General features: G+C 64.5%; 31 protein-coding genes. 13 read left to right on the forward strand and 18 right to left on the reverse strand.

Annotated elements, in window-relative coordinates:
- Positions 1–216: 216 nt before the first annotated feature.
- The 4 genes from ACIP0B_RS09435 to ACIP0B_RS09450 are packed head-to-tail and all read right to left on the reverse strand — an operon-like array spanning position 217 to position 3,223.
- Positions 217–714, reverse strand: a complete 498-nt coding sequence (locus ACIP0B_RS09435) for a GNAT family N-acetyltransferase (protein WP_400831418.1) — start codon at positions 712–714, stop codon at positions 217–219.
- Between the two features lie 2 nt (positions 715–716).
- Positions 717–1,355 (reverse strand): LysE family translocator, encoded by a 639-nt coding sequence (locus ACIP0B_RS09440; protein WP_217890732.1) that lies wholly within the window; start codon positions 1,353–1,355, stop codon positions 717–719.
- Positions 1,356–1,377: 22 nt separating this feature from the next.
- Positions 1,378–1,806 carry an NUDIX domain-containing protein gene (locus ACIP0B_RS09445; protein WP_400831420.1) on the reverse strand — a complete coding sequence of 143 codons (429 nt, stop codon included), beginning with the start codon at positions 1,804–1,806 and terminating at the stop codon, positions 1,378–1,380.
- A gap of 55 nt (positions 1,807–1,861) precedes the next feature.
- The gene (locus ACIP0B_RS09450; RefSeq protein WP_400831421.1) at positions 1,862–3,223 is read right to left on the reverse strand and encodes an HD domain-containing phosphohydrolase; all 1,362 of its coding nucleotides are present in this window, start codon (positions 3,221–3,223) and stop codon (positions 1,862–1,864) included.
- Between the two features lie 249 nt (positions 3,224–3,472).
- Here ACIP0B_RS09450 and ACIP0B_RS09455 point away from each other — a divergent pair, with 249 nt between their 5' ends.
- The 7 genes from ACIP0B_RS09455 to ACIP0B_RS09485 all read left to right on the forward strand — a co-directional run bounded on the left by ACIP0B_RS09455 (position 3,473) and on the right by ACIP0B_RS09485 (position 13,761).
- Positions 3,473–5,725, forward strand: a complete 2,253-nt coding sequence (locus tag ACIP0B_RS09455; RefSeq protein WP_400831422.1) for an EAL domain-containing protein — start codon at positions 3,473–3,475, stop codon at positions 5,723–5,725.
- Positions 5,725–7,599 (forward strand): putative bifunctional diguanylate cyclase/phosphodiesterase, encoded by a 1,875-nt coding sequence (locus ACIP0B_RS09460; RefSeq protein WP_400831424.1) that lies wholly within the window; start codon positions 5,725–5,727, stop codon positions 7,597–7,599. Before ACIP0B_RS09455 ends, ACIP0B_RS09460 begins: the two co-directional genes overlap by 1 nt.
- Positions 7,596–8,555, forward strand: coding sequence for a cytochrome-c peroxidase (locus ACIP0B_RS09465; protein WP_400831425.1), 960 nt, complete (start codon positions 7,596–7,598; stop codon positions 8,553–8,555). Before ACIP0B_RS09460 ends, ACIP0B_RS09465 begins: the two co-directional genes overlap by 4 nt.
- On the forward strand, positions 8,552–10,363 hold the full coding sequence (locus ACIP0B_RS09470) for a DAHL domain-containing protein (RefSeq protein ID WP_400831426.1): 1,812 nt from the start codon (positions 8,552–8,554) through the stop codon (positions 10,361–10,363). The genes ACIP0B_RS09465 and ACIP0B_RS09470 overlap by 4 nt, the downstream gene beginning before the upstream one ends.
- On the forward strand, positions 10,360–11,763 hold the full coding sequence (locus ACIP0B_RS09475; protein WP_400831428.1) for an ATP-binding protein: 1,404 nt from the start codon (positions 10,360–10,362) through the stop codon (positions 11,761–11,763). Before ACIP0B_RS09470 ends, ACIP0B_RS09475 begins: the two co-directional genes overlap by 4 nt.
- A gap of 46 nt (positions 11,764–11,809) precedes the next feature.
- Positions 11,810–11,947: a LuxR C-terminal-related transcriptional regulator gene (locus ACIP0B_RS09480; RefSeq protein ID WP_400831429.1), complete on the forward strand. Its 138-nt coding sequence runs from the start codon at positions 11,810–11,812 to the stop codon at positions 11,945–11,947.
- Positions 11,948–12,141: 194 nt separating this feature from the next.
- Positions 12,142–13,761, forward strand: coding sequence for an FMN-binding glutamate synthase family protein (locus ACIP0B_RS09485; RefSeq protein ID WP_400831431.1), 1,620 nt, complete (start codon positions 12,142–12,144; stop codon positions 13,759–13,761).
- 1 nt (position 13,762) lies between these two features.
- Here the strand turns inward: ACIP0B_RS09485 and ACIP0B_RS09490 are convergent, their stop codons facing one another.
- From ACIP0B_RS09490 to ACIP0B_RS09510, 5 genes are all read right to left on the reverse strand, one after another.
- Positions 13,763–15,307 (reverse strand): glycosyltransferase family 39 protein, encoded by a 1,545-nt coding sequence (locus ACIP0B_RS09490; RefSeq protein WP_400831432.1) that lies wholly within the window; start codon positions 15,305–15,307, stop codon positions 13,763–13,765.
- A 35-nt stretch (positions 15,308–15,342) separates the two neighbouring features.
- On the reverse strand, positions 15,343–15,717 hold the full coding sequence (locus ACIP0B_RS09495; RefSeq protein ID WP_400831433.1) for a GtrA family protein: 375 nt from the start codon (positions 15,715–15,717) through the stop codon (positions 15,343–15,345).
- 114 nt (positions 15,718–15,831) lie between these two features.
- Positions 15,832–17,337 carry a glucosyltransferase domain-containing protein gene (locus tag ACIP0B_RS09500; protein WP_400831435.1) on the reverse strand — a complete coding sequence of 502 codons (1,506 nt, stop codon included), beginning with the start codon at positions 17,335–17,337 and terminating at the stop codon, positions 15,832–15,834.
- Positions 17,338–17,460: 123 nt separating this feature from the next.
- Positions 17,461–19,104: a glycosyltransferase family 39 protein gene (locus ACIP0B_RS09505; protein ID WP_400831436.1), complete on the reverse strand. Its 1,644-nt coding sequence runs from the start codon at positions 19,102–19,104 to the stop codon at positions 17,461–17,463.
- Positions 19,105–19,265: 161 nt separating this feature from the next.
- The gene (locus ACIP0B_RS09510; protein ID WP_400831438.1) at positions 19,266–20,687 is read right to left on the reverse strand and encodes an amino acid permease; all 1,422 of its coding nucleotides are present in this window, start codon (positions 20,685–20,687) and stop codon (positions 19,266–19,268) included.
- 522 nt (positions 20,688–21,209) lie between these two features.
- Here ACIP0B_RS09510 and ACIP0B_RS09515 point away from each other — a divergent pair.
- A complete protein-coding gene (locus ACIP0B_RS09515) occupies positions 21,210–26,123 on the forward strand; it encodes an NEL-type E3 ubiquitin ligase domain-containing protein (RefSeq protein ID WP_400831439.1) in 4,914 nt (1,637 codons plus the stop codon).
- A gap of 144 nt (positions 26,124–26,267) precedes the next feature.
- Complete coding sequence (locus ACIP0B_RS09520) at positions 26,268–29,402, forward strand: transglycosylase domain-containing protein (protein ID WP_400831441.1); 3,135 nt, start codon at positions 26,268–26,270, stop codon at positions 29,400–29,402.
- Here the strand turns inward: ACIP0B_RS09520 and ACIP0B_RS09525 are convergent.
- The 7 genes from ACIP0B_RS09525 to ACIP0B_RS09555 all read right to left on the reverse strand — a co-directional run bounded on the left by ACIP0B_RS09525 (position 29,399) and on the right by ACIP0B_RS09555 (position 36,891).
- Complete coding sequence (locus ACIP0B_RS09525) at positions 29,399–30,640, reverse strand: hypothetical protein (protein ID WP_400831443.1); 1,242 nt, start codon at positions 30,638–30,640, stop codon at positions 29,399–29,401. The two genes, ACIP0B_RS09520 and ACIP0B_RS09525, sit on opposite strands and share 4 nt — an antisense overlap.
- A gap of 44 nt (positions 30,641–30,684) precedes the next feature.
- Positions 30,685–31,188, reverse strand: a complete 504-nt coding sequence (locus ACIP0B_RS09530) for a CS1 type fimbrial major subunit (RefSeq protein WP_400831445.1) — start codon at positions 31,186–31,188, stop codon at positions 30,685–30,687.
- A 65-nt stretch (positions 31,189–31,253) separates the two neighbouring features.
- Positions 31,254–31,754, reverse strand: a complete 501-nt coding sequence (locus tag ACIP0B_RS09535) for a fimbrial assembly protein (RefSeq protein ID WP_400831447.1) — start codon at positions 31,752–31,754, stop codon at positions 31,254–31,256.
- A gap of 15 nt (positions 31,755–31,769) precedes the next feature.
- Positions 31,770–32,513 (reverse strand): molecular chaperone, encoded by a 744-nt coding sequence (locus tag ACIP0B_RS09540; protein ID WP_400831448.1) that lies wholly within the window; start codon positions 32,511–32,513, stop codon positions 31,770–31,772.
- Positions 32,514–32,554: 41 nt separating this feature from the next.
- A complete protein-coding gene (locus ACIP0B_RS09545; RefSeq protein ID WP_400831450.1) occupies positions 32,555–33,772 on the reverse strand; it encodes a hypothetical protein in 1,218 nt (405 codons plus the stop codon).
- 3 nt (positions 33,773–33,775) lie between these two features.
- On the reverse strand, positions 33,776–36,298 hold the full coding sequence (locus tag ACIP0B_RS09550; RefSeq protein ID WP_400831451.1) for a CS1-pili formation C-terminal domain-containing protein: 2,523 nt from the start codon (positions 36,296–36,298) through the stop codon (positions 33,776–33,778).
- Positions 36,299–36,399: 101 nt separating this feature from the next.
- Positions 36,400–36,891, reverse strand: a complete 492-nt coding sequence (locus ACIP0B_RS09555) for a CS1 type fimbrial major subunit (protein WP_400831467.1) — start codon at positions 36,889–36,891, stop codon at positions 36,400–36,402.
- A gap of 525 nt (positions 36,892–37,416) precedes the next feature.
- Here ACIP0B_RS09555 and ACIP0B_RS09560 point away from each other — a divergent pair.
- A complete protein-coding gene (locus ACIP0B_RS09560; protein WP_400831452.1) occupies positions 37,417–37,992 on the forward strand; it encodes a PadR family transcriptional regulator in 576 nt (191 codons plus the stop codon).
- A complete protein-coding gene (locus tag ACIP0B_RS09565; protein WP_400831454.1) occupies positions 37,989–38,774 on the forward strand; it encodes a siderophore-interacting protein in 786 nt (261 codons plus the stop codon). Before ACIP0B_RS09560 ends, ACIP0B_RS09565 begins: the two co-directional genes overlap by 4 nt.
- Positions 38,775–38,929: 155 nt before the next feature.
- Here ACIP0B_RS09565 and ACIP0B_RS09570 read toward each other — a convergent pair whose 3' ends face one another.
- Together ACIP0B_RS09570 and ACIP0B_RS09575 are read right to left on the reverse strand one after the other, a co-directional pair.
- Complete coding sequence (locus ACIP0B_RS09570) at positions 38,930–39,580, reverse strand: Pr6Pr family membrane protein (RefSeq protein ID WP_400831456.1); 651 nt, start codon at positions 39,578–39,580, stop codon at positions 38,930–38,932.
- A gap of 1 nt (position 39,581) precedes the next feature.
- Positions 39,582–39,812: a VF530 family DNA-binding protein gene (locus ACIP0B_RS09575; RefSeq protein WP_400831457.1), complete on the reverse strand. Its 231-nt coding sequence runs from the start codon at positions 39,810–39,812 to the stop codon at positions 39,582–39,584.
- A 278-nt stretch (positions 39,813–40,090) separates the two neighbouring features.
- Here ACIP0B_RS09575 and ACIP0B_RS09580 point away from each other — a divergent pair, with 278 nt between their 5' ends.
- Entirely contained in the window at positions 40,091–41,452 is a 1,362-nt protein-coding gene (locus ACIP0B_RS09580) for a carbohydrate porin (RefSeq protein ID WP_400831459.1), read from the forward strand.
- A gap of 173 nt (positions 41,453–41,625) precedes the next feature.
- Entirely contained in the window at positions 41,626–44,037 is a 2,412-nt protein-coding gene (locus ACIP0B_RS09585; protein WP_400831461.1) for a glucose/quinate/shikimate family membrane-bound PQQ-dependent dehydrogenase, read from the forward strand.
- Positions 44,038–44,407: the final 370 nt, after the last annotated feature.

Raw genomic sequence — 44,407 nt, forward strand, 5'->3', positions numbered from 1 at the left:
GGCCTCACCCCTGCCTGCCCCACCGCCATCGCGGGCAAGCGCCCACAGGTTCCGGCTCGTTCTCAGAGGCAGGGTTGAACCGAACATTGTGGGAGCTTGCCTGCAAGCGATGAGGCCGGCACATCCGGCCTCACCCCTGCCTGCCCCACCGCCATCGCGGGCAAGCGCCCACAGGTTCCGGGGCGTTCTCAGAGGCAGGGTTGGGCCCAAGGGCCTTCAGAGTTCGCGCCACATGTGGATCTTGTCGAAATAGTCCTCGCCCACCCGAACGGCCATGGGTTCCAGGCCGAACGGGGTGAAGCCGCAGCCCCGGTAGAGGTTCAGCGCGGGGTCGTTGCCGGCGGTGACGGTCAGCTGGATGACTTTCAGCGTCGGCCGGCTCTGCGCTTCGGCCAGGGCGGCCTGCAGCAGTTGACGGCCGATGCCGCGGCGGCAAAACGCCGCCGACACGTACATGCCGAACAGCGTGGCCTTGTGCCGGGCCTTCTCCCGTGTTTCGAACGCCAGGCCGACGATGCCGGCCAGCCTGCCCGCCTCGAACGCGCCGAGCACCACGTCGAGCTTGCCGGTGAGCCGCGACTCCCACCAGCCGAGCGGCATCGCCGCCCGCTCGCGCACGCTGGAGGTGAAGGCCTGCGGGTGGCAGTCGTAGGCTTCGAGCATCAGTTCCCGGTAGGCCAGAGCGTGACTGGCGTCGAGCCGCTCGATCCACATGCTCACGCCGTCCTGCGCTGCTCAAGCATCAGGCGCAGCGCCAGCCCGCCGAGCACGAACCCCATGAAGTAACGCTGGGCCGCCAGCCAGGTCGGGTTGTGGGCGAACCACGAGGCGATGCCCGCCGCCGACAGCGCGATCATCAGGTTGACGCTGAAACTGACGCTGATCTGGGTCAGGCCGAGCACGATGCTCTGGCTGAACACCGAGCCGTGCTCCGGGGTGATGAACTGCGGAAACACCGAGAGGTAGAACACCGCGATCTTCGGGTTCAGGGCGCTGGTGAGAAAGCCCATGGTGATCAGTTTGCGCGGGGAGTCGGCCGGCAACGCCTGCACTTCGAACGGCGAACGCGCCCCAGGCTTCACGGCTTGCCAAGCCAGCCACAGCAGGTACAGCGCCCCGGCCCACTTCAGCGCCTCATAGGCCATCGGCACCGCGAGGAACACCGCGGTGAGGCCGGCCGCCGCCGCGAACAGGTGCACGAAGAACCCCGCCACCACGCCCAGCAACGACGTCACCCCGGCCCGTCGCCCCTGACAGATCGAACGGGAGATCAGGTAGATCATGTTCGGCCCCGGCGTCAGCACCATCAGCAGCGCGGCGGCGGCGAAAATCAGCAGGTCGTGCAGCGGGATCATGGCGGGCTCCTTGCGTGGGCGGTCAGACGGTCAGCGAGGCCCGATAGAACGGCAGGATCAGGTCCCGTGTCAATGGCGCCAGCACCAGAGCGCCGTCGGTCTGCGGATCGATCCAGCTCACTTCCTCGATCTCCGCCGCCGGGGACACCTGAGCGGCGATGTCCAGCCGGAAGATGTCCGCCTGCACGGTGAAGCCCGGCTCATTGGCGGCGGGCGCGTCGAACCGGCCCAGGAAGCCGGCCTGCGCCGGATCGATGACCAGGCCCAGCTCTTCTTCCAGCTCGCGGGCCAGGGCCTGCACCGGCGACTCATGGGGCTCGATCTTGCCGCCGGGCTGCATGAACGCGGCGGTGCCGCGCTTGCGCACCAGCAGGGTACGGCCGTCGGGGCCGATCAGCAGGGCGGCGGCGATGCGGATGATGCGGGACGGAACAACGCAAGCAGAAGTCATGGGGCAAACGGGGCCTTGGCGAAAACCGCAAGGATCCCATGCCGGCGGACCGCCGTCATCCGCCCTGGGCCTCCAGCGCGGCCCCGGTCTCCTCCGGCACCTTGACGAACACCTTGTACTGCCCGCCCTCCATGGCTTCGAAGGCGATCAGCTTGTCCACCAGAGGGCCGCTCAGCACCTTGCCCGCATTGAGCAGCAGCATGCCGTTGTCGGCATTGAGGTTGCGCGCCAGCACCATGCCCGCCGCCAGTTCGCGGGTGGTCAGCACCTTGACCGCCGGATCCGCCAGCACGACGTCGTTCATCACCTGCGCGCAGACCAGGATGAAATCCTCGATCAGCTCCGGGTCGTACAGCCGTCCGGCGTACTGGCGCAGGTACAGCAGCGCTTCGTCGCTGTTCATCTGCCGCTCCAGGATCAGGCCGCGCTGCAGTTCGACGAAATCCACCGCCAGTTTCAGCAGGCGCGAGCCGAAAGGGATCGCCTCGCCCCGGAGCCGGTCGGGAAAGCCGCCGCCGTCCCAGTGTTCCTGGTGATGCAGGATCAGGCGCGCGGCATCCTTCATCGGATCGAGGGTCATGAGCACCGATTCGCTCTGCTTGGGGTAGGCCCGGTAGCGCTCGCGCTCGGCGTGGTGCAGCAGGTCCGAGGGGGTCACCATCATGCTGTCCGTCCAGCTCAGCTTGCCGACGTTGTAGAGCGCCGCCGCCATGGTCAGGTCGCGGCTGCTGGCCTCGTCCAGGGCGAAGTGCCGGCAGCAGGCACGCATCAGTTCGATGATCTGCCGGTTGGTCTGCTTGGCGGGCGGCAGGCGCAGGTTGGCCAGCAGCGAAAACACTTCCGTGCCGGTCACATAGCTGCGCTTGAGCTCTTCGTAGGCCAGGTCGAGCATGTCGGCGGTCTGCTGCAGTTCGGCGGTGCGGGCGGCGACACGCCTTTCCAGGTTGCCGTTGAGCGTCTTGAGCTTCTCGTTCTGCAGCCGGATCAGTTGCTCCAGGCGCTGGCGCTCCCGCTCCAGGTGCTGATGCTCAAGGGCCTGGCGCAGGGTCAGGAGCATTTCCTCATCGTTCCAGGGCTTGCTGATGTAGCGGTGGATCCGGCCTTCGTTGATGGCCTTGATGATCGCCGAAGGGTCGGCGTAGCCGGTCAGCATGATCCGCACCGTCGACGGATGGGCCTCGTGGACGCGGGCCAGCAGCGTGGCGCCGTCCATGTTGGGCATGCGCGCGTCGCTCATCACCAGGTCCACCGGCTGCTGCGCCAGGATCTCCAGCGCCTGGGCGCCGCTGCCGGCCAGCAGCACATCGTAGGGTTGCCCGCGCAGCAGTCGGCGCAGGCTGTTGAGGATCGACTCCTCATCGTCGACCAGCAGCACCTGGGGGCGGTTCGCGGGCGTGGGGACGGATTGCTCTTCCATGGCAGGGCCTCAAGCGCAACGGGTGTCGTGGGAAGGGCATGCCCAGACCGCGTCGCTTGTCCATGCCTGAATCAAAGGCTAGATGATTTTCGCCCGGGCGGCGCAAATGATTCGCCTGCGCCGCCCGGGCGAATTCGCGCAGGGCATCTATGCTCTGTTCATTGATCCGCGACCGGCACCTGCGCCGGTCTGAGACGAGGGAATAAGGATGATCCCGACAACGGCCGTGCATTCATCGGGTCTGGCGCCATGAACCGCCCGTCGGCGCAGGTCAACCGCCGCGTGCTCATCGTCGACGATACTGCGTCGATCCACGACGATTTCGCAAAAATCCTCGGTTCGCCCACAGCAGACGACAATGGCCTGAGCCAGGCCGAGAACCTGCTGTTCGGCACGCCCTCCCCCTCCGCCGGCCCGCGTTTCGAACTGGATTTCGCCTTCCAGGGGCGCGAGGCCCTGGGCAAGGTCGAGGCCGCACTGGCCGGCGCCGCGCCCTACGCCGTGGCCTTCATCGACATGCGCATGCCGCCGGGCTGGGACGGCCTGGAAACCATCGAGCGGCTCTGGCAGGCCGATCCCAGGCTGCAAGTGGCGCTGTGCACCGCCTACTCCGACTATTCCTGGGAGGACCTGGACCGGCGCCTGGAGCTGGGCGACCGCCTGCTGATCCTGAAGAAGCCCTTCGATGCGATCGAGATCCGCCAGATGGCCAGCGCCCTGACGGTCAAATGGCAAATGACCGAAGACGCCGCGCTGAAGCTCGCCGAGCTTGAGCAGGCGGTCCAGGCGCGCACCCGCGAACTGTCCGACGCCAACATCATCGTGCAGAACAGCCCGACCGTCCTCTACCGGCTGCGCGGCGAGCCGTCGTTCCCGTTGATGTACATCTCCCACAACATCACCCGCTACGGCCATGCCGCGGCCGACCTGGTGGAGGGCGGCGAATGGATCGAGCGGCTGATCCACCCCGAAGACCGGGCCAAGGTCGATGCCGCCATGGCGCGGGTGCTGGACCGGCACGCCTCGGGCGCGTCCATCGAGTTCCGCCTGCGCACCGGGCAAGGCGACTGGCGCTGGGTGGAGAACCGCTACATTCCGGTGCGTGACCAGGCCGGGCGCCTGCTGGAGGTCGAAGGGATCATCCTCGACATCACCGAGCGCCGCCAGGCCGAAGAGAAAATGGCCCTGCTGGCCCGTACGGACGGGCTCACCGGCCTGGCCAACCGGGCCACGCTGATCGAGCGCCTGCACCAGGCCTTCGCCGCCGCCCGTCGCGGCGCGACGCCGTTCGCCGTGTTCTACCTGGACCTGGATCACTTCAAGCGGATCAACGACACCCTGGGCCACCCGGTCGGCGACCTGCTGCTGCAGGAGGTCGCGCAGAGGATCAAGGCATCGGTGCGGGAAAACGACGTCATCGCCCGGCTCGGCGGGGATGAGTTCGCGATCCTGCAGCTGGACGTCAGCGACCCGACCCAGTCGGCCGCCCTCGCCGCCAAGATCCGCGACGCCCTGCTGCTGCCCTACGACCTGTCGGGCAACGTCCTGCGCATTTCGGTCAGCATCGGCGTGTGCCTCTACTCCGCCGCCAGCACCCACGCCGACAGCCTGCTGGGCCAGGCCGACATGGCGCTGTACCGCGCCAAGGAAACCGGCCGCAACCAGTTCCATTTCCACTCCGAGGAGATCAACCGGGAGGTGGCCGAGCGGCTGGCCATCGCCAACGAGCTGCAGACCGCCATCCACAAAGGCGAACTGGAGCTGCACTACACGCCGGAAACCGACCTGACCACCGGCAAGGTGCTCGGCATGCAGGCCCAGGTCCGCTGGCACCATCCCCAGCGCGGCCTGCTGCCGGCGTCGGCCTTTCTGCCGGCGGCGGAAAAGACCGGCACGATCATCGCCCTCGGGCGCTGGATGCTGGACCACGCCTGCTGGCAAATGCACCGCTGGCGCGACGAAGGCACCGCACCGCCGGTGATGGCGATCAAACTGTCCTTGGCCCAGCTCAAGAGCGGCCCCGACCTGATCTACGAAGTGCTGCGCACCACCGCCCGCTGGGAGCTGTGCCCGTGGGACCTGCGCTTCGACGTCACCGAGGCGACGCTGGCGCAGACCAAATGGACCCACAACGACGTGTTGCCGCGCCTGCGGGAACTGGGGGTCAGGATCGCCATCGACGATTTCGGCACCGAATACTCGTCGTTCGAGTACCTGAAGACCTACCAGGTCAACCACCTGAAGCTCGCCCAGGCCTTCATCGACAACGCCGTCCGCGATCCCGCCGGCGCCATGGCCCTGCGGGCGATCGTCAACTTCGCCCGCGACCTGGGCATCGGCATCATCGCCGAAGGCCTGGGCGAGCCTGAACCGCAGCCTGCGGCGCTGCCCGCGCAGTCCCTGCCCGGCCTGCCGGCGGCGCCTTCGAGCCTCGAACAGATCTCTCGCCTGCTCCGGGACGCCAACCTGCTTCCGCCGGGGCCCGCCGGAGAGGAGGAATGATGAAGACGCTTGCCGCCCAGACCAACCGGCGCATTCTCATCGTCGATGACACACCGGCCATCCATCAGGATTTCCGCAAGATCCTGGCCCCCGACGACTCGTTCGAACCCAGCCTGGACCAACTGGAGCACACCCTGTTCGGCACCCGGCAGGCCCCCCACGTCACCTTCCAGCTCGACTCCGCCTACCAGGGCGAGGAGGCGCTGAAGCTGGTGCAGCGGGCGCTGGATGAAGGCCGCCCCTACGCGCTCGCCTTCACCGACATGCGCATGCCGCCGGGCTGGGACGGCCTGGAGACCATCGAACGGTTGTGGAAGGCCGACCCCAACCTGCAGATCGCCCTGTGCACCGCCTATACGGACTACAGCTGGGAGGCCATGACCGAGCGGCTGGAGTTCGGCGACCGCCTGCTGGTGCTGAAGAAGCCCTTCGACACCCTGGAGATCCGCCAGATGGCCAACGCCCTGACCTGGAAATGGCAGCTGGCCCAGGACGCGGCGATGAAGCTGCAGAGCCTTGAGCAGACCATCGAGGCCAGGGTCCATGAGCTGCTCAAGGTCTCGCACCTGCTGCAGTACGACGTGCTCACCCAGTTGCCCAACAGCACATTGCTGGGGGATCGCCTGAGCCAGGCCCTGGCGCTGGCCCGCCGTCACGACCGGCAACTGGCGGTGCTGTTCCTGGGGCTCGACCGCTTCAAGCGGATCAACAATGCCCTGGGCCATCCGGTCGGCGACGAGATGCTCAAGCACACGGCCCGGCAACTGGTGGCCAGCGTGCGCGAATCCGACTCGGTGTTCCGCTACGGCTCCGACGAATTCGTGGTGATCCTCAGCGACATCAACCATCCCCAGCAGACCCGCGGCATCGCCGAAAAGCTGCTGGACGCCATCCGCAGCCCCCACACCCTGGCCGGCCACGACCTGACCGTCACCGCCAGCCTGGGCATCAGCATCTATCCCGACGACGGCACCGAAGCGGTCGAGCTGATCAAGAAGGCCGAGACGGCCATGCGCAACATCAAGGACAGCGGCCCGGACAGCGTCGGTTTCTTCATCGAGGCCATGAACCAGCGGGCCCGCGAACGGCAGAGCATCGAGTCGGGCATCCGCCAGGCCCTGCAACGGCAGGAGTTCGAGCTGCACTACCAGCCCAAGGTCGAACTGGCCAGCGGCCGGGTGGTCGGGGCCGAAGCGCTGATCCGCTGGCACCGGCCGGGGCATGGCTGGGTCTACCCGTCGGACTTCATCCCGGTGGCCGAAGACAGCGGCCTGATCGTGCCGCTGACCCGCTGGGTGCTGATCGAGGCCTGCCGGCAGGCGCAGGCCTGGCGGTCGGCCGGGCTGCCGGACATCTGCATGTCGGTCAACGTGTCGGCCATCGACTTTCGCCAGGGCGATTTCGTCGAGACCGTCGAACGGGCGCTCGAGGACTGCGGCCTGCCCCCCGCCATGCTGGAGCTGGAAATCACCGAAGGCGTGATGATGCAGAACGTCGAGTCCACCATGACCGCCCTGAACCGGATCAAGGCACTGGGCGTGCGGCTGGCCATCGATGACTTCGGCACCGGCTATTCCAGCCTGAGCTACCTGCACCGCTTCCCGGTCAACGTGCTGAAGATCGATCAGTCGTTCACCCGCACCCTGGACGGCGACGGCAGCGACGACGCCCTGGTCGGCGCGATCATCGGCCTGGGCAAGAGCCTGCGCCTGACCGTGATCGCCGAGGGGGTGGAGACCGCCCGGCAACTGGCGCTCCTCAAGGCCCACGGCTGCGAGGAAGGCCAAGGCTATTACTTCAGCAAGGCGGTGCCGGCGGACGCCTTCGCCCGGCTGCTGAGCGGCGGCCCCCTCGGTTGCGGAACCCGGCCATGAGACGCCGGCCGACCGCCCTTCTGCTGGCGGCGCTGCTCTGCGCACTGTGCCCGGACGCCGGCGCCGATCCGCTGGACGAACCGCTCAAGCCCCTGCCGGGCGCGCCGAAGCTGGACGCCGCGCGTGTCGAACTGGGCCGCAGGCTGTTCAATGACCCGCGGCTCTCGGTCAACGGCACGCTGTCCTGCGCCAGTTGCCATCATCTGGACAAGGGCGGTGCCGATGTCCGGGCCTTCTCAAACGGGTTCGACGGCAAACCGGTGGCCGTCAACACGCCGAGCGTGTTCAACGCCAGCCTCAACTTCCGCCAGTTCTGGGACGGCCGGGTCAAGACGCTGGAGGAGCAGGCTCACGCCGTCGTCTCCAGCGCCACCGAAATGGGCAGCGACTGGAACGACGTGGTGCGCAGGATCGGCGAGGATCCCGACTACCGCCAGGCCTTCGCCGCCGCCTACCCCGATGCGGTGACCCAAGCCAACATCCAGGGCGCCCTGGCCGACTACGAACGCACCCTGCTGACCCCGAACTCGCGTTTCGACCGTTATCTGCTGGGGGACACGGACATCCTGACCCTGGAGGAGAAATACGGTTATCAGCGCTTCAAGGAATACGGCTGCATCGCCTGCCACCAGGGGGTGAACATCGGCGGCAACATGTTCCAGAAGTTCGGTGTGTTCGGCGACTACCTGGCCGACCGCGGCAACCCGACCGACGCCGACCGCGGGCGCTTCAACATCACCGGCGACGAAGGCGACCGCGCCGTGTTCAAGGTGCCGAGCCTGCGCAACGTCGCGCTGACCGCGCCGTACTTTCACGACGGCTCGGCCCCCACGCTCGAAAAGGCCGTCGATGTGATGTTCCGCTACCAGTTGGGGCGCCGGCCGAGCGATGAGGACAAAGACCTGATCATCCGGTTCCTCAAGACCCTGAGCGGCCAGTGGGAGGGCAAGCCATGATGAACGTCTCGCGCCGCATCAGCCTGCTCCTGCTCGCCGTCGTGGCCCTGGTGCTGGCGTCGATCCTGATCTTCCTGTACCTGAAGTCGAGCTCCGAAAAGACCGCGACCTACACCGAATCGAGGGATCTGATCCGCCAGATCAAGCAGCAGGACGCCCAGTGGGAAACCGAAGTGCTCAAGGCGCGGGTGGCGATCTCCCACGACTACGACCCGCTGGTGACGCCGATGAACGAGATGAACCGCCTGTGGGAGCGGTTCGACACCATGGAGTCGGGCCACGGCCGCAACGACTCCGGGCTGTGGAACGATGCCCACGAAGGCTTTCTTGAGGCGATGCAGGAAAAGGTCCGGCTGGTGGAGCAGTTCAAGTCGCACAACGCCTTGCTGCGCAATTCCCTGGCGTTCCTGCCCACCGCCGAGGACGACATTCAGGCGCAACTGGCCCGGGAGGAAACCGATCAGTCGCGCCTGCTGAACATCGCCAGCGACACCTACGACATGCTGCTCAGCAGCCTGGAGTTCGCCCAGGTCGCCTCCGACGACAAGGCGATCGACATCCAGCTGGGGCTGAACAAGCTGGCGGTGAACGCGCAGCGGTTGCCCGAAGAGTTTCAGGATCCGATCCGGATCCTGAGCGCGCACGTGGCGCTGATCCTGCGCGAGCAGCCGATCGTCAACCGCCTGCTGGAAGACATCGAAGCGGTGCCGGTGGCCGAACGGCTGGACACCATCACCAACCTGCTCGACCACGATCAGCAACGGGTCGAGCGGATCGACCAGCGCTACCACTTTTACCTGCTGGTGTTTTCCGGCCTGCTGGTCCTGTCGCTGGTGTGGCTGACCATCCGCCTGATCCGCAGCTTCAGCGAGATCAACCGGGTCAACAAGGCCTTGCAGACCGCCAACGAAGAGCTGGAGCAGCGGGTCGATGAACGCACCCGGGAACTCAAGGACGCCCAGAGCGAACTGCTCGATGCCGCCCGCCACGCGGGCATGGCCGAGATCGCCACCAACGTGCTGCACAACGTCGGCAACGTGCTCAACAGCGTGAACATTTCCTGCGACCTGATCACGCGCAAGCTGCGCAACAGCAAGGCCCAGGGCCTGGGCCGGGCGATGCAGCTGATCAACGGGCACACGGGGGACCTGGGCGAGTTCCTGGCCCGCGACGAGAAGGGCAAGCTGCTGCCCGGCTACCTCAACCAGTTGGTGGGGGCCATCGCCCAGGAACAGCAGGAAATGACCGACGAACTGACCCAGATGGGCAAGAGCGTCGACCACATCAAGGACATCGTCGCCACCCAGCAGTCCTACGCCGGGGCCAACAGCATGACCGAACCGCTGTACGTCGACCAGTTGCTCGAAGACGCCCTGCGCATGAACGCCGGCGCGCTGAGCCGGCACCACGTCACGGTGGTCAAGGAATACGCCGACGACGTGCCGCAGATCATGGGCGACAAGCACCGCCTGCTGCTGATCCTGATCAACCTGATCAGCAACGCCAAGTACGCCATGTCGGACCTCAGCAACCGCCCGCGGCAGATCACCCTTAGGGTGGAGATCGTCGACGATTTCCTGCAGATCAGCGTCAAGGACGACGGCGAAGGCATCGCCCCGCAGAACATGACCCGGATCTTTGCCCACGGCTTCACCACCCGCAAGGACGGCCACGGCTTCGGCCTGCACAGCTGCGCCCTGGCGGCGATCGAAATGAACGGCCACCTCACCGCCCACAGCGACGGCCCCGGCCTGGGCGCGCTGTTCACCCTGCAGATCCCGCTGGTGCGGGTCACGGAGGAGGCATGAGCGAACAGCCCAACCGCCGCATCCTGCTGATCGACGACACGCCTTCGATCCACGAGGACTTTCGCAAGATCCTCACGCCGGTGCGGGCCTACTCGGCACAGCTGGACGAAATGGAGGCGGCCCTGTTCGGCAGCGAAATCAAGAGCGACCTGCCCGTCTTCGAACTGGACTCGGCCTACGGCGGCCAGGAAGGCCTGGGCAAGCTCCTGCAGGCCATTCAGGACGAGCGCCCCTACGCCGTGGCCTTCGTCGACATGCGCATGCCCGACGGCTGGGACGGGGCCAAGACCATCGAACACCTGTGGCAGGAGGATCCGAAGCTGCAGGTGGTGGTGTGCACCGCCTACTCCGACTACTCCTGGGACGAACTGCTGGACCGCCTCCAGGCCCATGACCGTCTGCTGATCCTGAAAAAGCCGTTCGACAACATCGAAGTGCAGCAGATGGCCAATACCCTGCTGACCAAATGGCAGATGACCGAACGGGCCTCGATCCAGATGCATCACCTGGAGCACCTGGTGGACGAAGGCACCGCCCAGTTCCGCCAGGCCAGCGAGGCTCTGAAGCGGGAGATCGACGAGCGCCGGCAACTGGAGGGGCAACTGGTGCAGTCGGAGAAACTGGCTTCGCTGGGCCAACTGGCGGCAGGGGTCGCCCATGAGATCAACAACCCGATCGGGTTCATTTCCTCCAACCTCGGCACGCTGGACGGCTACATCAAGCAGTTGATGGAAATGCTCGACGCCTATGCGGCCGCCGGCCGGTCGCTGGACGCCGGGGCGGCGGCGCAGCTCGAGCAACTGCGCACACGGCTCGAACTGGACTTCCTGCTGGAAGACATTCCCCTGCTGATCAGCGAATCCAAGGAAGGCATCGGCCGGGTCGGCCAGATCGTCAAGGACCTGAAGGACTTCTCCCGGGTCGACACCAACCAGGAATGGCAGTGGGCCAACCTGCAGCAGGGCATCGAGTCGACCCTGAACATCGTGGCCAACGAACTCAAGTACAAGGCCGACGTGGTCAAGGACTATCAGCCCCTGCCGGACATCGAATGCCTGCCGTCGCAGATCAACCAAGTGATCATGAACCTGATCGTCAACGCGGCCCAGGCCATGGGCCCGGAACGCGGCACCATCACCCTGCGCACCGGGCAGCGGGCGGACACGGCCTGGGTCGAGGTCGCCGACACGGGCTCCGGGATCGCGCCCGACACGCTGCAGAAAATCTTCGACCCGTTCTTCACCACCAAACCGGTGGGCCAGGGGACCGGGCTGGGGCTGTCCCTGTCCTATGGCATCGTGAAAAAGCACGGCGGGGAAATCTCGGTGCGCAGCGAACTCGGCACCGGCACCACGTTCCGCGTGGAACTGCCGCTGCGCCAGACCCGGCCGGCAGCCTGACGCCGGACCGGCCGGGCATGGCCAGCGCGACTTTCGTCGCAATGTCATGGCCGACCGAATCCCGTTCAATGGCCGCCTGATGCCCGACGGTTGCCCCCACAAGGACATCGCCCGTAAGCTTTCAATCGCCGTCAAAACCGTGCAAGCCCATAAAAACACCGTTCTTCAGGCGCAAAACGCCTGAAGACCCTCGGCATGCAGCACCTCTCAGTCACCACGAGATGTCTGTTCCGTGGCGAGGGAGCTCGCTCCCGCTCGGCTGCGAAGCAGTCGCCAAGCGTTACGGGGAGTGCCTGGCACTCCAGCGGGAGCAAGCTCCCTCGCCACAAGAACCTGCCTGCCGCCGACCGATACCGAGTCCGAACCCAAGGAAACCGTATGAGCCTGTCCCTCCTCAGCCGCTACGCCTTCTTTGCCGCCTGCGTGATCTTCACCCTCGCCAGCCTGCCCTTCCTCGACCATGACTGGCTGTGGCCGTTCACCGCCGTCACCGGCGTGCTGAGCCTGGTGGGCCTGTTCGACCTGATGCAGAGCCCCCACGCGGTGCGCCGCAACTACCCGATCCTGGGCAACATCCGCTACCTGGTCGAAGGCATCCGCCCGGAGATCCGCCAATACCTGCTGGAATCCGACAGCGATGCCCTGCCCTTTTCCCGGGCCCAGCGTTCGCTGGTGTATTCCCGGGCCAAGAACGAGACCGCCGACAAACCCTTCGGCACCCTGATCGACGTGTACCAGTCCGGCTTCGAGTTCATCGGCCACTCGATGCGCCCCGCGCCGTTGAGCGACCCGAGCAGCTTTCGCGTCACCGTCGGCGGCCCGCAGTGCACCCAGCCGTACTCGGCGTCGGTGTTCAACATCTCGGCCATGAGCTTCGGCTCGCTCAGCGCCAACGCCATCCGGGCGCTGAACCAGGGCGCCAAACTCGGCAACTTCGCCCATGACACCGGCGAAGGCAGCATCAGCCCCTACCACCGCGAACACGGCGGCGACCTGACCTGGGAGCTGGGCAGCGGCTACTTCGGTTGCCGCACCGCCGACGGCCGCTTCGACCCGGAGCGCTTCGCCGCCCAGGCGCAGAACCCGCAGGTGCGGATGATCGAAATCAAGATGAGCCAGGGCGCCAAGCCCGGCCACGGCGGCATCCTGCCCAAGCACAAGGTGACCCAGGAGATCGCCGACACCCGCGGCATCTCGATGGGCGAGGACTGCATCTCGCCGTCGCGCCACAGCGCCTTCTCCACGCCGCTGGAGATGATGCAGTTCATCAAGCAGTTGCGTGAGCTGTCCGGCGGCAAGCCGGTGGGCTTCAAGTTCTGCCTCGGCCATCCGTGGGAGTTCATGGGCATCGCCAAGGCCATGCTGGAGACCGGCATCCTGCCGGACTTCATCGTGGTCGACGGCAAGGAAGGCGGCACCGGCGCAGCCCCCGTGGAATTCACCGACCACATCGGCGTGCCGATGCGCGAAGGCCTGCTGTTCGTCCACAACACCCTGGTGGGCCTGAACCTTCGGGACAAGATCAAGCTCGGCGCCAGCGGCAAGATCGTCAGCGCGTTCGACATCGCCAGCGTGTTGGCCATCGGCGCCGACTGGGCCAACTCGGCGCGCGGCTTCATGTTCGCCATCGGCTGCATTCAGTCGCAGAGCTGCCACACCAACAAATGCCCGACCGGCGTCGCCACCCAGGACGCCCTGCGCCAGCGTGCCCTGGTGGTGCCGGACAAGGCCCAGCGGGTCTACAACTTCCACCGCAACACGCTCAAGGCCCTGGCCGAAATGCTCGCCGCCGCCGGGCTGGAGCACCCTTCGCAACTGTCGGCCAAGCACCTGGTGCGGCGCATGTCGGCCACCGAGATCAAGCTGTTCTCGCAGTTGCATGTGTTCCTGAAGCCGGGGGAACTGCTCACCGGGGAAGTGAACGGAGAGTTCTACTCGCGGATGTGGCAGATGGCGCGGGCGGACAGCTTTGAGCCGCAGGAGGTGGTGGCGGCCTGAGTCAGCGGTTTGCGCCAACTTGTGTTGCCGGTTGGCGCAGTTCAAACGGTGGGGCATTCACCCTGAACAACAGGACATGCATTTTCCCAAACACCCATGCATCGACCTGAGTCCATCTGGCAGGCAAATTCAGGGCACTCATATCTGATCTGCTGGTAATCCACCAAATATTTTCCGCAGCGTCCGAAAGCTTTTCAGGATCATACAGAAACACTCTCTTCCGAACCGGTTCCAGCAAGGACAGCGAACCATAACCTTTAGGACGTGAAGATGCGTTTTGTTTCCAATCGCTCTCGTACAGCAAAGTCTGCTGATCCGGCAAACCATAAAACATCAAACTGTAATACCAAACACCCCCCTCAACGACAATTTTATCGCCGCCACTTGACTTTGCTCCGACAACACTCGCTATTTGTTGCAAAGGGAACTCAACGGCATTCCGTGAATAATTAAAATCATCCTTCTGCTGGTAGACAAAATACACCCCCGGCAGTTGGACAATAACAAGCAAAAGTAAAATTGAAACCCTACCGCCCGCACCCAAAGCAAATATCGAAACGACAACGACAACGGGAACAGCGACCGCGCTGAAAGCCAGGTATCTCACAACCCACATCGGCACAAAAAAAGAAAGCAAGATAACCGTCACGATCGGCACAAACAAATGCAATACAAACAAGGCACCGACCTTCAGTTCACTCGCATCACGGCACACTGCGACCACTGACAAAAGCAGCATCACCAATGGCAATCCCCAGAACAGCCAAAACTTCAAGCCCTGTCCGTCATTCAGAATCAGGAAGCTCCAGAGCAAGGACGGAAAAGACTCGAGCGTCACCGTGGGCACCCAATTAAAAGCGCCAGTGGAACCGGTCACATCAAAAGCGCTGAACAAGCAAACCATGACAATAAGCCAAGGAATAAACATCAGGACGATGACACCATTGGCCAACCACCAACTTCTGCGAAGAAAGTAGTTCTCCTTTCCTCCACCGGCGACAACCAGCCACACCAGGTAAGCCCAGTGAGAAAAAATGACGAATACCGCAAAATAATGTGTATACAGCAAACACACGACAAACAAAGCATACGCACTCAAATAACTGTTGCTGCCAGGGTCTTTCACCCATCGAATCAGCATAAACAAGGAAGCCACAACAAAGAACAAAAACAACGCATACATTCTTGCCTCTTGACTATAACGAACAGCAACAGGCAAAAAGGCGATCAATACACCACACCATAAACCTTGCCTCCAGTCAGAGAGTTCCTTTACAACCATGGCACACCCAACAACGGCAAGACTTCCTAACAGCACACTGAGCGCACGGACTGCAATCGCCCCACTCCCCCAAACTCCCATCCAGACATGCAATAAATAGTAATAAAGCGGAGGATGGACATCATGACTGGCAAAAACGCCTATCTCTTCGAAAGGCAGCAAACTCATACGAATGCTAAATGCTTCATCGCCCCAAACATACGGTCGTCCCAGCCCATAGGAACGTATGCAAATCGCAAGCAACAGGACAAGAAGAAGCAGCACGCCGAAGTGCTTCTCGGAAGGTTTCCAAACTCCTCTCATTCCTCCGCCACTCCGAACAGAACAAACCTGTACAGACAGAAGCCGAAGACCAGGTTGAAGAACGTAAACACTCCCAAGGTCATAAGCCCAGGCAGATTCTGACTGTCGGCAAAATAACCGATGCCGTAGCTCATACCCGCCATCCCGCCGATAAAAGCCAGATACGCCCCCACCGACGTACTGCTCTCGAACGTATAAAGCGCATTCATGTAGAACGAATAGGACGCGGCCACGCAGAAGGCCGCAAAGTTGCTCGCCGCCTGATCAAGAGAGGTGGTGGAAGCCAGGACAAAAAAGACCTGCCAGTGAATCAGGGAACTGGTGAATCCGATGACGGCATGTGCCCAGACTCCTTTCCACAATAACTTCATTGCCGCTCCCTGCTGTGAATGCCCGTGACAGGCCCCCACGCTAGGGCACGGGTGCAACGGCGGTCTACTGTCAGAAATTACAGGTCAGCGCCTGTTTCGGATGAGCGGGCTGTTTCACCAGCGGACGGAACGGCCATGGGGCGGCTCTTTGATGACGATGAAGCCGTAGTCGCCGATCAGGTAGATCCGGTAATACAGGCTGTCCACCAACGGCGGATACTCCAGATAGCCGACGTGGGTGGCATTGCGCCGCTCGCGCTCGGCGACGACGTTGGTGATGCCGGCCGACGGCAGGTTCTCGGCGAGCATGTAGAAATCGACGTTGAGCAGGTAACGCAGCACCGGCAACTGGCGGAACGTGCCGCCGGCAGCGGCCAGCCAACGGTCGGACCAGGTCACCGACAGGTAGATCCGCCTGGCTTCGCGCAGCGCCGGGCGGGAGGCGATGTCCCGGCTGAGGCTGTACAGCGCGTTGTCGGCGAAGGTCTTCTGCATCGTCAGCACCCGGCCATAGGCGAACGACAGCGACAGCGGCGCCAGCAGCGCAACCGCCAGCAGCAGCGGCAGCCGCCGGTGCAGCGGCGTCAGCCCCAGGTACGCCAGATAGGCCAGCAGCGTCAGCAGCACGCCGAACCCCATCAGGGTCCGCGCCCCTTCGTTGAAGTCACGGAAAATCAGCGTCATGCCCGGCACCAGCAGGGCCGACACCGGCACCGTCAGCACGCAGCCCACCCCCAGCAGCCAGGCTTTCCAGACCGGCTCCTCACGTTCCGCCAGACGCTGCCCCAGGCGGACCGCGCCGAGCAGCGCACACAGCGTCAGCGCCAGGGACAGCCAGAGCAATCCCCCCTCGAACAGCAGCGCGACCTTCTCCGTCACCCGTGCGATGTTGATGCCGACCTGCAGCGACGGGCTGGCGTCCCAGTTCAGCAACGCGGTGCGTGAGGCATCCGTGAACGGCCAGGCCGTGACGCCATAGATCAGCACCGCCAGCCCCAACTGCGAGAGTTTCCCGCCGAGCAGGCGCCCGATGCCGCTCCACGGCATGCGCAACTGCACGGCGCGGATCAGCTCCACGGCGCACAGTCCCAGAAACACGTTGAGGCTGATCTGATACAGCCCGGCCGCCACGGCCAGCAACGCCGCCGGCACCAGCCACCGCTGTATCCGCGAGCCGCTGCGCCAGGTGATCGCCCAGACCACCGCCGCCAGGCTCAGCGCCGTGGCCGGCCCGTCGTACTGATAGGACAGGTTCTGCAGCAGGAACGGGTTGTACCAGAGCGGCAACGGCACCAGGCAGGCGGCCAGGGTCGGTTGCGGGAAGTAATGGAAAGTCAGCCGGGTCAGGGCCCACGACACCGCGAGCGTGGCGAGCAGCAGCGGCAACGGGAAAATGTTCGGCGCAGCGCCGGTGAACGTCAGGGCCCCGTACAGCCAGTCGACGAACAGCCGCCCCTGCCTGGCCCAGGCATTGCCGGCGGCCAGCGCCCGCCAGTTGTCGTCGATGTAGGGGAAGTCGGCGAGGATCAGGGGCAGGACGTAGAGAAACGTCGCGAACAGGAAAAACAGCAAGACCTGCCGATGGCTCAGCTCTCGTTCGAGAAATGCGCTCGCCTTCATGTCCATGCCCCTGACCGCTACAGCTTGTGGATCCGGGGCAATCCCCGCCGCAGGGGGTTGCCTTGGGATTTGATCCCGCCGATGCGTCAGAAGTCGTTGATGGCGCCTCTTTCAGACTAACGGTTACCCTCCAATGGAGCCTCCGGTGGCGGCACTCGCCTTCGGCGGCGTCCGCACGGGATTGTTCTCGGCATCGAGCGTTTGCGCTGCGCCGCGTGAGACCTCGTACAGCCTGAGTTCGATCTCGCCGTCCCCCAGGATCTGCACGCATCGCCAATTCTGGGGAATGCGTGCGGAAGAGGCCGGCGAATGGTCCGACGTCACCCACCACACCCGCTTGGCGGTGTCCGGCAAGGCCGACAAGTCCTCCAGGAACAACCGGTCGCGCTCGGCGAAAATCAAGGTGGATGAACCGTAGCCGTTGGGGCGGTTGGCGGTGGTGGCGTCCCACGCCGGTTCATACAGCAGGGGTCGGATGCCGGACCGGCTGTAGTAGGCGACGCTGTAGTACCAGTAGCCGCCGTGGACGATGATCGCGTCGCCTTCGACGGAGCGCTCCCGGATGCTGGCCACGATCCGGTCCAGCGGATCGGCGGCTTCGTTGCGCGGATCATCCAGGTCATCCTGCTGGGTGTAAGCCGTGTTCAGGCCAACGCACTCAAGCCCCAGGATCAGAACGACCGCCGACCACGCCAGAACCCTCGATCGACGTGCCGCCTTGCCCACCGCCAAAGCGAGGATCATCACCTGCCCGATCGCCGCAAAGGCGATGTACCGCTCAACGAAGACCGGGAACGCGAAAGACGCCAGGAACACCGCCAGCAGCGGCACAAAGCTGTAGATGAACAGCATCGCGCCGAACCTCAGCCGGCTCCGATCCCCCTTCAGCACCCACAACGCCGACGCCACAAGCCCCGCGGGCACCAGCAGGTAGACCGGGCCGTACAGTCCGGCCCTGCTGTCCAGGGTCAGGAATCTCCAGATGGCGGACGGCAACGTATAGACCGTCGACTCGGGGATCCAGAAAATCTCACCGCCGGTCTTGAACGCCTCGGTGTTCACAAACACCTCGTCCACCAGGCTCAAGAGCCAGGGCACATACGCCAGCGCGATGGCCAGGTACGCGATCCACAGCCTGGGCCGCGAAAGGACATGCAGCGTGCTGTCGGCCTGAAACCTCAGAACAATGAGGTAGATGAAGTGCGACAGCACGCCAACGATCGCCAGATAGTGCGTGTACAGGGCGGCGGTCACGAGCAGGGCATAGCCCGCCAGATGCCGGTCCCGGGCGGTCCTGAGCCAATGCACGAGAAAAAGGGTCGCCCCCAGCAGCCAGACTGCCTCCAGCGCGTACATCCGCGCCTCCTGGCCGTACCGCACGGATATCGGCAACAGGGCCATGAACAGGCCCGCCAGTGCCGCCAGCCTCGGGGTGGTGATCAGGCGCATCAGCCAGATGCCCAGCGCGACGGCGACGACACCCGCCACGGCGCTCATGGCGCGAATCGCCAGCACGCTGTCGCCGAACGCCAGGATCCAGACATGAAGCATCAGGAAATACAGCGGGGGATGGACATCATGTCCCATGTGAAACCAGATCGCCGAGGGCGACTGTACGCTCACCAGCGCCGTGAAGGCTTCATCGGTCCACAGGTACGGAAGGCTGATGGCATAGAACCGAAGCCCGGCGGCCAAAGCCAGGATCAGCCAGATCGCCGCCCCTGACCCGAGAACAGACCTGTTCAATCCCCTCCACAAGGCTTGCATTCCCTTTTCCCTTTGGCTGGCGCGACGGATGGGATCCACACTAGGTGCGCTTCCCGATGCAGTCCACTGTAAGAACTAACAGGTCGGGAAAGAAAAGGCGTCGCAGGAAAGCAAAAGCCCCGGCCAAAGGACCGGGGCTTTCGTGTTTCAGGTGTCAGGGCTTACGACGCCGGACGCGCCGAGCCCTGCGACGCATCGCTCGGCTGCAGCTTGAACAGGTAGAACAGCGCCGTCAGCAGCACCAGGAACGCCGGCCCCACGTACAGCGCCACGCGGGTGTCCGGGAAGTACGCCATCAGGCCCACCACCAGCACCAGGAACGCCAGGGCGAACCAGGAGCTGACCGGGTACAGCCACATCCTGTACTTGAGGGCGGCACGCTCGCCGGCGCTCAGGCCTTGGCGGAACTTGAGCTGGGCCAGCAGGATCATCACCCAGGTCCAGATCGCGCCGAAGGTGGCGATGGAGGTCACCCAGACGAAGACTTTCTCCGGCACCAGGTAGTTGAGCAGCACGCCCAGCAGCAAGGCGAAGATCGACAGCAGCAAGGCACGGCGCGGTACGCCGTTGCCGGAGGTCTTGGCGAAGCCGGCCGGGGCCTGGCCGTTCTGCGCCAGGCTGTAGAGCATGCGCCCGGTGCTGAAGATGCCGCCGTTGCACGACGACAGCGCCGCGGTGATCACCACGAAGTTGATGATGCCGGCGGCGGTCTTGATGCCCAGGCGCTCGAAGGTCATCACGAACGGGCTGCCCTGGGTGCCGATTTCGTTCCACGGGTAGATCGACAGGATCACGAACAGCGCGCCGACGTAGAACAGCAGGATCCGCCAGAACACCGAGCCGATGGCGTCGGGAATGGTCTTCTGCGGGTTCTTCGCTTCGCCGGCGGTCAGGCCGATCATCTCCACGCCCAGGTAGGCGAACATCACCATCTGCAGGGACATCAGCACGCCCTGCACGCCGTTGGGCATGAAGCCGCCGTGGCTCCACAGGTTGGAGATCCCCAGGGCCACGCCGTCGTTGCCGAAACCGAAGGCGATGATGCCGATGCCGCCGAACACCATGGCGATGATGGTGACGATCTTGATCAGGGCGAACCAGAACTCGAACTCACCGAAGGCCTTCACCGCGATCAGGTTGATCGACCCCATGCTGACCAGCGCCGCCAGGGCCCAGATCCAGCGCGGCACATCGGGGAACCAGATGCCCATGTACACCGCCACGGCGGTGATTTCCGCCACGCAGGTCACCAGCCACAGGAACCAGTAGTTCCAGCCGGTGAGGAAGCCCGCCAGCGGGCCGAGGTAATCCTGCGCGTAGCGGCTGAACGAACCGGCCACCGGGTTGTGCACGGCCATCTCGCCGAGGGCGCGCATGATCACCAGGATCGCCAGGCCGCCGATGAGGTAGGACAGCATGATGGCCGGGCCGGCCATTTCGATGGCCTTGGCCGAACCGAGAAACAGGCCGACGCCGATGCAGGCGCCGAGCGCCATCAGGCGTATGTGCCGTTCGCCGAGTTCGCGTTTGAGCGGACCGCCTTGAGCGGTTTCGCCATGGGGCGGGTGATTGCCGACTGGCATGGATGACATCCTCGTCTTGTTTTTGGATATGACCACCGAGTGGCGAAGCGTCGGCCGATGGGCCTTCGCCTCCCGGATCCGCATCCGCTTCATGGGCGGATGCGTTGCGCAGGACGGGCCCGCAGGATCGGTGGGGCGTGCAGTATAGAAAGCCCGACACAGAAATTTTAGCTTTAAAAAACGGTAAAAACAGTCACATATCCTGCCGATCCATTCCTGCGCAGAGATGATGGTCTGTTTTTTTGCAGAAAATGTCGTAGCCGGAACGCCGCGCAGTATTGCACGGCACACGCCGCAGGGTCATACGCAGGCACGCCTGCGAACACCGGCACCTGCAACGATGACTGCACCGCTGCAAGTACGCCTGCGAGAACGACCGCAGGTGGTAACCCTCTATTTTCGGCATTGCAATATTCAATAATTCACCCGGCACCGCGAACAAAACAAGCACCAACTTTTGAACTATTAATCCTGAGTCCCAAAGTTAATCTGGATGCTCTAACTTGATCATGAGCACTTCAAATGAGCGAAACCAAAAGTTACTCAGGGCAACATTACGAATTAATAAAGAAGCGCATCGATCCAGTCTTCTCCGGCATGGCACTGCATCGCAGCCAGGCATTGCGAAACATCACGCCTGAGCGTGCCGCCTGGATGAGCCCTAAGAGCCCCCATATTCAACGGTCCCTCGCCGGCAGCAACGTAGAAGCGTGGAGCGCGCAGAACAGCGTCGACAAAATGCTTTCCGGTTTGAAGGACGCCCGCTCTTTCGGCGAAAAGCTGCTGAAGGAAAAGTTATGGGAGCAATACCGCATCGATGTCGATGCAAGAAACACCTACCTAAGACTTTATACCGCCGCAACCCATGGAGGGTTTAGATCAAGAACCATTTCGTTACTTGATGCGGCGCTGCAGAATTTCGCCTCTCACGAGACTTTCGCGCAAGGATCCGATTTTCTGATCAGAACCGACCCGGCCCGGGAGCTCTACGATGTTTCGCCCCTCGGCAAGGCAATCACCCTCGATCAGTTCAAGGCGGTGTGCCGGGAACTGGACATCGGCTCGCGCTACATGACCCATCTCAAGGAGGTGCTGCTCAACCGGGAGCCGGTGGCCTACACCTATCTGAAGAACGGCGTACAGAAAAGCCAGAAAGCGGCGTTGAAGGCCGCTGCGCAAATGGCCTTGGCGACAAGGGAAATCACGCGCGACGCCCACCTGCTCATCCGTGGCCTGCTGGCGGACCGGTCGGCCCTGGAACTCAATGGCCAACCGATGCAGGTCTTCGAGCTGAGCCTGTTGGGGACGCGGCTCACCGGCATTCTGGTCATCGCACCGAAACCGTCCGAGCAACAGGTTCCGCAGGCCCTGATTGCCTATGTTCCCCACGACCCACGCCACCCGCTCAAGCAATACCCGGACGGTCTCGCCTTCATCGAAGAGCTCATCTGGCAGTTGAGGGAGGACAAGACGCTTGCGTCCAACGGCCACAGCTATCAACAGTACTTCAGCCAATTCGTCGATCACGAACAGCGCGGTCATTTCCTTGCCGGGCTGGAACAGTACCTTGCGCCGCTGAAGTTCTACGGCCAGGAACCGAACGCCCCGCGCCCCGCCTGGCGCGAAGGGCCGCCCGACCTGCGGGCGCTGCGGTTCGGGCTGCTGCCCGTCACTCAACCCGTCTGGGAATATCTCTACCGGCGCCAAATCGACAAGATCCTCAACGACGCGCGTGTCATCGCCGTTTCGACCGCCGATGCGGACAGCAACGCACGTTGGGCGTGGTGGGACAACATCGGGAAAATCGCCCTGACGATTCTCAATGTGGCCGTCATGGTCGCGGCGCCCTTTGTCCCGGTGCTGGGCGAACTGATGCTGGCCTACACGGCCTATCAACTGACCAGCGACGTCATCGAGAGTGTGGTCGATCTGGCCGAAGACATCTGGCGCGAGGGGGCGGAGCACATTGTCGGCGTGGTCGGCGATGTCGTTCAGTTGGGCGCGATGGCGGCCGGCATACCGATCGCCCGGGCGTTCAAGCTCAAATTGTCCGCGATGGTCGACAACATGATTCCGGTGAGCCTGCCCAACGGCGAAACCCGTTTGTGGCACCCGGACATTCAGCCCTACGAGCACCGGGACCTGGTTCTGCCCCGCGACCTGACACCTGACGCCCAAGGCCTGTACCACCACGGGGGAGCCCAGGTGCTGCGCCTGGAGAACCGGCACCTGAAAGTGAAATGGGATCCGCAAAGCGGCCAGTACCGTGTCGAACACCCTTCCCGCCCCGACGCCTACGCGCCAACGCTCAAGCACAACGGCCATGGCGCATGGCGGCACGAAGGCGAAGACCCGCTCACCTGGGACAGCGCTGCGCTGATGCGCAGGCTGGGGCACAACACCGACGGGCTCACCGCCCAGCAACTGGAGGACATACGCCGGATCAGCGCCACCGATGTCGAAGCGCTGCAGCGCATGCACGCCGACGGCGCTCCGCCTCCGCTCCTGCTGGCCGACACCCTCAAGCGTTTCAAGGCGTTCGAGGATGTCGGCCTGATGAAACGGCAGATCCGCTCGGGTGCGGCACTCGACCCCTCGGCGCTCTGGTTTGCTCAAATGGTCACCGAGATGCCGGGGTGGCCGTCCGGGTGCGCCTTGAAGGTGTATCGCAACCCCGCCCTGGAGGGTGAATTCCACCTCTATGGCAATGCCGGTGCCCGACCGCAACAGACCTTGTCCATCGGCCTGGCGCAGGTGATGGAAGGCAAACTGCCGGAGGCGGTGAGCCGGTTCCTGAACGATGCCCAACTGCAAGGGCTGCTCGGATCCGCCGTGCCCGCAACCGACCGGGTGCAGACACTGCGCGATCGTCTGGCGCAGATGATTGCCCCTCGTGCGCAACGGATTGCGGACTACACCTACGGTTTCCGCGAGCAGAGCCGGGACTTGCACGTTCAGCGGTTGCGGCATCGCTACCCTGACTTGCCCGTGGCCGTCGCCGAACGGTTGATCGCCGGCGCCCCGCCTGCCGCCCTGGACGCCTTGGGCAGCGAAGGACGCCTGCCGCTGGACTTCAAGGTCCAGGCCCGTGAATGCGCATTTGAGGTTCGCCTCTCCCGGGCCTACGAAGGGTTCTACAAGGAGAGTCCGCTGCCGGTCGACACGGAGCGCCTGGCCCTGAACACCGTGATGGGCAACAAGGCCCTCAAGGATGTGCGCATCGAAATACGCGACGACCATCCCGACAACCCGCTGCGTTGCGCCGCCGGCGCTGAGGACGCCCGTCATCGGCGCGTGCTGCTGCGTGACGACCAGGGACGCTACGCCGTCCTCGACGGCGACCGCAGCCCGCTGTTCGATGCCCGAACGCTGTACGAAGCGCTTCTGCAGGCCATGCCCAAAGGCTCGCCATCGGGCCTCCAGCCAGGCCAGGGGCCGTACCTTCGCAAGTGGCTCATGGATAAGACCGCCCTGCCCGAAGAACGCCGCAAAGCCCTGCTGACAGCGCCCTTTCGTCCCGTGGCAGCCGAAGAGACGCACTGGATGCTGCGCATCTGGTCCTGGTTCCGTCGCCCCACCCGAGCGCTGACGCCTCTGGAACAGCGCGTGCGCAACCTATACCCGCGATTGACCGATGCGGAGCGCGACACATTCATACGCTCCCTGCCTGCCGGGGCCGACCCCATGGCAGTGGTGAAAGGCCTGGAGGTCCAGTTGAGCACGCTTGAGTCGCTGCTCGACAACTGGCGCGAGAAAATGGCCCCCAGCTTGCCTGACGAGCCGTCGATTCCGCCCAGGGATGTCAAAGACATCGCCGACAAGTTGATGGCCTGCTTCCGACGGGAGTCCAGGGTGTTCAAGGAGCGCAATGTCCGTTTCGACAGTGGCTACTCCCTGGACCTGTCGGCGGATACGTTCGGGTTCAACCTGGAGAAGTGGTGGAAACGACTGCCTGACATCAAGGAGTACCTGGATCAGGTCGGCGTGCTGAACCTGGACAACTTGAGATTCTCCGAGCGTTCCGGCGGCCTGCTCAAGGACTTCCCCCGGCTGCGCCGCTTCAGCGCCCGCAACTGCGGGCTGACGCAGGTGCCTGAAGCGGTCTACGCAATGAGGGAATTGCAGGTCCTGCGCCTGTCCGACAATGCGATTGCCCTGACGGACAGGGCCGTGGAGCAGTTGGGCTTTCTGACCCGCCTGCAGACCCTGAGGCTGGACCGCAACCCGTTGCTCAAGGCTCCCGACGTGACCAACATGCGCCACCTCACGACGCTGTCGCTTCGCGATAGCTCCATCACGGACTGGCCGGCCGGACTGCTCAAAGGCCATCGTCCCCGCGGACTCTTCACCGACCTGAGCGGAAATCAGCTCCTGACCGTGCCTCAGGTCACGCCCGGTTCTCCCCAAGCGTGGATCGTGGCCCGCGCCCGCATCTCGGTATCGCGGCTGTCGGCGGACCTGCGTGAGCGGCTGTTCGAGTACCGCGACGCCGCAGGCAGGCCGCGCCAGATCACGATTGCGGCCCTGGCCGACGATGCCTTGGCCAAATGGCCGCTGGAGAGCGACTCATTGATGTGGAACGCCGACTCCAATGACCTGGGAGCCTATCGCGAGGAAGCCTGGCACAACCTGATGAACGAACCGAACAGCACCGGCTTTTTCAGGATCATCGACAGCCTGACGCAATCCGCCGACTTCATCGCCGGGGGAGAGACCCGCACCCGGCTGTCGCGCCGGGTCTGGGACCTGATCGATGCGATGGATCTGGATACGCCCCTGCGCGAACAGCTGTTCGAAACGGCCGAGAATCCCACGACCTGTGCCGATGCCAGTTCCGAAGTGTTCAACACCATGGGGGTGCAGGCCCTCGCATCCCAGGCGTATTCCTATTCGACGTCTGCCGAAGAACTGGAGCGCAAGCTCGTGACGCTGGCCAAGGGGGCGGCACGCCTGAGCCGGGTGAACGACATCGCCCGCGCCGATGTCCTGACGCGTGCGAGCAGAGCGGAGGAAGTCGAAGTCTATCTGGCCTATCAGACCGGTCTTTCCCGGCGCCTGGGCCTGCCCTGGCAATCCGAGCGCATGCTTCACGGGGAGATCGCCGGCGTCGGCCGCGCATCGGTCAACGAGGCCTACCGGACGGTCCTCTCCCTGGAGGCCGGCGACGGACTGGTCAATGCCATGCTTGAGCAACCGTTCTGGGAAACCTACCTCGAAGCCACCTACAACGATCTGCTGGAAATCAATGACAGAAACTTCGAACGGCGCCTGAACACGCTTGAGGTCCGGCGCCGCAACGAAGCGATGGCGGACGCCGGCTACGAGACGCTGCTGCGGGAACTGGGTTACGAAAGGCTGGAATCGCGCCGGGAACTGACGCGCACACTGCTGAAAAAGCACGATCCGCAAAGCGACGGCGGCTCCTCGGCCCCGTAATCCTGCGCAACAAGGGTGTCGCCCGGTCGGCCCGGGCGGGCGGCACATGCGCACGTTCATCTCATCACAAATTTTTCACCTGTCCCAACAGCCGTCTAAGCTTCAGACAAGTCCGATCAATCTGCGTGAATGGATCAATCGACTATGGGCGCTTTGCTGCAGACCGATTCGAGTGAAAACGTGATTCCGACTGACCGTGTGGATCAAGCGCCTGTCCCTGAAAAGCCTCCCCGCAGCCGTACCCGGCACGGCTGGAAGGCGTTCTGGCTGTTACTGCTGATCATCGCCGTGGTGGTGGGCCTGGCGGCGACCAAGGAAATGCGCACCTCGCGCTTCCAGTCCCGTGAGGTCAGCCAGTACGCGGCCTCCCTGACCTACAGGCTGGAGCCCGGTCCCAGCGAGGCGATCCGCTATCCGGGCAACGGGCCGTTCGACCTGCGCCTGGGCTACAGCGCCCTCGACGAATTCCTGCCGCGCCTGCTCAAGCGCGACTACGTGATCACCGAGCAGACCCGCTTCTCGCCGGCCCTGCTCGGCTACACCGACAAGGGCCTGTTCGTGCCCTACTCCGAGAAGATCCAGGCCGGACTGTCGATCACCGACTGCCGCGCCGCGCCGCTGTACCAGTACAACTATCCGCAGCAGCTGTACTCAAGCTTCGGCTCGATCCCGCCAGTGGTGGTCAACAGCCTGCTGTTCATCGAGAACCGCTTCCTGCTCGACCCGAAACAGCCCCTGGCCAACCCGGCGGTGGACTGGCCCAGGTTCGGCATGGCCGCCTGGTCGCAGGTGGCGAAGATGCTCCACCTGCCCGGCCAGTCCGCCGGCGGCAGCACATTGGCCACGCAACTGGAGAAATACCGCCACTCGCCCGACGGCCTGACGGTGTCGGGCGCCGAGAAGATCCGCCAGATGATTTCCGCCAGCGTGCGGGCCTATCAGGCCGGGCCTGAAACCCTGGAGGCGCGGCAGAACATCATCCGCGACTACCTCAACAGCGTGCCCCTGTCGGCGGTGCCGGGCCACGGCGAAGTGCACGGCATGGCCGAGGGCCTGCGGGTCTGGTACGGCAGCGACTTCGCCGAGGCCAACGAACAGCTCAACAGTTCCGCCACCGACGCGAAGACCCTGGCGGCCAAAGGCCTGGCCCTGCGCGAGATGCTCTCGCTGATGATCGCCCAGCGCCGCCCCTCCCATTACCTGACCAAAGGCCGCGAGGAGCTGGCCGACCTCACCGACAGCCACCTGCGCCTGCTGCGCCAGAACGGCGTGATCGACGCCCCGCTGGCCGAAGCCGCGCTGGCCAGCAAGGTGGCCTACCGCGACTGGCAGACCCAGCCGACTATCCAGCCGATCGAGACCAACAAAGGCATCAGCGTCGCCCGCAGCCGCCTGGCCACGATGCTCAACCGGCCGCTCTACGACCTCGACCGCCTCGACCTGTCGGCCACCAGCACCCTGCAAGGCGATCTTCAAACCCAGGCCACCGAGTACCTGAAAAAACTCGCCGACCCCGAGTTCGCCAAGCAGATCGGCCTGATCGGCGAGCGCCTGCTCACGCCCACCAGCACCACCCAGGTGCGCTACAGCTTCACCCTGTTCGAGCTGACCCCGGACGGCTCGCGGGTGCGGGTGCAGACCGACAGCACCGACCAGCCCTTCGACATCAACGAAGGCAGCAAGCTGGAACTGGGCTCCACGGCCAAGATGCGCGTGCTGACCACCTACCTGCAGATCATCGCCGAGCTGCACGACAAGTACGCCGGCATGGGCGTGCCGGAACTGAAGAAGGTCGACGTGCCCGACCAGGACCGCCTCAGCCGCTGGGTGGTGGACTACCTGATCGAGAACAAGGACCGCGACCTCTCGAAAATGCTCGGCGCGGCCCTCGACCGCAAGTATTCGGCCAGCCCCGGCGAGGCGTTCTTCACCGGCGGCGGCCTGCACGTGTTCCACAACTTCCGCAAGGAGGACAACGGCCGCATGCCGACCCTGCGCGATGCCCTGCGCGAGTCCATCAACCTGCCGTTCATCCGCCTGATGCGCGACCTGGTGCGCTACACCACCTATTCCGGCCCCAACAGCAGCGCCGAGCTGCTCAAGGACGACCGCGACCCGAGGCGCCAGGAATACCTGGCGTCCTTCGCCGACCGCGAAGGCACCTCGTTCCTGCTCAAGTTCTGGAAGAAGTACCGCAACAAGGACACCCAGGCGCGCCTCGACACCTTCCTCGACAGCATGCGCCCGACCCCGATCCGCATGGCCGCCGTGCACCGCTACCTGCTGCCCAACGCCAGCCAGGAAGACTTCAACACCTTCGTGCGCTCGCACCTCAAGGGCGCCAAGCTCACCGAGAAACTCACCGACGAGCGCCTCGAACGGCTCTACCTGGCCTACGGCCCCGGCACCTACGACCTGCCGGACCAGGGCTTCATCGCCAAGGTGCACCCGCTGGACCTGTGGATGATGGGCTACCTGCTCAACCACCCGGACGCCGACTTCAGGCAGATCGTCAAGGCCAGCCAGTTCGAGCGCCAGGAAGTCTACAGCTGGCTGTTCAAGAGCAAGCACAAGGGCGCCCGCGACAGCCGCATCCGCACCATGCTGGAGATCGAGGCGTTCCTGGAGATCCACCAGCGCTGGCAGAAGGTCGGCTACCCCTTCGACCACCTGGTGCCGTCCCTGGCCACCGCCATCGGCAGCTCGGGCGACCGTCCGGCGGCGCTGGCCGAACTGATCGGCACCATCCTCAACGACGGCGTGCGCATGCCGACCCTGCGCATCGACAGCCTGCACTTCGCCGCCGACACGCCGTATGAGACCCGCCTGGTCAACGACCCGCACGTCGGCAAGCGGGTGATGCCGTCCGAAGTGGCCACGGCCATGCGCGAGGCCCTGTCCCAGGTGGTGGACTCGGGCACCGCCAAACGGGTGTCCGGCAGCTTCAGGCTGGCCGACGGCAGCCCGCTGACCATGGGCGGCAAGACCGGCACCGGCGACAACCGCATCGAAGCCATCGGCTCCGGCGGGCGCATCCTGAGCTCCAAATCGCTCAACCGCACCGCCACGTTCGTGTTCTACATCGGCAGCAACCATTTCGGCACCCTGACCGCGTTCGTGCCGGGGCGCTCGGCGGAGAACTTCACCTTCACCTCGGCCCTGCCCGTGCAGGTGCTCAAAGGCATGGCGCCGATCCTGACGCCGTACCTGCAACCGGGGACGAATACCCAGTGCCACCCGGCCGAAACGCCGACCGTAGCCACGGCGGGGGCCCGCTAGACCTCCGAATCCCAGATCACCGTGACGTTGCCGGCATAGCGTTTGGCCTGACCGGGTTGCAGCATCCCTTCGACATAGCTGCGCGGCACTTCGAAATGCAGGGTGCCCGGCGTGCGGTCCAGGAACCGCCCCGGATGAAACACCGGAGCGTTGGGGTCGGCCGACAGCGGCTGGCGGCGCACCGGCCGGCCGTCGCTGTCCGTGATGCTGTCGGGCAGGCTGACACTCAGGAACACCTGCGCGTGCGCATCGCCGCCTTCCGACCCGCGCAAGCCGCAGGACTGCACCCCGCCGTGCTGGCATTCGAAGAACATCTTGAACCGCGACGACGACGTGATGCTGAAGGTCTGGTCGCGCAGCAGCCGCTCCGGCTTGCGCCCCTGCTGCAGCCAGGCCATCCAGCCGCCCTGCGGCACCAGCGCGACCTTGTTGCCGCCGGGCGGAATATCGACCTTCAGGACGTGCTGCACATCCAGCACGAAGCGAAAGGTGATCGACGCGTTGTCGGGCAGCAGGTTGTCGCCGGTGTCGAAATCCATGCCCGGCCCCACGCCGTAGGTCAGCTCGCCCGTGTAGAGGCCGGCCGACATTTTCAGCGGATCCGGCGTCTGCAGCTCATAGGCCACATCCAGGTAGCTGTAGGTCATCCAGGGAATCGTGAAGGCGGTCTGCTTGGCGCAGGTGCCCGCGACAGGCGTGAACCAGAAGAAGCGGTAGTTATCGTCGCCGGCGAGCGCCACCGCGCCCGGACGGCACGGCGACGGCGCAACGACCCAGCCCAGGCCTCCCCACAAGGTATTGTGCGCATCGTTGGGGATGCCGTGGTCGCCGGTCAGGTTGGCGGCCGTGTCGCTCAGCACATACTCGGAACCGAATCCGCCGATGCGCATCCCCACGTTCGCGGTCTCCCCGGTGAACACATGCCTGACCACCAGGTTGCGCCACTGCGCAGGAAAATTGAACATGGCCCCGTTGCGCCCGGAGCCACCCGGCTCCACCGCCTGCACCGAGCTGAAGCGCAACGGAATCCGCAGGCCCGACATCGGCTTGCAATCGTAGGAAATGATGGCGCAGTAACCGCTCTGCGGCGTCTGGTTGACGAACGCGTTGGCCTGCGGGTTGGACGGATCAGGGATATACACTGCACGGATTTCCTGGGTCAGCCCCTGCGCCGCCGTCGACAGCAGCCAACCGCACAGGCCGATCTGCCATTTCGCCTTGTTCAACGGTGAAGTCATGGTTCAGCTCCCTGCTGAGCAAACGGTTCTCTGCACGGCGGCAATCAGCCCGCCGGTGCCGCCGCGTTGAAGATGATGTTGACGCTGCCGTAGTAGTCGCCCGGCTTGTAGCCGCCGGCCTGCGCCCTGGGTGTGATCTCAAGGAGCACACGCTTGCCCGCCACCGCTTCCTCGCGGGACACCACCTGACGGGGAACCGGGTTGTGGCTCAGCTCCGTGCCGTTGAAGCTGACGAGCAGGCTGATGTCGTCACGGGCGTCCTGCCCGCTGGACAGGACGGGAAAGCTCTCCAGGCGTGCCTCGATGGCGCTGCTGTCGGTCTTGACGTCGAACTGCTTGCGCAGGCCGCCCAGGGTCGATGTGGAAAGGTGCCAGGGCAGGTTCTGGGGAAGGTGGATCCAGTCCGTTTCACTGGGTATCACATAGAACTCCAGGGCCGGGATGTCGACGGACACTTCGAAGAGACGCTTCTCCTGCGCCGCGGACGCCGCACCGGCCAACGACACCGAAATGCCGGCGGACGCGGCAAAGAGCAATTGCTTGGACATGTCATTTCCCTTGCATCGATAAGGAAGCCGTCTCCCTGACGGCGTCGCGCACCGGCCGGCGCCGTTCAGCCTGCCGGTGCCGTGGCGTTGAACAGCAGCAGGACGTTGCCGCTGTAGTCGCCGGCCTTGTAGCCGCCGGCCGGCACGACCGGGTCGATTTCCAGCGGCACCCGCTTGCCCGCCGCCGCCTCGGCCTTGGTCAGCACCTGGCGGAAGCCCGGATCGGCGCTCAGCTCGACGCTGTTGAAGCGCACGCGCAGGGCGATCTCCTCCCCCGCCCTGCCCGTCGACAGGTACGGCACGCTTTCCAGGCGCGCCTCGATGGCGCTGGTGTCGTGCCGGACGTCGAAGTTCTTGCTGAACCCGCCCAGCGTCGAGTCCGGGTAGTTCCATGGCAGGACCTGCTGGCGGTGGATCCAGCCAGGCTCCGCAGGCAGGACGTAGAAGGCGCGGGTGGGCACCGTCACCGACACGTCGATTTCCAGGGTCTCCCGGGCCGCCCAGGCCTCGGCGCCCGGCCAACCGGCCACGGCCGCCGCCAGGGCGATGGCGCATCGCTTATTCATAGGCACTCCCTGCGTTCACCGGCTCACGACCTTGATGTCCTGCTTGCGTTCGCCCTCGACCAGCCTGAAGCGGTACTCGCGCCCCTTTTCCTTGTCGAACCCGAAGGTGCGCCCGGCCATGACGTGGTGCTTGACCGTGGCGCCGCAGTCGGCCTCCTCGGTCAGCGAGCAGCTCTTGAACTCGTCGACCACCAGCACCGTGTTGCCGTTGTTGCGCACCTCGTAGCGGCCGTCGGTCTCGTTGAGCTGCGTGTCGAACCGCGCATCGGCCGGCCGCACGAAAAACACCGTGCCGAACCCGGTCATCACGTTGACGCCCGCCGACAGGGTCTTCTTGTAGGCCTCGCGTTCCTCGCCGGACACCACAAAGTCGTCCTCCTTCTCCGGCACCACCGGCACGAAACGCACCCGGAAGTAGCGTTCGCGGTCACGCTCGCCCATGTACAGCAAGCGTGTGCCCTGCATCCCTTGGGCGGGAACGATCAAGCGCGCCGGGCTGGCCATCAGCCCGTTGCGCGAGGCGCCGTCGGAGGCGGCCCGGACCGGGACTTCCCTGGGCGTGCCGTCGCCGTCGTAAATGATCTCCAGCACGTTGACCTTGACGAACGCGGTGCTGTCGCCGCTGTTGAACACCCTTTTCAGGTAGGTGCTCTGGCTGCCGTCCAGATAGTCGTACACGGTGCCGACATTGATCTGCGGGCCCGCGTCGGCCCCTGCGCAGAAGCCGCCGAACACCCACAGCAAACTCAGACGCTTCATCGTCTTCGATCCTTTGAGAATGGGAGGGAAGAACCCGGAATTCACACTTCCGAGTCCAGAATGATGGTGACGCCGCCCTGGAACGTGCCGCCGTAATTGAGCAACCGGTCGATGGCCTGTCCCTGACGGGGAACGAGAAAACGCAGGACACCCGCTTTTCGGTCAATGTAGCGGGCGGGCTCGAAGGGCCCGATCCACGTGTTGTGCATCAACGTGCCCGTCCACCCATCGGCGCCGCCCGGACCTGCGATGCCGCCCGGGACGGTGAGGCGCACCTCAAACTCGGAACTCCCCCCCTGGCCGTTGCCGAAGATGCAGGGCCCTCCGGTGGACCAGCGGCAAACCAGCATCACCTTGAAACGCGACGAGGCGGACAGGAAGAACATCTGGTCACGGTATATCTCCACAGGCTTCTGGCCCGACTCCAGCCAGCGCTGCCATCCCCCCGCCGGCTCCATCACGACCTTGTCGCCGCCGGGGGGCAGCTCGGCCTTGAGGGTGTGCTGCACGTCCAGCACGAAGTCCAGGGTCAGGGCGTTGTCATCCGGCACCAGCGAGCCCATTTCGAAACCATCGAATCCGGGCGAAGGCCCCAACGTATAAGTCAGCGAGCCGGTGTATTCGCCGGACGACATCCCCAGCGGATTCGGCGTGCGCAGTTCGTAGGCGATATCGAGGCCGTTGAAGGACATCTGCGGTATCCCGTAGGCCGCCTGTTTTCTGCAGGTTTGCTGGACAGGGGTTCTCCAGAAGAACCGGTAAGTGGCGGGCGTGTAGGCCCCGACGCCGCTGACCAGGCAGGGCGATGGCGCATTGACCCAACTGGAGCCCCACAGCTTCTGGTGCCCCTCAAGGATGTCGGTCACCCCCACCAGGCTGGCGGCCGACTGGCTCAGCACATAGGTCGAACCGATGCCGCTGATGCGCACCTCGACGGTTGCGGTTTCACCGGTATCCCGATGGGTGACCGTCAACTGCCGCCAGTCGGCGGGAACCCTCACCCCCACCGGTTCGCCGACCGGGAGCGGCCGGTTGGAGTCGAACCGGATCGGCGTCTGGATACTGAACATGCCGTAGCGCTCGCACTCCGCCGGGTATGTGGCGCAGTAGCCGCTGTTCGGCGTCTGGTTGACGAACTCATTCTTGTTCGGCTGCGAAGAGTCGGGCTGGAACTTCGCCCTGATCTCCTGGTTCGCCGCCTGCGCCGAAGACAGTCCCAACGCCGCCGTCAGGCACACGCCACTGATCAATCCTTTCATCGCTCAACCCGCCTTCTGCTCAGTGGCCGTCACGTCGGCCAGGGTGTCCGGCGTGCAGCGCAGATCCCCGATCATCAACACATTGTTTTCGCTGCGGTGGTCTTTCTCGTTCAGCCGGAACTGGCACAGCAGGTTGTTTTCCCGGCGCACTTCCAGCGTCGGCGAGCCGGCGTTCATTTCCATGGAGAAGAACCCGTCGACTTCCGTGACGCCGCGGCTGGCGTGGTTGATCACATGGTGGCCCTTGAGCGGGCGGCCCTGTCCGTCCACCAGACGGCCGAGCACGGTCAGGGTCTTCATCACCCGGATCTGGCGGTAGTCCACGCCGCCCTTGTTCAGGTGGTAACGGGTGCGCGCCGGGGCGATGGTCGCCGCCGGCACATGGGTGCCTTCGAAGTCGAAGCTCACGGAACTGTTGCGGTACGCGGTCAGCGGGATGAAGTTGCGCCCCGGCTTCAACGCCGCACCGCCGCCGCTCAGGTCGTCCGCCCGCAGGATGACGTCCTCGATGTCCGATTCCACATCGACGATCATTCCCGCACCGCGCATCTCGTATTCACTGGTCATCAGCATCTTCTGCCCGCCCACCACCAGGGTGCTGTCCAGGTTCAGGCCCCCGGTGAAATTGTTGTTGTAAGAGGAACGCTGGACGAAACCGTCGCCGTTGACCGTGTCGGTGCGGAAATTGGCCAGGCTCGACAGGCCCAGGCCGTAGGTGTCGCTGAGCGCCGTCACCGAAACGTTCTGCAGTACGTGGTCCCGGAAGTCCTTGCGCCAGCCGAGCGAGGCATTGTTGTCCCGCCCGCCTTCACGGGCAGTGCGTGAACCCAGGCTGCCGGTCAATTGCTGCCCCGGTGCGCCGATCGCCAGGTTCAGGCTCAGGTCTACACCGCGGTTGCGGTCCTGGCCGCTGCTGTAGCTGCCCGGCCGGTCGAACAGCGACAGGCGCCAGTTGGCATCGTTGCCGAACAGCACCGAGCGCCGGCTCCAGCCGAGGTCGAGCCCCACGCCGTCGACATTGCCTTCGCTGTGGGCCACCCGCGCATTCAGCGAGTTGCGCTGGTCGACCCGGTGGTTGACCGCCAGCGACGAGTTGCTGGTCTGGCCGATGAACACGTTGCGCTGGCGCACCCGCGTCCCGTCGGGCAGGGTCTCGTAGAGGTCGGTGGTGTCCAGCCAACTGCGGGTGTGGCTGACAATCACACTGCCGGCCCCGTAGCTGTACAGGCTCTGCAGGTCCAGGCCGGTGCCGTGATCCTGGGTCTGGTAGGCGTTGGCGTACAGGCTGAGGCGGTCGGCCAGGGTCCAGTCGATGGAGGCGCCGTACTGCAGCTTTTCCCGGATCTGGCGCGCCGACAGCCCGAGGATCACCCGCGGGTGCGCAAGGTAGTTGACCGACGCCCCGGCCGTGGCATCGCCGCTGGCCTGCCGGTCCCAGTTGCTCAGCAGCTTGCTTTCCTCGCCGGCGAACAGGTTGTAGCGCCAGCGCTCGTCGAGGTTGCGCCAGTTGTTCGGCTTGTAGACCAGCTCCTGGGTGCTGGACGTGATCTGGCCGTCTTCGACCAGGCGCACCTCCACCTCATAGATGCCGCCGGGCAGCGGCCGGGTGTCGAGGGTCTGCAGGCCGGCGGGCACCGACTGGGTGTTGATCAGCAAGCCGTCGCGGAAGATCTCCACCGATCCCTGGCGGTTGGCCGTGACGTAGATCGGGTAGACGCTGGGCATGGCGCTGTTGATGGCCAGGCTGTCGGAGCTGCCGTACATCACGCCGACCGCCGTGTCGGGGCTGGTGCCGAACGTGCGGGGCTGGCGGGTCAGGCCTTCGGAATTGGGGGTGAAGTAGCCCAGGCGAAAGAAACTGCCTTGCAGTTCGCGCTGGGTATAGAGCTCATGCACGGCGTGGTACAGCTTGTCGTCCGGGCCGCCCATGCGGGCCATCTGCATGTTGAACGTCTGGCTCCAGTTGCCCAGGCTGCCGCTGGCCTCAAGCCCCAGGCGACCGCCCGTGTCCTGGCCCTCGCCGCCGTTGAGGTTGAGCTGGTTGCGCAGCATCAGGCCGCTGCTGCCCTCCTCGGGCTGATCGTGGTAACGCTTGGCTTCGAGGTCGCGTTCGGCATCGCGGGTCAGGATCGAGACCAGCGAACTCTGCAGGTTGTAGTGCACCGCCAGCACCTGATCCGGGCAAGACCCGGTGCAATCCCCCAGCGGCACGCCGGCCTTGAGGTAGGCGGCCCATTTTTCCCGCTCGGCGGGGCCGTAGCGGTTCTCGCTGGTGTCGGTGAATTCGAGGAGCGTGATGCGGTCGTCGCGCGACAGCACCACCAGCGCCTCGCCCAGGGGTTGCTGATCGAGCTCGACCCGGACCGCCAGCGGCACATCAAAAAAGTGCTCCTCGAAATCCGCCGGCAAGCCCTTGGCTTGCGCCAGCAGACCGCGAGGTGTCGTACCCAAGGAAACAGGGGCCGCCGCCACGCTGCCGCAAAACAGCAACGCGAACGCAACCGCGATGGGTGTCATCGGGAACATGAACTCTTACTCTGATTTCGAACGGGTTGGAGTCCGGCGGGACAAACCGGTCGGTTCGTCCCGCCGAAAACGTTACTGAGCAGTCAGCGCAGATCGCCCGATCAAGGCGTGATCACAGGAGGGACAGCGTCAAACGTCATGGCGACGACACCGGTGTAATCGCCCGGCTGGAAGTTGTTGCCTTTGGCGCTGATCTTCAGCGGCGCACGGTAATTGACATCGGACTCGGATTCACCGACCACCATTTGCGGGGTCTGGTTGAGCTCCTTATTGTTGAACTCAACTTTCAGGTCGATGACTTCGTTTCCGTAGATCAGTTGCGGAACGCTTTCAAGGCTTGCGTGAACCGAACCGTTGTTATTGCGCACGTCGAAGAAACCATTGACTTCGCGCATCTTGCCGGTGCTCGGCTGATAGCTCATGTCCTGATCCTTGTTGACCAGGTCGAAGTCGGTCGGAACCACATAGAAACCGTTGGTGGGAACATGGGCGATCAGACTGATCGAGTGGCGGGCCTCGCCAGCGGCGAACGCCACGGAGGAGCCCAGCGCGAGAACGGCCAGTGGAGTGGCGATTGCGAATTTCTTGAACATCATTTCAGTACCTGTCTCTATAAGGTTTTCGGTTCATTGAAAGTTGCAAAAGAACTAAAACCGTCATGAGCAGCTTTATATCCGCAGAACTTCCAACGCCGAACAATGTTCAAGCAATTCATCTTGGAAGTAAGCAGGCAAGTTCCCACAGGGGCGTAGCCCGCGTGCCACAGGAGCAGAAAGAAAAATACTGGAAAATTCAAAAAAACACTGAGCAACTGTAAGAGGCAGACTACACGGAGCCACTTCCTAAATTAAAACCTGCGCAAACGCCTCAGCAACTTCTGTCAGACGGATATGACACTTTCAATAAATAAAGGCGATAACGGAAGTTTTAGAGAGTTAACACTAATTCATGTTTTTTTGCCTCCGCCTTCGGCTTTTCATCAGATGACGAAATCGCCATTTCAAATGACATTTTTGCCACCCCTCTCTTGATCGACAGACAGGCCGTCGGTCGGTCGCTCTTGCAAAAACCAAAAGATATATCTTAAGTTGTATCTAAACACGACGAGAGAAGACCCAATGAGAGACCATCATTCCCCCCACCGCGAACACGGCAACGGCCACGACGGCTTCGAAAGGCGTCCCGGACGCGAACGCGGCGGCCGCGGCCCGCGGGTGTTCGCGCCCGGCGACCTGAAACTGCTGCTGCTGGCGCTGATCGCCGAGCAGCCCTGCCACGGCTATGACCTGATCCGCCAGATCGAAGGCATGTTCGACGGGGCGTACAGCCCCAGCCCCGGCGTGATCTATCCGACCCTGACCTTCCTGGAGGAAAGCGAACTGATCCTGGGCGACGCCGAAGGCGGGAAAAAGCGCTACAGCGTGACCGACGCCGGCCGTCAGTCCCTGAGCGACCAGGCCGTCGCCCTCGAAGGCGTGCGGGTGCGCATCGATGTGAGCAAACGTTCGCTGCGCGGCCATGACCGCCCGGCGCAGATCCACGAAGCGGTGCACAACCTGCGCCACGCCCTGCAAATGCACCACGGACGCTGGAGCCCGGAAGAGATCCAGCGCGTCGCCGCCCTGCTCAACGACACCGCCAAGGCCATCGTCGACGGCCCGGCCGTCCAACCCGTTCAGGAGACAACCGAATGACTGAAGTGACCGCGCCAACCATCCACCGGGTCATGCACGAAATCAAACGCCGTCGCCTGCAAGTGCTGCGGGTGGTCGACCTGACCCCACGCATGCGCCGCATTACCCTGGGCGGCCCGGAGCTGGCTGGGTTCGTCAGCCTGGGCACCGACGACCACGTCAAACTGCTGTTCCCGCAGAACGCCGAACAGGCCGCCGCGCTGGAGACCCTCGTGCTCGGCGCCGGCAAGGACAACGGCCCGATGCCGGAAATGCGCGACTACACCCCGCGCCGCTACGACCTCGACACGCTGGAGCTGGACATCGACTTCGTCCTGCACGGCGACGGCCCCGCGTCGACCTGGGCCGAGCAGGCCAGGCCCGGTCAGTTCCTGCACATCGGCGGCCCGCGCGGTTCGATGATCGTGCCGGACATCTTCGACAGCTACCTGCTGATCGGCGACGAAACCGCCCTGCCCGCCATCGCCCGGCGCCTGGAAGGCCTGGCCGCCAACCGCAAGGCCCTGGTGGTGGTCGAGGTGGAGAACGGCAAGGAACAGCAGACGCTGGAAAGCCCGGCGCAGGTCAACGTGATCTGGGTGCTGCGCGAAGGCGGCAAGGACAACCTGCTGGCCACCGTCCGCCAGTTGCAGGTGCCCAAGGGCGATCTGTACGCCTGGGTCGCGACGGAAACCAAAGTCTCGCGGCAGATCCGCCGGGTGCTGCTCGACCAGCACGGGCTGGACGAACAGTTCGTCAAGGCCGTCGGCTACTGGCGCGCCGAGGGTTGCGAAGCGGAGTGAGGCCCAACTGCTGGCGATGGTGGGATGCCTGACACATCGATGCCGGATGTGCCGTCGTCATCGCCGGCAGGCTGGCTCCCACAGGGCGCTCGGTTGGACGCAGCATTTGCGGTCACCGCAGAACAAATGTGGGAGCCGGCCTGCTGGCGATGGCGTCAGTCCAGGCCCCGCAAGCCCCGCCCCTTCCAGCGGTCGATCCCGATCACCGCCAACGCGATCAGCACGAAACCCGCCAGAATCCCCCCGGCATTGATGAACACCTGTGGATAACCCAGCGTCGCCACATCGATGAACGGATACGCATACGCCCCCAGCAGATGCCCGCGCCACAGCGCATAGGCGAAGTACCCCAGCGGGTAGATCAGCCACAGCGGCAGGTGCTTCAGGCGCAGCGTCCCCTTGGGCACGCAGCACCACCAGTACGCCAGGAACAGCAGCGGCATCACATCGTGCAGCAGCTCATCGGCGATGAACTGCCAGCCCTGCGGGTGCCACAGGTGGCGCAGCAGAAGGCTGTAGGCGAGCCCCACCACCGCAATGCTCACCGCCACCGCACCGCTGACGGACGGTTGCAGGAACCAGCGCCGGGCGGCGGATTCGCGGCGGGTCACCGCGCAGGTCAGCACCGTCGCCGCCAGTGTGTTGGTGAGGATCGTGAAGTAACTGAAGTAGCTCACCACCCCGCCCAGCAGGCTGGCGCCGACGCTCCAGCGCGCGAACAGGATCAGGTGCAGCTGAATGCCCAGGCCGCCCCAGCCGAGCACGGCCGCCAGGGTGACCCACCGTCGCCGCAGCCCGGCGTCCATGTCAGAGCGGGCGCTTGGTGCGCATCAGCTTCACGTACAGGCGCTCGACCTTTTCCCGGGCCCACGGGGTCTTGCGCAGGAAGGTCAGGCTCGACTTGATGCTCGGGTCGCTCTTGAAGCAGCGGATATCGATGCGCTCGGCCAGCCCCGACCATTCGTAATGGTTCACCAGCGCCGTGAGGATCTGTTCGAGGGTCACGCCATGCAGCGGGTCGGGATTGTGTTCGTTCATGCCGGGCCTTTGGGCGAAGTGAAAACGCAGAAGCCGCGCACCTTAGCCGAGGGCTCAGGCTTGGGGAAGCGCAGCTTCCTTAAATGTAGGTGATGCGCCATCGGCCGGGCGCCCTTACCGGACTGTTACCGAATCCGAAATGATCCATGTCAGCAAAAGCGCTTTGTGTTTTTGTAACAGGACATTATCCTGCCGCCCGGCCGCTGAATCGCTTCACTGCCTGCGACATATCGTAGCGGCCCCTCCATTCCCCAAAAACGATCAAGAAAGACCTCTTCATGCCTGATTTTCCGCCCTTCAGAGACAGCGCTGTCTCAACCCTCCGCCTGCTCGGCGGCTGCACCGCACTGGGCCTCGCCACCTGCGCCCAGGCCGCTCCGGCCTTCGACAGTGACTCGCCGTGGATGCTCGGCGACTGGAACGGCACCCGCAGCGAACTCGCGCAGAAGGGCTACGACTTCAAGCTCGACTACACCGGGGAGATGGGCAGCAACCTGCACGGCGGCTACGACCACGACCGCACCGCGCGCTACAGCGACCAGTTCGCCCTCGGCACCCACCTGGATCTGCAAAAAATCCTCGGCTGGGACGACGCCGAGTTCCAGCTGACGATCACCAAGCGCAGCGGCAACAACATCAGCAACGACCGCATCAACGACCCGCGCGTGGGCGGCTTCACCTCGGCCCAGGAAGTCTGGGGCCGGGGCCAGACCACCCGCCTGACGCAGATGTGGTATCAGCAGAAGTTCTTCGATCAAAAGCTCGACATCAAGGTCGGCCGCTTCGGCGAAGGCGAAGACTTCAACAGCTTCCCCTGCGACTTCCAGAACCTGGCGTTCTGCGGCTCCCAGGTCGGCAACTGGGTCGGCGGCATCTGGTACAACTGGCCGGTCAGCCAGTGGGCGCTGCGGGTCAAGTATCACCTGACGCCGGAGCTGTACGCCCAGGTCGGCGCCTACGAGCAGAACCCGTCGAACCTGGACCGCGGCAACGGCTTCAAGCTCAGCGGCAGCGGCACCCAGGGCGCCGTCCTGCCGGTGGAACTGGTGTGGACACCGAAGCTTGCGGGCCTGCCGGGCGAATACCGCGCCGGCTACTACTACAGCAGCGCCAACGCCACCGACGCCTACAAGGACCGCAACGGCCAGCCGGCGGCCCTGAGCGGCGAGGCCTACCGCAGCGCCTCCAGCAAGCACGGCGTATGGTTCGGCGCGCAGCAGCAGGTCACCAGCGTCGCCAGCGACAACAGCCGCGGCCTGAGCCTGTTCGCCAACGCCACGATGCACGACAAGAAAACCAACGCCATCGACAACTACGTGCAGGCCGGCCTGGTCTACAAAGGCCTGTTCGACGCCCGCGCCAAGGACGACATCGGCTTCGCCCTGGCCCGCGTCCACGTCAACCCGGCCTACCGCAAGAACGCCGAGGCCACCAACCAGGCCCGCGCCGTCTACGACTACGACGATCCGTCGTTCCTGCCGCCCCAGGACACCGAATACAGCGCCGAACTCTATTACGGCGTGCACCTGGCCGACTGGCTGACCGTGCGCCCGAACCTGCAGTACATCCGCCACCCCGGTGGCGTGGACAAGGTCGACGACGCGCTGATCGGCGGGATCAAGATCCAGTCGTCGTTCTGAGGAACACGGAAAGAACCTGTGGAAGCCGCCCTCAACGACGCCATCGCCAGCAGGGTGGCTCCCACAGGAACAGGCATCACCCCGACAGATTTATCTGAACCATGCCCGCGCCGGATCGTCATCTACAGTGACTACAGCGCGGGTCTCTTTGAAACGTCACGGAGAATCACACTATGAGCACTGAAGGTGCCTCGAGTCGAAGCCGTCTGCTCCCGAGCCTGCTCGGCATTCTGCTTCTGTTGATGGGCCTGGCCATGCTGGCCGGGGGGATCAAGCTGAGCCTGCTCGGCGGTTCGCTGTACTACCTGCTGGCGGGCATCGGCATCGCGCTGACCGGCATCCTGTTGCTGCTGGCCCGCCGCGCGGCGTTGGGCCTGTATGCCGTGGTGCTGCTGGCCAGCACCGCATGGGCCCTGTGGGAAGTCGGCCTGGACTGGTGGCAGCTGGTGCCGCGCCTGGCGCTGTGGTTCGCCCTCGGCGTGGTCATGCTGCTGCCGTGGTTCCGCCGTCCGCTGCTCAAAGACGGCCCTGCCCCGCTGGGCACCGGCGCCCTGAGCGTGGCCGTCGTCCTGGCCGGCGCCAGCGCCGTGGCCAGCCAGTTCACCCATCCGGGCGAAACCCTGGGCGAGCTGGGCCGCGACACCGCCGACATGGCCAGCACCGCGCCGCAGATGCCGGAAGGCGACTGGCAGGCCTACGGCCGCAGCGAGTTCGGCGACCGCTACTCGCCGCTCAAGCAGATCACCCCGGCCAACGTCGGCAAGCTGCAGGAAGCCTGGCGCATCCGCACCGGCGACCTGCCGACCGCCGATGACCCGGTGGAGCTGACCAACGAAAACACCCCGCTGAAAGCCAACGGCATGCTCTATGCCTGCACCGCCCACAGCAAGGTGCTGGCGCTGGATCCGGACACCGGCAAGGAAATCTGGCGCTTCGACCCGCAGATCAAGAGCCCGGTGGGCTTCAAGGGCTTCGCCCACATGACCTGCCGCGGCGTGTCGTACTACGACGAAGCCGCCTACGCCAAGGCTGAAGGCGCAGCGTCCGCCGTCATCTCCGAGGCCGGCAAGGCCGTTGCGCAGGCCTGCCCGCGCCGCCTGTACCTGCCGACCGCCGACGCCCGCCTGATCGCCCTCAACGCCGACACCGGCAAGGTCTGCGAAGGCTTCGGCAAAAACGGCGTGGTCGACCTGACCCAAGGCATCGGCCCGTTCACCCCGGGCGGCTACTACGCCACCTCGCCGGCCGCGATCTCCCGCGACCTGGTGATCATGGGCGGTCACGTCACCGACAACGAGTCGACCAACGAACCGTCCGGCGTGATCCGCGCCTACGACGTGCGCGACGGTCACCTTGTGTGGAACTGGGACAGCAACAACCCGGACGCCACCGAACCTCTGGCACCGGGCCAGACCTACAGCCGCAACTCGGCCAACATGTGGTCGCTGGCCAGCGTCGACGAAAAGCTCGGCATGGTCTACCTGCCGCTGGGCAACCAGACCCCTGACCAGTGGGGCGCCGACCGCACCCCGGGCGCCGAGAAGTTCAGCGCCGGCGTCGTCGCGCTGGACCTGGCCACCGGCAAGGTGCGCTGGAACTACCAGTTCACCCACCACGACCTGTGGGACATGGACGTCGGCAGCCAGCCGACCCTGCTGGACATGAAAACCGCCGACGGCGTGAAACCTGCGCTGATCGCCCCGACCAAGCAGGGCAGCCTGTACGTCCTCGACCGCCGCGACGGCACGCCGATCATCCCGATCCGCGAGATCCCGGTGCCGCAGGGCGCCGTGAAAGGTGACCACACCGCGCCGACCCAGGCCCGTTCGGACCTGAACCTGCTGGCCCCGGAACTCACCGAAAAAGCCATGTGGGGCGCCAGCCCGTTCGACCAGATGCTGTGCCGCATCCAGTTCAAGGAACTGCGCTACGAAGGCCAGTACACCCCGCCGTCGGAACAGGGCAGCCTGATCTACCCGGGTAACGTGGGCGTGTTCAACTGGGGCGGCGTCTCGGTGGATCCGGTTCGCCAGATGCTGTTCACCAGCCCGAACTACATGGCCTTCGTCTCGAAAATGGTGCCGCGCGCCCAAGTCGCCGCCGGCAGCAAGCGCGAAAGCGAGACCGCCGGCGTGCAACCGAACACCGGCGCGCCTTACGCGGTGATCATGCACCCGTTCATGTCGCCGTTCGGCGTACCGTGCCAGGCCCCGGCCTGGGGCTACGTGGCCGGCATCGACCTGACCACCGGCAAGGTCGTGTGGAAACGCAAGAACGGCACCAGCCGCGACAGCTCGCCGCTGCCGATCGGCCTGACCCTGGGCGTGCCGAGCATGGGCGGCTCGATCGTCACCGCCGGCGGCGTCGGCTTCCTCAGCGGCACCCTGGACCAGTACCTGCGCGCCTACGACGTCAACACCGGCAAGGAACTGTGGAAATCCCGCCTGCCGGCCGGCGGCCAGGCCACCCCGATGACCTACACCGGCAAGGACGGCAAGCAATACGTCCTGCTGGTGGTCGGCGGCCACGGCTCGCTGGGCACCAAGATGGGTGACTATGTGATTGCCTACAAACTGTCCGAATAAGCGTCAGCGGCAGTAACGAAAAGGCGATGCCCGGTGTGGGCATCGCCTTTTTTTGTTGCCGGCAGAACACTGCAAGCCTTTTCGGAGCAGGTGTGCCAGGCAGGGATTGGTCGGCTGGTAGGCCGTCATCGCTGGCAAGCCAGCTCCCACAGGGATTGAGGTGATCCGGGAGAGATTGGTCGGCTGTCAGGCCGTCATCGCTGGCAAGCCAGCTCCCACAGGGATTGAGGTGATCCGGGAGGAGTTGGTCGGCTGTCAGGCCGCCATCGCTGGCAAGCCAGCTCCCACAGGGGATTGAGGTGGTCTGGGAGGGATTGGTCGGCTGTCAGGCCGTCATCGCTGGCAAGCCAGCTCCCACAGGGATTGAGGT

It is taken from the genome of Pseudomonas sp. NPDC089534 (genome assembly GCF_044749305.1).
GTDB classification, from domain to species: Bacteria; Pseudomonadota; Gammaproteobacteria; order Pseudomonadales; family Pseudomonadaceae; genus Aquipseudomonas; species Aquipseudomonas ekonensis.

Coding starts and splice junctions, on each gene's coding strand:
- ACIP0B_RS09435 (WP_400831418.1), bottom strand. CDS start 714: ATGTGGATCGAGCGGCTCGACGCCAGTCACGCTCTGGCCTACCGGGAA.
- ACIP0B_RS09440 (WP_217890732.1), bottom strand. CDS start 1,355: ATGATCCCGCTGCACGACCTGCTGATTTTCGCCGCCGCCGCGCTGCTG.
- ACIP0B_RS09445 (WP_400831420.1), bottom strand. CDS start 1,806: ATGACTTCTGCTTGCGTTGTTCCGTCCCGCATCATCCGCATCGCCGCC.
- ACIP0B_RS09450 (WP_400831421.1), bottom strand. CDS start 3,223: ATGGAAGAGCAATCCGTCCCCACGCCCGCGAACCGCCCCCAGGTGCTG.
- ACIP0B_RS09455 (WP_400831422.1), top strand. CDS start 3,473: ATGAACCGCCCGTCGGCGCAGGTCAACCGCCGCGTGCTCATCGTCGAC.
- ACIP0B_RS09460 (WP_400831424.1), top strand. CDS start 5,725: ATGAAGACGCTTGCCGCCCAGACCAACCGGCGCATTCTCATCGTCGAT.
- ACIP0B_RS09465 (WP_400831425.1), top strand. CDS start 7,596: ATGAGACGCCGGCCGACCGCCCTTCTGCTGGCGGCGCTGCTCTGCGCA.
- ACIP0B_RS09470 (WP_400831426.1), top strand. CDS start 8,552: ATGATGAACGTCTCGCGCCGCATCAGCCTGCTCCTGCTCGCCGTCGTG.
- ACIP0B_RS09475 (WP_400831428.1), top strand. CDS start 10,360: ATGAGCGAACAGCCCAACCGCCGCATCCTGCTGATCGACGACACGCCT.
- ACIP0B_RS09480 (WP_400831429.1), top strand. CDS start 11,810: ATGGCCGACCGAATCCCGTTCAATGGCCGCCTGATGCCCGACGGTTGC.
- ACIP0B_RS09485 (WP_400831431.1), top strand. CDS start 12,142: ATGAGCCTGTCCCTCCTCAGCCGCTACGCCTTCTTTGCCGCCTGCGTG.
- ACIP0B_RS09495 (WP_400831433.1), bottom strand. CDS start 15,717: ATGAAGTTATTGTGGAAAGGAGTCTGGGCACATGCCGTCATCGGATTC.
- ACIP0B_RS09500 (WP_400831435.1), bottom strand. CDS start 17,337: ATGAAGGCGAGCGCATTTCTCGAACGAGAGCTGAGCCATCGGCAGGTC.
- ACIP0B_RS09505 (WP_400831436.1), bottom strand. CDS start 19,104: ATGCAAGCCTTGTGGAGGGGATTGAACAGGTCTGTTCTCGGGTCAGGG.
- ACIP0B_RS09510 (WP_400831438.1), bottom strand. CDS start 20,687: ATGCCAGTCGGCAATCACCCGCCCCATGGCGAAACCGCTCAAGGCGGT.
- ACIP0B_RS09515 (WP_400831439.1), top strand. CDS start 21,210: ATGAGCGAAACCAAAAGTTACTCAGGGCAACATTACGAATTAATAAAG.
- ACIP0B_RS09520 (WP_400831441.1), top strand. CDS start 26,268: ATGGGCGCTTTGCTGCAGACCGATTCGAGTGAAAACGTGATTCCGACT.
- ACIP0B_RS09525 (WP_400831443.1), bottom strand. CDS start 30,640: ATGACTTCACCGTTGAACAAGGCGAAATGGCAGATCGGCCTGTGCGGT.
- ACIP0B_RS09530 (WP_400831445.1), bottom strand. CDS start 31,188: ATGTCCAAGCAATTGCTCTTTGCCGCGTCCGCCGGCATTTCGGTGTCG.
- ACIP0B_RS09535 (WP_400831447.1), bottom strand. CDS start 31,754: ATGAATAAGCGATGCGCCATCGCCCTGGCGGCGGCCGTGGCCGGTTGG.
- ACIP0B_RS09540 (WP_400831448.1), bottom strand. CDS start 32,513: ATGAAGCGTCTGAGTTTGCTGTGGGTGTTCGGCGGCTTCTGCGCAGGG.
- ACIP0B_RS09545 (WP_400831450.1), bottom strand. CDS start 33,772: ATGAAAGGATTGATCAGTGGCGTGTGCCTGACGGCGGCGTTGGGACTG.
- ACIP0B_RS09550 (WP_400831451.1), bottom strand. CDS start 36,298: ATGTTCCCGATGACACCCATCGCGGTTGCGTTCGCGTTGCTGTTTTGC.
- ACIP0B_RS09555 (WP_400831467.1), bottom strand. CDS start 36,891: ATGTTCAAGAAATTCGCAATCGCCACTCCACTGGCCGTTCTCGCGCTG.
- ACIP0B_RS09560 (WP_400831452.1), top strand. CDS start 37,417: ATGAGAGACCATCATTCCCCCCACCGCGAACACGGCAACGGCCACGAC.
- ACIP0B_RS09565 (WP_400831454.1), top strand. CDS start 37,989: ATGACTGAAGTGACCGCGCCAACCATCCACCGGGTCATGCACGAAATC.
- ACIP0B_RS09570 (WP_400831456.1), bottom strand. CDS start 39,580: ATGGACGCCGGGCTGCGGCGACGGTGGGTCACCCTGGCGGCCGTGCTC.
- ACIP0B_RS09575 (WP_400831457.1), bottom strand. CDS start 39,812: ATGAACGAACACAATCCCGACCCGCTGCATGGCGTGACCCTCGAACAG.
- ACIP0B_RS09580 (WP_400831459.1), top strand. CDS start 40,091: ATGCCTGATTTTCCGCCCTTCAGAGACAGCGCTGTCTCAACCCTCCGC.
- ACIP0B_RS09585 (WP_400831461.1), top strand. CDS start 41,626: ATGAGCACTGAAGGTGCCTCGAGTCGAAGCCGTCTGCTCCCGAGCCTG.